Annotated in this window: 51 protein-coding genes and 5 tRNA genes (1 of these 56 cut by a window edge); 40 read left to right on the top strand and 16 right to left on the bottom strand. The window is 54.7% G+C overall.

Annotation, left to right across the window (positions count from 1 at the left end; all coding sequences use genetic code 11):
* Nucleotides 1-127: 127 nt before the first annotated feature.
* Nucleotides 128-1,549: an S-layer homology domain-containing protein gene (locus ACQ4N8_RS18590; RefSeq protein WP_430705848.1), complete on the bottom strand. Its 1,422-nt coding sequence runs from the start codon at nt 1,547-1,549 to the stop codon at nt 128-130.
* A 195-nt stretch (nt 1,550-1,744) separates the two neighbouring features.
* On the opposite strand from ACQ4N8_RS18590, the gene ACQ4N8_RS18595 reads away from it, so the two are divergent.
* Entirely contained in the window at nt 1,745-2,731 is a 987-nt protein-coding gene (locus ACQ4N8_RS18595; RefSeq protein WP_430705849.1) for a LysM peptidoglycan-binding domain-containing protein, read from the top strand.
* 911 nt (nt 2,732-3,642) lie between these two features.
* Here the strand turns inward: ACQ4N8_RS18595 and ACQ4N8_RS18600 are convergent.
* Complete coding sequence (locus tag ACQ4N8_RS18600) at nt 3,643-3,993, bottom strand: hydrolase/acyltransferase (RefSeq protein WP_430705850.1); 351 nt, start codon at nt 3,991-3,993, stop codon at nt 3,643-3,645.
* 306 nt (nt 3,994-4,299) lie between these two features.
* Here ACQ4N8_RS18600 and ACQ4N8_RS18605 point away from each other — a divergent pair, with 306 nt between their 5' ends.
* Nucleotides 4,300-4,761: a SprT family protein gene (locus ACQ4N8_RS18605; protein WP_430705851.1), complete on the top strand. Its 462-nt coding sequence runs from the start codon at nt 4,300-4,302 to the stop codon at nt 4,759-4,761.
* A gap of 52 nt (nt 4,762-4,813) precedes the next feature.
* Nucleotides 4,814-5,041, top strand: coding sequence for a hypothetical protein (locus ACQ4N8_RS18610; RefSeq protein ID WP_430705852.1), 228 nt, complete (start codon nt 4,814-4,816; stop codon nt 5,039-5,041).
* Here the strand turns inward: ACQ4N8_RS18610 and ACQ4N8_RS18615 are convergent.
* Nucleotides 5,006-5,755, bottom strand: a complete 750-nt coding sequence (locus ACQ4N8_RS18615) for an ArsR family transcriptional regulator (RefSeq protein WP_430705898.1) — start codon at nt 5,753-5,755, stop codon at nt 5,006-5,008. The genes ACQ4N8_RS18610 and ACQ4N8_RS18615 overlap by 36 nt on opposite strands.
* A complete protein-coding gene (locus ACQ4N8_RS18620; protein ID WP_430705853.1) occupies nt 5,659-6,927 on the bottom strand; it encodes an MFS transporter in 1,269 nt (422 codons plus the stop codon). The genes ACQ4N8_RS18615 and ACQ4N8_RS18620 overlap by 97 nt, the downstream gene beginning before the upstream one ends.
* A 242-nt stretch (nt 6,928-7,169) precedes the next feature.
* Here ACQ4N8_RS18620 and ACQ4N8_RS18625 point away from each other — a divergent pair.
* The 4 genes from ACQ4N8_RS18625 to ACQ4N8_RS18640 all read left to right on the top strand — a co-directional run bounded on the left by ACQ4N8_RS18625 (nt 7,170) and on the right by ACQ4N8_RS18640 (nt 7,797).
* Nucleotides 7,170-7,245 (top strand) — tRNA-Asn (locus ACQ4N8_RS18625).
* 11 nt (nt 7,246-7,256) lie between these two features.
* Nucleotides 7,257-7,345: transfer RNA gene (locus tag ACQ4N8_RS18630), tRNA-Ser, on the top strand.
* A gap of 156 nt (nt 7,346-7,501) precedes the next feature.
* Nucleotides 7,502-7,576: transfer RNA gene (locus ACQ4N8_RS18635), tRNA-Glu, on the top strand.
* Between the two features lie 138 nt (nt 7,577-7,714).
* Nucleotides 7,715-7,797: transfer RNA gene (locus ACQ4N8_RS18640), tRNA-Leu, on the top strand.
* Between the two features lie 127 nt (nt 7,798-7,924).
* Here ACQ4N8_RS18640 and ACQ4N8_RS18645 read toward each other — a convergent pair.
* Entirely contained in the window at nt 7,925-8,776 is an 852-nt protein-coding gene (locus ACQ4N8_RS18645) for a Cof-type HAD-IIB family hydrolase (RefSeq protein WP_430705854.1), read from the bottom strand.
* A 150-nt stretch (nt 8,777-8,926) separates the two neighbouring features.
* Between ACQ4N8_RS18645 and ACQ4N8_RS18650 the strand changes: the two genes are divergently transcribed.
* Nucleotides 8,927-9,247 carry an AzlD domain-containing protein gene (locus tag ACQ4N8_RS18650; RefSeq protein ID WP_430705855.1) on the top strand — a complete coding sequence of 107 codons (321 nt, stop codon included), beginning with the start codon at nt 8,927-8,929 and terminating at the stop codon, nt 9,245-9,247.
* Between the two features lie 13 nt (nt 9,248-9,260).
* Nucleotides 9,261-9,980, top strand: coding sequence for an AzlC family ABC transporter permease (locus ACQ4N8_RS18655; protein WP_430705856.1), 720 nt, complete (start codon nt 9,261-9,263; stop codon nt 9,978-9,980).
* Between the two features lie 19 nt (nt 9,981-9,999).
* Here the strand turns inward: ACQ4N8_RS18655 and ACQ4N8_RS18660 are convergent, their stop codons facing one another.
* Nucleotides 10,000-10,629, bottom strand: coding sequence for a PAS domain-containing protein (locus ACQ4N8_RS18660; RefSeq protein WP_430705857.1), 630 nt, complete (start codon nt 10,627-10,629; stop codon nt 10,000-10,002).
* Nucleotides 10,630-10,867: 238 nt separating this feature from the next.
* Between ACQ4N8_RS18660 and ACQ4N8_RS18665 the strand changes: the two genes are divergently transcribed.
* From ACQ4N8_RS18665 to ACQ4N8_RS18695, 7 genes are all read left to right on the top strand, one after another.
* Entirely contained in the window at nt 10,868-11,236 is a 369-nt protein-coding gene (locus ACQ4N8_RS18665; RefSeq protein ID WP_430705858.1) for a helix-turn-helix domain-containing protein, read from the top strand.
* A gap of 73 nt (nt 11,237-11,309) precedes the next feature.
* Nucleotides 11,310-11,392, top strand: a tRNA-Leu gene (locus ACQ4N8_RS18670).
* A gap of 616 nt (nt 11,393-12,008) precedes the next feature.
* Complete coding sequence (locus ACQ4N8_RS18675) at nt 12,009-13,736, top strand: alkaline phosphatase (protein ID WP_430705859.1); 1,728 nt, start codon at nt 12,009-12,011, stop codon at nt 13,734-13,736.
* Between the two features lie 108 nt (nt 13,737-13,844).
* A complete protein-coding gene (locus tag ACQ4N8_RS18680) occupies nt 13,845-14,585 on the top strand; it encodes an ABC transporter ATP-binding protein (RefSeq protein WP_430705860.1) in 741 nt (246 codons plus the stop codon).
* The gene (locus ACQ4N8_RS18685) at nt 14,582-15,796 is read left to right on the top strand and encodes an ABC transporter permease (protein ID WP_430705861.1); all 1,215 of its coding nucleotides are present in this window, start codon (nt 14,582-14,584) and stop codon (nt 15,794-15,796) included. The genes ACQ4N8_RS18680 and ACQ4N8_RS18685 overlap by 4 nt, the downstream gene beginning before the upstream one ends.
* 15 nt (nt 15,797-15,811) lie before the next feature.
* Nucleotides 15,812-16,780 (top strand): hypothetical protein, encoded by a 969-nt coding sequence (locus tag ACQ4N8_RS18690; protein WP_430705862.1) that lies wholly within the window; start codon nt 15,812-15,814, stop codon nt 16,778-16,780.
* 333 nt (nt 16,781-17,113) lie between these two features.
* Nucleotides 17,114-17,392 (top strand): hypothetical protein, encoded by a 279-nt coding sequence (locus ACQ4N8_RS18695; protein ID WP_430705863.1) that lies wholly within the window; start codon nt 17,114-17,116, stop codon nt 17,390-17,392.
* A 318-nt stretch (nt 17,393-17,710) separates the two neighbouring features.
* On the opposite strand, the gene ACQ4N8_RS18700 is transcribed toward ACQ4N8_RS18695, so the two are convergent.
* Nucleotides 17,711-18,139 (bottom strand): hypothetical protein, encoded by a 429-nt coding sequence (locus tag ACQ4N8_RS18700; RefSeq protein WP_430705864.1) that lies wholly within the window; start codon nt 18,137-18,139, stop codon nt 17,711-17,713.
* A 798-nt stretch (nt 18,140-18,937) separates the two neighbouring features.
* On the opposite strand from ACQ4N8_RS18700, the gene ACQ4N8_RS18705 reads away from it, so the two are divergent.
* The 13 genes from ACQ4N8_RS18705 to ACQ4N8_RS18765 all read left to right on the top strand — a co-directional run bounded on the left by ACQ4N8_RS18705 (nt 18,938) and on the right by ACQ4N8_RS18765 (nt 32,478).
* Entirely contained in the window at nt 18,938-19,366 is a 429-nt protein-coding gene (locus tag ACQ4N8_RS18705; protein WP_430705865.1) for a thiol-disulfide oxidoreductase DCC family protein, read from the top strand.
* Nucleotides 19,367-19,527: 161 nt separating this feature from the next.
* Nucleotides 19,528-20,673 carry a hypothetical protein gene (locus tag ACQ4N8_RS18710; RefSeq protein WP_430705866.1) on the top strand — a complete coding sequence of 382 codons (1,146 nt, stop codon included), beginning with the start codon at nt 19,528-19,530 and terminating at the stop codon, nt 20,671-20,673.
* Nucleotides 20,674-20,676: 3 nt separating this feature from the next.
* Complete coding sequence (locus ACQ4N8_RS18715) at nt 20,677-21,897, top strand: CpaF family protein (RefSeq protein ID WP_430705867.1); 1,221 nt, start codon at nt 20,677-20,679, stop codon at nt 21,895-21,897.
* 23 nt (nt 21,898-21,920) lie between these two features.
* Nucleotides 21,921-22,718 carry a type II secretion system F family protein gene (locus ACQ4N8_RS18720; RefSeq protein WP_430705868.1) on the top strand — a complete coding sequence of 266 codons (798 nt, stop codon included), beginning with the start codon at nt 21,921-21,923 and terminating at the stop codon, nt 22,716-22,718.
* A 17-nt stretch (nt 22,719-22,735) separates the two neighbouring features.
* Nucleotides 22,736-23,614, top strand: a complete 879-nt coding sequence (locus tag ACQ4N8_RS18725) for a type II secretion system F family protein (RefSeq protein ID WP_430705869.1) — start codon at nt 22,736-22,738, stop codon at nt 23,612-23,614.
* Nucleotides 23,615-23,638: 24 nt separating this feature from the next.
* The gene (locus ACQ4N8_RS18730) at nt 23,639-23,833 is read left to right on the top strand and encodes a Flp1 family type IVb pilin (RefSeq protein ID WP_430705870.1); all 195 of its coding nucleotides are present in this window, start codon (nt 23,639-23,641) and stop codon (nt 23,831-23,833) included.
* A gap of 1 nt (nt 23,834) precedes the next feature.
* A complete protein-coding gene (locus ACQ4N8_RS18735) occupies nt 23,835-24,488 on the top strand; it encodes a TadE/TadG family type IV pilus assembly protein (RefSeq protein WP_430705871.1) in 654 nt (217 codons plus the stop codon).
* A 53-nt stretch (nt 24,489-24,541) separates the two neighbouring features.
* Nucleotides 24,542-26,773, top strand: coding sequence for a hypothetical protein (locus ACQ4N8_RS18740; RefSeq protein ID WP_430705872.1), 2,232 nt, complete (start codon nt 24,542-24,544; stop codon nt 26,771-26,773).
* Nucleotides 26,742-27,857 carry a TadE/TadG family type IV pilus assembly protein gene (locus ACQ4N8_RS18745; RefSeq protein WP_430705873.1) on the top strand — a complete coding sequence of 372 codons (1,116 nt, stop codon included), beginning with the start codon at nt 26,742-26,744 and terminating at the stop codon, nt 27,855-27,857. Before ACQ4N8_RS18740 ends, ACQ4N8_RS18745 begins: the two co-directional genes overlap by 32 nt.
* A gap of 53 nt (nt 27,858-27,910) precedes the next feature.
* A complete protein-coding gene (locus ACQ4N8_RS18750; protein ID WP_430705874.1) occupies nt 27,911-28,387 on the top strand; it encodes an A24 family peptidase in 477 nt (158 codons plus the stop codon).
* 17 nt (nt 28,388-28,404) lie between these two features.
* On the top strand, nt 28,405-30,192 hold the full coding sequence (locus ACQ4N8_RS18755; RefSeq protein WP_430705875.1) for a DUF6382 domain-containing protein: 1,788 nt from the start codon (nt 28,405-28,407) through the stop codon (nt 30,190-30,192).
* 217 nt (nt 30,193-30,409) lie between these two features.
* Entirely contained in the window at nt 30,410-31,447 is a 1,038-nt protein-coding gene (locus tag ACQ4N8_RS18760; RefSeq protein WP_430705876.1) for a FecCD family ABC transporter permease, read from the top strand.
* Complete coding sequence (locus tag ACQ4N8_RS18765) at nt 31,444-32,478, top strand: FecCD family ABC transporter permease (RefSeq protein ID WP_430705877.1); 1,035 nt, start codon at nt 31,444-31,446, stop codon at nt 32,476-32,478. The genes ACQ4N8_RS18760 and ACQ4N8_RS18765 overlap by 4 nt, the downstream gene beginning before the upstream one ends.
* 71 nt (nt 32,479-32,549) lie before the next feature.
* Here ACQ4N8_RS18765 and ACQ4N8_RS18770 read toward each other — a convergent pair whose 3' ends face one another.
* Both ACQ4N8_RS18770 and ACQ4N8_RS18775 read right to left on the bottom strand, forming a co-directional pair.
* On the bottom strand, nt 32,550-33,479 hold the full coding sequence (locus ACQ4N8_RS18770) for a TIGR01777 family oxidoreductase (RefSeq protein ID WP_430705878.1): 930 nt from the start codon (nt 33,477-33,479) through the stop codon (nt 32,550-32,552).
* Nucleotides 33,480-33,497: 18 nt separating this feature from the next.
* A complete protein-coding gene (locus ACQ4N8_RS18775; RefSeq protein WP_430705879.1) occupies nt 33,498-33,965 on the bottom strand; it encodes a DUF2621 domain-containing protein in 468 nt (155 codons plus the stop codon).
* 185 nt (nt 33,966-34,150) lie between these two features.
* Here ACQ4N8_RS18775 and ACQ4N8_RS18780 point away from each other — a divergent pair, with 185 nt between their 5' ends.
* The gene (locus ACQ4N8_RS18780; RefSeq protein WP_430705880.1) at nt 34,151-35,263 is read left to right on the top strand and encodes a deoxyribonuclease IV; all 1,113 of its coding nucleotides are present in this window, start codon (nt 34,151-34,153) and stop codon (nt 35,261-35,263) included.
* Nucleotides 35,264-35,301: 38 nt separating this feature from the next.
* The gene (gene purU, locus ACQ4N8_RS18785; protein ID WP_430705881.1) at nt 35,302-36,201 is read left to right on the top strand and encodes a formyltetrahydrofolate deformylase; all 900 of its coding nucleotides are present in this window, start codon (nt 35,302-35,304) and stop codon (nt 36,199-36,201) included.
* 71 nt (nt 36,202-36,272) lie between these two features.
* On the opposite strand, the gene ACQ4N8_RS18790 is transcribed toward purU, so the two are convergent.
* Nucleotides 36,273-36,620 (bottom strand): RidA family protein, encoded by a 348-nt coding sequence (locus ACQ4N8_RS18790; RefSeq protein WP_430705882.1) that lies wholly within the window; start codon nt 36,618-36,620, stop codon nt 36,273-36,275.
* A 291-nt stretch (nt 36,621-36,911) separates the two neighbouring features.
* Here ACQ4N8_RS18790 and tkt point away from each other — a divergent pair, with 291 nt between their 5' ends.
* Nucleotides 36,912-38,939, top strand: a complete 2,028-nt coding sequence (tkt, locus tag ACQ4N8_RS18795; RefSeq protein ID WP_430705883.1) for a transketolase — start codon at nt 36,912-36,914, stop codon at nt 38,937-38,939.
* 53 nt (nt 38,940-38,992) lie between these two features.
* Complete coding sequence (locus ACQ4N8_RS18800) at nt 38,993-39,316, top strand: pyrimidine/purine nucleoside phosphorylase (RefSeq protein WP_430705884.1); 324 nt, start codon at nt 38,993-38,995, stop codon at nt 39,314-39,316.
* 80 nt (nt 39,317-39,396) lie between these two features.
* Here ACQ4N8_RS18800 and ACQ4N8_RS18805 read toward each other — a convergent pair whose 3' ends face one another.
* Entirely contained in the window at nt 39,397-40,293 is an 897-nt protein-coding gene (locus ACQ4N8_RS18805) for an NAD(P)-dependent oxidoreductase (RefSeq protein WP_430705885.1), read from the bottom strand.
* 227 nt (nt 40,294-40,520) lie between these two features.
* On the opposite strand from ACQ4N8_RS18805, the gene ACQ4N8_RS18810 reads away from it, so the two are divergent.
* From ACQ4N8_RS18810 to ACQ4N8_RS18825, 4 genes are all read left to right on the top strand, one after another.
* Entirely contained in the window at nt 40,521-41,876 is a 1,356-nt protein-coding gene (locus ACQ4N8_RS18810) for a glucose-6-phosphate isomerase (RefSeq protein ID WP_430705886.1), read from the top strand.
* 254 nt (nt 41,877-42,130) lie between these two features.
* Nucleotides 42,131-42,763, top strand: a complete 633-nt coding sequence (locus ACQ4N8_RS18815; RefSeq protein WP_430705887.1) for a YigZ family protein — start codon at nt 42,131-42,133, stop codon at nt 42,761-42,763.
* A gap of 5 nt (nt 42,764-42,768) precedes the next feature.
* Entirely contained in the window at nt 42,769-43,365 is a 597-nt protein-coding gene (locus ACQ4N8_RS18820; RefSeq protein WP_430705888.1) for a TetR/AcrR family transcriptional regulator, read from the top strand.
* Nucleotides 43,366-43,686: 321 nt separating this feature from the next.
* A complete protein-coding gene (locus ACQ4N8_RS18825) occupies nt 43,687-44,751 on the top strand; it encodes a sulfate/molybdate ABC transporter ATP-binding protein (protein WP_430705889.1) in 1,065 nt (354 codons plus the stop codon).
* Between the two features lie 101 nt (nt 44,752-44,852).
* Here ACQ4N8_RS18825 and ACQ4N8_RS18830 read toward each other — a convergent pair whose 3' ends face one another.
* The 3 genes from ACQ4N8_RS18830 to ACQ4N8_RS18840 form a co-directional block, all read right to left on the bottom strand.
* On the bottom strand, nt 44,853-45,683 hold the full coding sequence (locus tag ACQ4N8_RS18830; protein WP_430705890.1) for a carbohydrate ABC transporter permease: 831 nt from the start codon (nt 45,681-45,683) through the stop codon (nt 44,853-44,855).
* Nucleotides 45,684-45,707: 24 nt separating this feature from the next.
* The gene (locus ACQ4N8_RS18835) at nt 45,708-46,595 is read right to left on the bottom strand and encodes a carbohydrate ABC transporter permease (RefSeq protein ID WP_430705891.1); all 888 of its coding nucleotides are present in this window, start codon (nt 46,593-46,595) and stop codon (nt 45,708-45,710) included.
* A gap of 110 nt (nt 46,596-46,705) precedes the next feature.
* Nucleotides 46,706-47,986, bottom strand: a complete 1,281-nt coding sequence (locus tag ACQ4N8_RS18840; RefSeq protein ID WP_430705892.1) for a sugar ABC transporter substrate-binding protein — start codon at nt 47,984-47,986, stop codon at nt 46,706-46,708.
* 549 nt (nt 47,987-48,535) lie between these two features.
* Here ACQ4N8_RS18840 and ACQ4N8_RS18845 point away from each other — a divergent pair.
* The 3 genes from ACQ4N8_RS18845 to ACQ4N8_RS18855 all read left to right on the top strand — a co-directional run bounded on the left by ACQ4N8_RS18845 (nt 48,536) and on the right by ACQ4N8_RS18855 (nt 55,388).
* On the top strand, nt 48,536-50,716 hold the full coding sequence (locus ACQ4N8_RS18845) for a glycoside hydrolase family 3 N-terminal domain-containing protein (RefSeq protein WP_430705893.1): 2,181 nt from the start codon (nt 48,536-48,538) through the stop codon (nt 50,714-50,716).
* Between the two features lie 142 nt (nt 50,717-50,858).
* A complete protein-coding gene (locus ACQ4N8_RS18850) occupies nt 50,859-54,188 on the top strand; it encodes a GH36-type glycosyl hydrolase domain-containing protein (protein WP_430705897.1) in 3,330 nt (1,109 codons plus the stop codon).
* A gap of 234 nt (nt 54,189-54,422) precedes the next feature.
* Complete coding sequence (locus tag ACQ4N8_RS18855) at nt 54,423-55,388, top strand: LacI family DNA-binding transcriptional regulator (RefSeq protein ID WP_430705894.1); 966 nt, start codon at nt 54,423-54,425, stop codon at nt 55,386-55,388.
* Nucleotides 55,389-56,188: 800 nt separating this feature from the next.
* Here the strand turns inward: ACQ4N8_RS18855 and ACQ4N8_RS18860 are convergent.
* Together ACQ4N8_RS18860 and spoIID are read right to left on the bottom strand one after the other, a co-directional pair.
* A complete protein-coding gene (locus ACQ4N8_RS18860; RefSeq protein WP_430705895.1) occupies nt 56,189-56,932 on the bottom strand; it encodes a peptidoglycan DD-metalloendopeptidase family protein in 744 nt (247 codons plus the stop codon).
* A gap of 59 nt (nt 56,933-56,991) precedes the next feature.
* Nucleotides 56,992-57,025: the 3' end of a stage II sporulation protein D gene (gene spoIID, locus ACQ4N8_RS18865; protein WP_430705896.1), read on the bottom strand. 920 nt of this gene lie beyond the right edge of the window; 34 of the gene's 954 nt are visible here — the last part of the coding sequence; its start codon lies beyond the right edge, outside the window — the gene reads right to left on this strand; it ends in the stop codon at nt 56,992-56,994.

Raw genomic sequence — 57,025 nt, forward strand, 5'->3', positions numbered from 1 at the left:
TTTAGCCTTGATTGGAGATTTAGCTAAAATTCCGGCTTTTGATCACGAAGCATTGCTACGAAGCCGAGTCGGCGTCGAATCTTGCGTTCAGGCCGGGTAAACCGGATGTGAACGGAGACCGCTGGAGTCATGGTAATAAGAATGTCTCGTATACGATATGGATCAAATCCTCCCGTGATATTTCATTCTGGTAATTTTCTCTTTGTTCGATCAAGCCTGCATCAATCATCGCCCGGACCCATCCTTGCGCCCAGACGGAAGCGCCTTGTACTTCGGCACCCTTCGCTTCGGAAAGACCGATCACCTTCGCCATGACAATCAATGTTTCTTCGACGGTAATATTCGCATTGGGGATGAACTTTTGACCGCCCTTGCCGTTCATAACCCCCATTTGATATGCCGATTCAATCCATCCGTAGTACCATGCTTCAGGCGGTACATCCCGAAAATGGGCCGACTCCGGTTTGTACAAATTCGCGTCGGCATAACCGTCTAATCTTGCCGCAATGGCGGCAATTTCCGCTCGGGTTGCCTTCCGGCCGAAGCGGGCGCTGCCGTCGGAATAGCCGTTGAGAATCCCCGCTTCTTTCAATAGGCTGAACTTGTTTTCCAGCAATTTGAGCTGTTCTTCTTCTCTCTGCAGCATTGCGCTGAATGAATCATACGAATGTATGGCAACCCCCGCAAAGCCGGGATGATCTGCATAGTGCCGGCTGATCTCTTCCAATTGCTTAGTCAAATAGCTTGTTTTTCTATTGTTGTACGTAATCGTCTCCGGAATGCTGCCGCCATTGGAAGGCATCGTCTCGGCTCCGATATAGGCCTTCTTTCCTGTACTTGAAGCATATTCGACATCGGCCTTCGACAGTTCGATTTGAGCGGCGGCATTATCGCGGTAGGCCATAATCGATACGGAGTCGAAAAGATCGAGAATATGGTGGCTTAACGGCTTGCGCGCTTCATTGTATTCGATCATGATCGATTGTTGTCCGCTTGCGTACCAGAATGGAACCGCCGCATTCAATTCGAAACCTTCTTTCGATTCTGCAGGAATCATTTTCACAGAGGCTTCAAGAAGGTCCAACAATTGGGTGCTGACCGCAGCGGCATAGTCCTTGAATGCGGGTAGCGAATAGGGCTCAATATCAAATTGAAGTCCGTTAAACGCGTCCGATCGATGGCTTGCGTTAAAATCCAACACTTGTTTCAACTGCTCCAAAGCATATTGATGATTTTCTTTCTGTGCCCACGAAGCGTTCCCGGCAAGCGCAAAAACCCGGATTCCGTTCTTATGCGCTTTCTGAATGAATTCGGCATACTCCTCAGGATGGTCCTTTAACGTCGTCTTCGTCCCGACGAATAGCAAGCTGATGTTGTTATTCAAGGAAAATTGAAGGAGCTCCTGTCTTTGTTCGTCTGTTGACAAGGATTGATAATAGTCCCAAACCCACATCGCTTTTTCATGACCATTCTGTGCATGGATCGGTGTGGTATAAAGACATGCCAGAAGTGAAGCAATCCATGCGAATTTCGCAAACTTTTTAAGCATTTCCTTTATCTCCTTATACATCCGGGTTTACAAACTTAGACGCAATTAACGGCAAAAGGTTTATAGGACAATAGTTATTTTTTTAACATAGGCGTCCATTCGCTGATAGGAAAATAATAATTGTGATATAGGTATTGAATAAGGGGAAATGGCCGGCATAACGATAAATAAGGCTTACTACGAGGGGGAAGGGCTATGCAACTGTTTTATACCGTTCGTGCCGGCGATTCGATATTTATGATTGCAAGACGGTGGGAACTGCCGATTCAATCTTTGATCGCCGCGAATAATTTGACTCCGCCGTACACGATCTATATCGGGCAGCAGTTGTCTGTTCCGCCCGGCGTGGACAGGGTGAGAGTTCAGCCGGGAGATTCCGTTTACCGGATTTCACAAACGTTCGGAGTCCCCGCGTCGGTGATAATAGAGACGAACCGGATTCAGCCGCCCTACTTCATTTATCCCGGCCAATTGCACAGTTCCTCCGGGACTGCCCTATTATATCGTTCAATCGGGGATACGCTGTTTGAGATTGCGCTTCGGTTTAACGTGGTAACCGGGGGGCATGCGGCCCCCGACTTGATTCGGAGGGTGAACAGGCTTCCATCCGCCTTGATTACTCCCGGTATGAGGCTCATCATCCCATATGCTCCGCCGGGCGACCGGGGACGGATTGCCTATACGTCAGACCAAGCGGGGGAGTTCGATATCTGGTTGTATAATCCCCGGGACGGCGAGGTTATGCGCCTTACCTTCGGATTGGGCGATTCGCTGTCTTTTCCTGTGTGGTCTCCGGACAGCAGAAAGATCGCCTTCATCGGAAGAAACCGAATTATCTTTGTCATTGATGTCAATACCGGGGGAGTCGCGCGGATAGATCAAGCGGGAGAAGTGCCGCTGTCCGGGCTTGACTGGTCTCCGGACAGCCGGACACTGGCATATGTAAAACAAGATGCAATCGTCTTATACGACACTGTTGCCCACTTTGCGCGCACGATTGAGCAGCCTGGCGTCTCGGAAACGCAATGGTTCCCAAGCGGCGCTGAATTGCTCTTCGAAGCGCCCGATGAACCGGGAACGAGCCAGCTGTTCCGCATACGCCCCGACGGGACCGGCAAGAGGCAAATCACCCGGAACACGGGCGGGCCGTTACATAACCATACGCATTTCACCCGACGGTAAATTTGCGCTGTACACGACGCCGGGAGTAAGCATTTCGATCATTCGCACCGTAGAAATCGATACCGGCAACGATGTTGAAGTTCCCGGCGGACCGCTTGCCAAAAATTACTTTCCCGCATGGTCGCCCGACTCGGCCAGAATCGCATACAGCGCAACGGCATTTGAAGACAGAGGGTTCTTCTCGCTTATACGAATTGCCGGACGCCGCGGAGAAAATGACAGCACCCGGGCGATCTCCGATTGCTACGCCACTCCCGTCGACTGGTCTCCGGACGGCAAGAAGATCGTGTATCTTTCCGGCTGTAACGGCGGCGGGTTTGCGAGTGAAATATGCCTTTTTGATCCGGCTCATCCTGTACCGATCCGTCTCCTTGCGGGCGACGGATTACCGCAGTTCAATGGTCTCCGCAACCAGCCGGCAGACTTCCGAAGAAAACGTATATCCATCCGGAATACAAAATTAGATTCGAATACCCGGCGCATTGGCAAAGGATAACGGATGAGAGGTATGAAGGACCGGACGGATTTTTTCAAATATCGGCCATTTCCGCCGGTACGGATATCGAGGAGGTTTGCCGGAACGAAGCGTTTCATCCATTAAGGCCTTACGGATCGCAGCCGCTAGTGATCCCGGCGACGATCCGGAACCAGGAGGCATGTTATATTTTCCCGTCACCGGACCAACCTCCCGAAATGCGGGGCCAAGCGGCACTTATCGTCCGGTATCCCCGTCCGGTACTTATCGGAGGGCAGACGTATCATTATTTTATCTTATGGGCCGATCAATCGCATATTAACGAAATTTCGGCCTCATTCGTATTTTTGGATTGATTTCATATTCGTCAGAAATTAAGCTGCCGGATTACATCGGGCAGCTTTTCGCTTTCAATCCATCGGTTAGGGAAGGTAACTTAAGCGCCTTCCTCCTCGTACCATTGTTCCAGTTGGGCCTGGAGGGCGCGGATTTCGGTCAGCAGCGAAATGAGGGGGTAGTTTTCCTCCCGGATAGCGGAGAAGGCCGCTTCCAATTCATTGATATACTCGAGGCCGCCCGTGATTTGCAGCGATTCCTGCAGGAGGTCCAAACGGTCGCATTCGGCGATCGCGCGCGGCAGCGCAGGAACCTCATGGGCCGTCAATTTATCGATTTCCTTGTTCAACCGCAAGTTCAAAGCGCTAAGCTGATAAGCATAGTCGCTTGGCATTTCAACGAATTTCAGTTCCTGGCCTTGCTGCAAAATGACGTATCTCATCATGGACATGCTCACGATTCTCCTTTTCTATCCATCCTACTTGACAGTGTAGCGTAAGGGGAAGTTAAAATTCAAGTAATAGAGGTTGTTCAAAAAGTCGTCTTTTGATCACGAGGCAGGTCATGAAGCGGATTCGACATCGAATCTTGAATTCAGCCGGGACTTCCGGTGCTCACGTACCCAAAACGTACGCTCCGCTCCTCAGTCCCTGGCTTCATCCAACCTTCTCGGTGCTGAAAACTCGACTTTTTGAACACGTACTAATAGGATGAAATACGAGCAACGCTCACCAACAACAGGAAGGGGAGAGGAACGATGACGAATGAGCAGCTGCAAACCTGGGTCGAGCAAATCTCGCTCCGCTCCTTCGGCGTGCCTTTCCGGCACCAAGCCCGCTTTAACAGCCGACTGCGGACCACCGGGGGGCGCTATTTTATGAAAACTCATCATATCGAAATCAACCCCGGGCAGCTGGAGGCTTACGGACAAGAGGAAGTCGAGCGCATTATCAAACACGAGCTGTGCCACTACCACCTTCATTTGGCGGGGAGGGGTTACCAGCATCGCGATGCCGATTTCAAAACATTGCTGCAAAAAGTCGGCGGAAGCCGCTATTGCCATTCGCTGCCCGGCAACAAACAGCGGAAAACCTTGCCGCACCGCTATAAGCTGATCTGCGCGGACTGCGGAATGGAATACCTGCGGAAACGCCGCGTTGATCCGAACCGTTACCGCTGCGGGAAATGCGCCGGCCGGCTGCGCCTTCATACGCTTTAAACGGCCGGGATGTGCTATACTTGAATCAATATGAACCAAGGAGTGATTGAAGATGGCCCAATCCAAAGCCAAAAAGATGCGCCAAAAGCTCATCCGGGAAGGCAAACGCAATCCCGAGCTCAGCCGCAGCGCCTTTGCCTTTGCCGATCTGAGAACCCGCAAGACCAAAACGAAGCAGGATCAAGCGAATACGCAAAAATATAAGAACCACGCTTCCGCTTATGGAGACGATGGTTCTTTTTATTTACTCTTCCGATTCGCTGCTTTTGGCCACCGCTAAAAAGATATCGTACCGCACGCTTGCTTCGGAAGCCTTGTTTTGATGCTTTTCCAGAAATTCGCTCATCCAAGCGTTAAATGCTTCCGCTTCCTCCGCGGTTAAATATGCGTGCTGACTGGTTAATTGGCCGGCAGCCGATTCCGCACGGGACGTCTTCAGAAACTTTTTTTTACTTTCATCGTATATATGGCTCAGCAGCTTTTCAGTTTCAGATAAAGCCGCCGGTTTGATCGTATCGTCGAAACGGCTTTTTGTAATATGGATATGGCCTTGAAAAGGCTCATAATATTTCGCTGTAATACCGTTGATCACTTTGGTGTTCACGAGCTGCAGCAGGCCGATGCTCGCCAGCTTTTTGGCGTGGTAGTAAACTTTGGCCGGAACCTCTCCCATGGCATCCGCCACTTCCTTCATCGTCGCCGGACGGTTCAATCGCTGAAATACGTCCATGATTTGAATGCGATAGGGGTCGGAATAAATCCGGATCTCCTCCAGCGTTTTCAGTTCTTTAACGTTTTGCATCTGCAAGCACCCCACCCGAACATGGTTTAAAGCCGCCTTAGTTTCGTTCCATTTAGTATAGCTCGGGTCAGCTAAATGCGCAAAGCATGACAGGCCTAGATTTCCATGAAGTTCCTCTGCCGCAGCAAAAAAATGACGGGGATGAGCAAGAGAATACCGAAGGTCACATAAAGCAGGTGGACCGGCATCCATTCGCCCATAATCCCGGCCAAGGCGCTGCCCGCCGGTATGGCGCAGGTGCAGACCATTCCATAGAGCGCGCCCACGCGGCCAAGCAGTTCCTTCGGCACCGATTCCATAAAGAAGGTCGTGGAAGGCGTATTGCATAACGAGACGGCCAGGCCGATCCCAAAGCTGAACAAAGCGGCCAAGTAGAGAGGATGAATCGGCACGATCGCCGGCAGATACAGCAGCGCGTAGTTGACGCCGAGCAGCAGGTAACCGGCCAGGATGAGCCGGCTTTTTTTATAGGAGCCGCCTTTTTTGCCGATCCATACCCCGCTGGCGATCATGCCGCAGATCAGGGAAATCCCCATCAAACTCAGGCCGCTAGGGCCGGAATGCAAAATTTCATTAACATAGACGGCATTCAACACATTAAGCGGCGATAGACAAAAATTCACGTAGGCTGCGGCGGTAATGATGGTCAGAATCAGTTTGTTGGATTTGAGGTACTGCAGCCCTTCCTTGATTTCCTGAAAAAATGTGGATTCGTTTTTCGTGGCGTGAGTCTGGGATGCAGAAGCCGGGTTGGACACCCTGATCATTGCCAGGAGGGCGGCGGCAACCGCAAAAGTAAGCCCATCGATCAAAATCGCATTGGAGATCCCCCAATAGGCTATAATGCCGCCGACGGCCGCCATACCGGCCAACTCGGCAACCCGGGTGGCGGAGGCGCTAAAGGAATTGGCGCTCAGCAGCTTATCTTTGGGCAGAAGCTGGGGAACCAGGGCTATCTCGGCAGGAGCAGAAAAACATTCGAGCGTCGAAGTCAGCACCGTGAGAACATACAGATGCCATGGTGCGAGCTGTCCTTTCCAATAGAGAAAAGCCGTGAAGCAGACGAGGAGTCCCCGGCCTAGATAAGTGAGCGCCAAGACGTTTTTTTTTGGCCAACGGTCCACCAGCGTCCCCGCGAAAAAGCTGAACAGAATATTGGGAACAAAATTGAGCGCGAACAGCGTGCCCATCAAAACCTTGGATCCGGTCAGCATGTATACCATCCAGCTATAGGCAATCGAATCGATCGAATCCCCAAAACGGGAAATGACGCGGGCCAACAGGAGATACGTAAACGATTTATACACCGTCAGTTCCTTGATCCCGGCAAATCCTTTACGTTTGACCAACGCTTTTTCACTCATGGCACCCATCCTTTAAAAATATTCATACGTTAAAATATTTTTAACGTTAGTTTTATTTTATTGGTTTTCCCGTCTTTTGCAATCCTTTTTTTGAGAGGCTTGTCCGGCCGGTTTCAGGAGCAATCATAGCTGGGAATCAGGGCATTGGGGGAAGAAGGAAGGCCGCGGAAAGCGCTTCGAATCTTGACTTTGGCGCGGAAGCGTGATAAATTTATTGGTGTTCTCGTTATTTTTCGCAACGTTCCCCGATAGCTCAGTCGGTAGAGCACTCGACTGTTAATCGAGTTGTCACAGGTTCGAGTCCTGTTCGGGGAGCCATTTCATTTCTTGGAGAGATACCCAAGTGGCTATAAGGGGACCCTCTGCTAAGGGGTTAGACTGCGTAAGCGGTGCGAGGGTTCGAATCCCTCTCTCTCCGTTCTGATTTAAAGGGCATCTCTGGCGAGATGCTTTTTTTCGTGCCGGATTCCAGAAGCGAAAATTACAGAATTTACAAGAAAAAAACAGGGTTGCAAGGCGCATAGGTTTTTGCTATACTCAATTTTGTCGCCGCTTCAGGGCGGAATTGCATTGCGGCCCGTTGGTCAAGGGGTTAAGACACCTCCCTTTCACGGAGGTAACAGGGGTTCGAATCCCCTACGGGTCACCACTTTTATTATTTGCTTCAAGTAGGGGGAGAATCCCTGATAGGGGTTCGTCGAAGCATAGGCTTCGGTAGGATTACTTCGCAGTCTCGAGCGAAGCGAGAGTACCCCCATCGGGTCACCATTTTTATTAATTTGAATATGCGGTCGTGGTGGAATGGCAGACACGCTATCTTGAGGGGGTAGTGGGCGTACGCCCGTGGAGGTTCGAGTCCTCTCGACCGCATCAAACGGAAAGAACCTTGCGAATAGCAAGGTTCTTTCTGCATAGCTAACCATAAACAAGCCGTTCAAGCGGAAGGCGGAAGGAAGGAACCGGCAAGACGGCCGGGGCAAGCGGTCATTGCCGGATCTTACAGCTTCAGCAATTGGCGAAGGGCATAAGCAACCCCGTGTTCGTTGTTGCTCTTGGTAACCATGGAGCTCAGCCGCTTGATCTCGTCCACGGCGTTCCCCATCGCCACCTTGGTCCCGGCGACCTCGAACATCGAGATGTCGTTAAAGCTGTCGCCGATGACGACCGTATCGGATAGGTCTACCCCCAGATGGCCGGCAAGGAACCGAAGGGCTTTTCCTTTATCCGTTTCCGTGGAGATCACTTCGATGATGTGATTGGACGAGGACGTCGTGTGTACCTGGGCCTGAGCATTAAAATGCCGGGTGATTTCGTCCAGCTTATCGTCATCGAAGGTGTAAACGAGGAGTTTATAAACCGGTAATCCGCGTTCCAGCAGCTGCAGCGGCTGATCGATTCCCCGGAATCCGAATTGGATGAATTGGATTTGCGCGCTTTTCCACAACTGATCGCGGTCGACCTCCGGATTGGCGCTGACCAGGACGTCCATTTCGGCCTGCAGCTTCTGTTCGCCGTCGGATGGCGAATATATCGCCTCGGGGCAAAAGATTTCGAAATAAACTTGTTGCTTCATTAAATAGCGCACGGCATCGGCCGCTACGTCGGGGGCGATCGGGGTTTCCCGGAGCAATCGTCCATGACGGTCGTAAATCTCCGCTCCGTTGGATGCGATGATCGGAATCGACAAATCGCCCGTTAAGCTATTGGCATCAAAGCTGGCCCGTCCAGTGCAGAGCGTCACGGCATGGTGCTTGGCGACGGCCTCGCGGATGGCCTCCAGTCCCTCGGGGCTGGGAAGGCTGTCCGAGGTCAGCAGCGTACCGTCCAAATCAACGGCAATGAGTTTCATAAGGGTGGTTTCCTCCTAACCAACGTTGCTTGGTTTTGTCTGTATTTGCTATGTTCTTTGGCATGCCCACAGTATATATTATGAAATGCATTTCAGGTCAACAGGCCGATTTGCACGAAAATCAAAAGATAGAATGGAAGGTAACCCATCGTGGCAACCCAGCTTTGGATTATTATTCTGATTGGCGCAGGAACTTATTTATTGCGGGCCGGATCTCTGGTTCTGGGGAGCCGGGTCAAATGGTCCGAACCTACGAAGGAGTGGCTCTCCTATGTATCTCCAGCCGTGCTTGGGGCGTTAATCGGTCCCTTGCTCCTGCTGCGGGACGGGGAGTGGATGCCGCTGGCGGACAATGCCATGCTGTTTGCGGCTGTTCCGACCATGCTGATCGCTTGGTGGTCCCGTCGCCTGCTGCTTCCCGTCGCCGCCGGGGTATTATTTTACGCTGGCATAGTCTATTTCATGGGATAGGAGGAGACCGGGGATGAATCGAAGGGACGAAATGGGAATGGCGCTGCGTGATGCGGTTCCAATTATGGTTGCGTATTTCCCCCTGTCCATGACCTACGGGGTGCTTGCCGCGGCGGGCGGATTAGGCGGAGGGTTGACGATCTTTAGCTCTGCGTGGATTTTCTCGGGAGGGGCGCAATTTATGCTGCTCGGCATGTTCGATTCGGCCGCTGCGCCGGTAACGGTCGTGACCACCTTATTATTGCTCAGTATGCGCCATGTCTTATACGGGGCAACGTTGGGACCCTACCTGAGGGATTGGAAGGAGTCCGGGAAATGGGTGGCGGCGATGGGACTCACGGACGAAGGATTCGCCGTGACGTCAAGCAGGGCGGCTCAAGGAAAGCGGCTTCTGCCTTCCTATTACATTACTTTTGCTCTGGCCATCTATGGCTCTTGGGTGGCGGGAACCGCCGTCGGTATAGGATTGGGCGGGTTCGTGACCGATGAGTTGGCCGGGGTGCTCTCCTTTGCGTTACCGGCGTTGTTCATCGCGCTGCTGGCCGGCGGGGAACGGACACGGTCGGCCATGGTTGCCGCCGGCTGCGGAGCAGTGATCGCCACGCTTGCCGGAATGATGAATTTGGGCGGGGTCGGCCTGATCGCTGGCGGGGTAGCCGGAGCTACCCTCGGGCAGCAATTAAGTCGTTGGCATCAAAAGCGTGCCGCCCGAGCCAACGACGAAGCGGCATAGAACTTTTGCGGGATTTGAGTTATTCCTGCTCCTTCGGAGGATCCAGGATCGACGAATATTTCGGATACAGAATCCGGATGCATTCGGGACAAATGTCATGCGTAAATTCGGCGTGAGTATGTTTGATCAAGTAGGCTTCGATCGTGCTCCACATGTCGTTCTCATCCTTTATTTTTTTGCAGACGGCACAGATCGGCAACATCCCCCGCAACGTGCGGATATGCGACAAAGCATGCTGCATTTGCAGCTCCTGCTCCTTCAAACGGGTAATATCGGTGCAGGTGATGACGACGCCCTGGGGAGGTCTTCCTTCCTCTTCGGCAATCGGAGTGATTTCGGCTAGAAACCACTTAACGCCTTGCGGCGTTGCCGTGCTAAATTCCAAGGTAAAGAAACGGCTGGATCCGTCAAGGATGGACGGAATTTGTTCCAGAAGCTGCTTAGCGATAAAATGATGATGAAGATCCCGGCTCTTGAAATCATGCAGTAGATTATGTCCGGGACGGTCCCATAAGGGAGCAAGACCAAAATGATGCGCCCGATTGGCCCAGGTCCGATTGACGAATAGGATCGTTCCGTCAGGGGCGAGGATGGCAACGCTCTGGTTCAGCGAATGAAGGGCTTCTTTCCAAAGAGGGATCTCTTTCACGGCGGGTGCGCTCCTGTTATTGAATTAAGGGCAGTCTTTCGGACCTATTAAGTACTTGACGGCACTGTGTTAAGATATAGGCGAACGTAAACTTCGGGTACGGCCCCTTCTTTAAACGAAATACGCATGATGAAGGAAAGATTATATTTCACTCTATTATATACGTAGTTACGTGGCTTAACAACAACTAAATCACTTAAATGCGTCATGATAGTGTTAAAGGAAGGTTGGAGGGAAGTTGGCAATCTACGAACGTATTGAACTACTGATCAAAAACGCAGGCTTGACCAAAAAAGCGTTTTGTCTGGAGCTCGGCATCAGTACGGGAAACCTTGGGGACTGGAAACGCGGCAAATCTACCCCCAGCACGAATAAATTGATTGAAATCGCAGCTTTTTTCGATGTCAGCCTGGACTGGTTGATGACCGGCCGGGAGAAGCAAGCCACTCACATACAGGATGGAGGAGCCGAATATAATACCGGCGGAAACGAGTCCGACTGGAATTCCTTCGCCGAGTCGTTGACCGAATCGGAGCGGGCCTTCGTCCGGGAATACATCGAGTTCACCCGATACCGGATGCAGCGAAGAAACCGGCGTGGGAAATAATACCACTTTACTTTTCAAGGCCGTGGAGATATAATAAAAAATGTTCGTTTTAATTAACGTTCGCTTAACAATCGCGGTCGTGGTGGAATGGCAGACACGCTATCTTGAGGGGGTAGTGGGCGTACGCCCGTGGAGGTTCGAGTCCTCTCGACCGCATTATAATGTTTGAATCAGGGAGCTGTCCCATAAGTCCCTGAACACAAAAAAAGCCGGATGGAAAAGGTGATATTTTCCATCCGGCTTTTTTTGTGTTTGTAGGAAGTGGCCGCGGCGCGGCACAAATGCTTTTTGTACGAATTTTCGTATATAACTGCTCCTTGATGCCATCGACTGGAAGAGTTTGAACGATATTTCATACAAATTCCCCTCGTCCCCTCGCTTCACGGGCGCTTTTATACGATATTTCGTTCAAAATCCTGGATTCAGGCGGTGCGGGAGTGATGTTGTACGACTTTTCGTACAAAACTCCGGCATGGAACCGTCCACCGAGCGGGTTGGCCGATATTTCGTACAAAAGTCCGGAAACACTGGGCATTTGATTTGACGACCTTTCGGGACAGATCCTTGTTTTATTTTATGGCTTAAGCCAGTTGAGTGCTTGAATTGCGCGAAATTTTTCTATACTCCTCTATCGCGTTTTCTCGACCTAACCGGAACCCGACGGTACATGGAATGAAGAAAATTTTACCAAACAAGAACAAAAATATGACATCGCTCTAATACTCTCCAATTAAACTTCTCTTTAGTTTCGAAATTCTGGGGAGGGGAAGCAATGAACAAGTTTTGGAAAGGGCTGGCGATCAGCGGTTTGGCGTTAACGGTCGTTTCGGCCGGCAGTCTGGCTGCAGCGGAAGGGGACAACCCGGGGGCAAATGCGGCCGTTAAGGGAAAATCCCGGAATCTGATCGTCTTGATCGGCGACGGGATGGGCCCGGCGCAAGTGTCGGCTGCACGCTACTATCAGCAATATGAACATGGGGTTAAGGCTTTGAATATTGATCCTTATTATGTAGGTCAAGCCACGACGTATGCCGATCGCGGGGAAGACGGGGGCACGATCGTGTCCGGGATCGTCACGGACTCCGCTTCGGCGGGTACCGCTTTTGCGACCGGGCACAAAACCTATAATGCCGGCATCAGCGTATCCAACGAGGATGTATCGAAGCCGTTCGCCTCGATTATCGAAGCGTCCGAACGGAGCGGCAAAGCGACGGGCCTCGTGACGACGGCGCGAATCACGCATGCGACGCCGGCGGTATATGCCTCCCACGTCCGCAGCCGCGACAACGAGAATGCCATCGCCTCCCAATACTTAGAGAGCGGCGTGGACGTGCTGCTGGGCGGCGGAGAATCCTTCTTCGTCACCAAAGAGCAGGATGGAAAACGCAGCGATAAAAACCTGCTGCCCGAGTTTCAAGGCAAAGGCTACAAAGTCGTCAAAACGGTGCAGGAGCTGAATGCGGTACCGGCGGCCCAGGACTCCAAGGTTCTCGGCCTGTTCGGGGGCTCGCATGTCGCTTACGTGCCTGACCGCGCCGACGCTACGCCAAGCCTGGCGGAAATGACGTCGAAAGCGCTGGATATTTTGTCCGCCGACAAGGACGGGTTCGCGATCATGATCGAGGGCGGCCGGATCGACCATGCCGGTCACGCCAACGATTTGCCGACCATGGTGCAAGAGGTGCTTGATTTTGACGCCGCATTCAAAGTGGCGCTTGATTTTGCCAAGAAGGACGGCAACACCTCCGTCGTCGTGACGGCCGATCACGAGACCGGCGGCCTGTCGCTGTCCCGCGACAACATTTATGAAGTCAATATCGACCTGTGGGACCGCCAGAAGCATTCCTCCGAGTACCTCATCTCGTCGCTGAATGAAGCCAAGACGATAGCGGACGTGAAGAAAATCGTCGCAGCCAACACTTGGATCACCGATCTAACCGACGAGGAGGCCCAGCAAATTCTCGATGGCGACGGCTCCTCCTATAAACGGGAAGGCGGATACAATGCCGTCGTTTCCAAACGCTTGCTGATCGGCTGGTCCGGTCATGGGCATTCCGCCGTCGATGTCGGCGTATGGGCTTACGGGCCGATCGCCGATAAAGTGAAGGGCCAAATCGACAATACGGAAATTGCCTTTGCCGGTGCGGAAGTGCTGGGGGTCGATTTGCAGAAGGCTTCCGCGGAACTTCAGTCCAAATACCTCTATCCGAAGTTTAAAATCAACCGGGAAAAAGAAGTGCTCTATCCGGCGAAAGCCTTGACGCAGGCGCTGGGCGGCACCTATCAGGAATCCGGCGGCACGGCGACGTTGAACGGCAGCGGCGGCAAAGCCATCACGGTGGATTTGAAAGCGGGAACGGCGAAAGCGGCCGGATCGTCGGCGGCCTTGACGGTAGACGTGGACAACGGCACGTTATACCTGCCGCTGGCCGCATTTAATCAACTGACCGGAAAAACGCTGAAGTGGGACTCATTGTCCGAAAGACTCATTTTGAACTAAGGAAATTTTCGCGCTCTGTTCGCGCGGACTTAAGCAAAAGCGCGGGAACAAACAGGAGGAACGACTCGGTTCTCCTGTTTTTCCCGTATATTCGGGGAGTGGATCACATTGTTGAAACTACGCGGATTGAAAAAACATTTCCGGGTGTCCGGAGAGCGCCTGCCGATTCTGGACATCCCGGAATGGGACGTCGGCCAGGGGGAGAAGCTGGCGATCACCGGTCCAAGCGGCTCGGGGAAAAGCACGCTGCTTCACGTCATCAGCGGGATTATGCGGCCCGACGAAGGGGAAGTGGCGGTCGGCGGGCAGCAGCTCCACGCGATGACGGAACCGGCCAGGGACCGGTTCCGCGCCGGCCATATCGGTTACATCCTGCAGGATTTCCACTTGATCCCGTCGCTGACGGCAAGGCAAAACGTAGAAATGGTACTGCCGGGGGCATTGGGGACAAGAGAACGGCGCGAGCTCGTGAACCATTGGTTCGCCGAGGTGGGCCTCGGCGACCGGAGCCGGCATTTGCCGGCCCAGCTGTCCCGCGGACAGCAGCAGCGGGTCGCAATCATCCGTGCGCTGATCAACAACCCCGCGCTCGTCCTGGCCGACGAGCCGACGGGCAGCCTGGACTGGGAAACGGCGGACGAAGTCGCCGGCCTGCTGCTTCGCCTATGCGAAAGCGAGCGGCATACGCTGATCGTCGTGACGCATGATTTGAAGATGGCGGACCGTTTTCCGCAGCGCATCCATATCGCGGAGATCAACCGGATCGGCGGGCAACGCCAAACGGCGCTCGCCGGAGACGCCGAGCGCATCGGTAAAGCCGGGGGGCAACGAGAGGAGCGGATCGGATGAGCTTGCTGCATTATCTGGTACGGAATATATGGCATCGCAAATTCCTGTCGCTGCTGACGATGTTGTCGGTGGCGGCAACCGTGGCGTTTATCGTGCTGCTGTCGTTATCCCGGGACAGCGTCGAACAAGGCGCCGAGAAAGGCTACGGCCCGTTTGACCTGGTCGTCGGCGCGGCGGGCAGCGAAACCCAACTGGTGCTCAGCACGTTTTACCATGTCGGGGCACCGGTCGGGAACATTCCGCTGGCAACGCTGGATACGGTCCGGCAGGATTCGGGCGTCGACACCGCGTACGCGATGACGGCGGGAGACAACTATAACGGGTATCCGATCGTGGGGATCGACCCGGCTTATTTTCTGACCCGATACGGGGACCGCATGCTAGCCACCGGAAAATTGTATGCCGAAACCGGAGAAGTCGCCGTCGGCGACTACGTAGCGAGAACGTTGGGCCTCCAGGTGGGCGACACCTTTTCGGGGGCCCACGGCTTGATCGAAGGAGCGCATCACGAGACCGAAGGCGCGGAAGCGGAGCATGGGGAACACGATGAGCATGAGAGTTTTATGTACACGGTCCGAGGGATCCTTCCCCGGTTGAACACCCCTGACGACCGCGCGGTATTCACGACGGTGGATTACGCATGGGCCGTCCATGGAGAAGCGGAAGCGGAGCGGGAAATAACGTCGATCCTGGTGAAGCCGCGAACACTGCTGGGGGCCCAGCAATTGAAAAATAACCTGGAAGAAGCGGGCGGCGTCCAAGTGACCTATACGAGCAAGGCGGTAGCCGACGTCGTCAATCTGGTGGACCGGGGAGCGGAGATAGTCGGCATCGTCACGCTGCTCTGCGTCGTTTTGGCGGCCATATCGATTTTGCTGTCCCTGATTGCCGCGGCAGGCGAGCGGACGAAGGACGTAGGGCTGCTCCGACTGCTGGGCAAATCCAAAGGGTACGTCTGGATGACGATGATCGGGGAAGGGCTCCTCATCACGGCAGCCGGGCTGGTGCTCGGTCTCCTGGCCGGACATGTCGGCAGCTACCTGCTAAAGGATGCGCTGTTTGCCTTCGGCGGCATTCAGATCGAGCCCTTCCGCTGGTCGCAGGAGCATACGCTGATCGCCGCGGGGACCTTGCTCATTGGTCTTGCGGCATCGCTCGGACCCGCGCTCCGGCTGTACCGGATGGATCCGCTGACGTTGTTTAAATCCTGAAAAGGGGGGAACACGATGAAGAAATGCCTGTACACGCTCCCGATGCTTATCGCATTCGCTTTGTTGCTTCCGGCCTGCGGCCAGGATCCCGCGAACGAAGGGGGAGCCGGTTCTTTTGCCGCCGCGCTTTCCGGGGAACAGGGCAGCCTGGAAGTTCAAAATACAGGCTCGCTGCTGGAGAGCGGCGTTGCTGCGCCCCCTGCCCGGCAGACGCTTGCCGGACAGGGGGGCCTTGGGGCAGAAGCCGGGACTACGGATGGAACTGTGGATGATGTCGCGCAAGGAAAGGCAAAAGGGGATACCGGGAAACCGGAAACCGAAATCGCTGTTTCCGAGGAGGCCCAAGAGAAAGCGGCTATTTCGAAGGAGACCGACGCCAAGCAACCGGCAGCAGAGGGTGGCGCGAAAGGGCGGACGGGCGGCGGGACATCCGGGAATACGGCCGGCCGGGTAAAGGCTGCCGGGAAGTCCGGTGCCGCGGACGCCGAGCAACAACTGGTCCCAAGCCAATCGGCCGGGACAGGCGCCCCCGCCGCGCCAACGAATCGGCCGGCCGGTCCGGCGGGTACGGCGTCCGCCGAGTCCGAAAAAGGCCGATCGGAGAATGCCAAGCCGTCCGTAACGGCCATCGGGTGGTCGGAGTTTTTTGACGGGGAGGATCAGACAACGCCGTCGGAACGCTTCTGGGACCTGAGCGGCACCACCGTCACGATTCGCGGATTCATGGGCGAAGTGCTGTCGTTCGAGAAGAACTGGTTTCTACTGATTCCCGAACCCGGCGCGGAATGTCCCTTTGACAACGGCGACGAGACGTATTGGAATAAAATCATGATCGTCTTCGTTCCGGACGACGTGAAGCTCCGCTACAAATCCGAAGCGCTGGAAATTACCGGCCGCCTTGACGTCGGCATCAAAATCGACGAATCCGGCTACAAGACGATGTTCCGGTTGTATGATGCTTCCTTTAAGGAAATCAAGGAGTGATACAAACCCCTTCGCCAAGAAAACATCCGCGGCGAAGGGGTTTGTATTTGGCGGCTGAAGATAGGAGGGTCCGGCCCGGCAGACAGTGTCTCTTATTGCACGCTAGAAATAATTTTTGCCCGAGGAAACTTTTTTGTGAAAACGGTTCATTTTTCCGTGAATCCAGAATGAGCCCCCCTTTTTTTGCGCATGCTATCCAAATGCAGGAAAATTAGCGTAAAATCAAGCGATTTAGCGGCTTTTCAAGTTGACATGCCGGTAAAAATTATTTAATATGTCTAAGTACTAAAAGCGAACTGCACAGGAATGAAATTTGATAATACGGGTGATAACATGTCCTACAGACCGAATGTTGTAAATGTGACCAAGGCCGGAAGTAACGAAAACGACGGATTGTATGAATTTATCGTTAATATGGCCGACGGAACGGCGTGCCGCGTGTTTTACCACCGTAATCCCAATTGGCGGCTAACGAGCGTCAGCAGGCTGCAGAAGACGCCATGCCCGGTCTGCCGCAAAGACTTTATCTGCCAATGCATGGAGAAATTTTCGGGTGAAATCAACCGTCAGATGGAAGAGGGACAGTGGTTCGACAAGCTTTTGACCAAGTAACCGCCTCTTGAAATACTGGCGACAGCAAGCACGGGGCGTGTCCCTGTGCTTTTTTCTTTGCTAAAGTAAAAGAAGGGGAAAGTGATGACTGGAAAAAAGCTGAAGCTTGTAATATTGTTTTAAAGAACTGTATTCAGGGAATCCTTTATTTTCACTCGTTAACTTTTTATTTTGCAATCCTCAGCAAGCTCAATTGACTAAGGCTATTAATAAAAAAAGATGACTCCTGTTCAATGTAGGAGCCATCCTCTAGCAGCTATATGATCAACTATGCATATTTAAAGTCACAATAAATATTTAATTATTTTGCTGTTAATATTATAAATAGTAGTCATCATAAGTTTCCTGTATAGTCATCTTAGCATCAGAATAAGTGGTGATAGAAATCCAATATAATGGTCGGTATGGTGCTTGATCCCAAAGTGTTATTCTCTCATACCAAAGGTATGGCAAGTTATGACCAACAAACCAAGTTGCTATAGAAAGGCAGGTCGCAGCTGGAGCACTAAATACACCAATTAGGAGAAGCATACATGTAGTCACATCTGCATAGTCAGTATTAACACTACCTTTGATGGACTCTTTAAAATACCATATTGTATCATCACTTGAGCTTTCAATAGCATTATTCGAAATATTTTCATTTGTTTCAACTAATTCATTATCAAAAAATACGTTATTTCCATCATTTAGGACTACGTGGTTATCTCCTAAAGCACCTTCAACGTTAGTGCTGGTCACGATCATTTTCTTATCTACAATCTTTTTTTTCTATGTAGTCAACACGATTACCTTGAACTACTTTTAATTTAGTAAAGTTTTCATCTGTTCCTTCAAGTATTTCAATACTTGCAGTTGTAGATCCTACAGATGCTTGGATAACTTTATTCCCATTTTCATTCATGAAAATTGAACTGTGTTCGTACAGTTCATTTGGATTCACAGATGCGGCAGATGCAAAATTACTGAGTGGAACTACAGGAACTGTTGTGAAAATTGTTAAAGCAGCAATTGCCTTGACAAAATGTTTTTTTATTTGTCATCCTCCTTGAATTTTTATAATTTGGAAAATATACCCTTATACTTAAGGTTACAACTATTACTAGAATTAGTCAATAATTAAAAATCTGTTTGATTACAGTTAACATGCCTTCCCCCTTTCTAAACCCTGATTGAACTTTCTTCATTAATTTTGAAAGATTCTCTCACTGTAGAATCGCATGTTTGTGTTATAGTAATAAATGTAATTTAAAACAAAATGAATTATACTTATAAATAATATTCATAAATGACCTGATTATTGAAAGGAGTGTTATATTGAAGCCGTTGGGATTATTGGGAGTTGTTGTTTCTATTTTGGGTGCCATTGTTATCTTAATTGGACTTCGATTACTACATTTAAACCAAGAAGAGAACATACTTAATATCGGTTGGATTGTATTTATTTTAGGATTAATTATTCGGACAATATATGGAATATGGGCAAAAAAAAGTGATTTAAGAGGTCATACTTCCCGTCACCAATCTATGGGAAGGAGAGGTAACATGAGCGGAAATCCCGAAAAAGAAAATCATCCTGTCGTACTGTCTGACGGCGTTTGCCACTTATGCCAAGGGGCCGTAAAATTTATCATCAAGCGGGACCCTGGCGGACGCTTCCGTTTTGCTGCACTTCAGTCCGAAGCGGGACAGCGGTTATTGCAAAGCAACATGCCGGCGACGGAAACGCTTGATACTATCGTTCTCATCGAACGGGGCGCATGCTATACCCGTTCGGCGGCCGCGCTGCGCATCGCCAAAGGCTTGCGTTATCCCTGGCCGCTGCTGTATGCCTTGATCCTCGTGCCGCGGGGAATTCGCGATGCGGCGTATAGGACCGTCGCCAAGCATCGATACCGGTGGTTCGGCAAGGACGAGACCTGCCTGGTGCCGACCCGGGAGCTTAAGGAGCGTTTTTTGCAGGATGGGTCATAGCCAGGCAGTCTGCGAAATAGGACTTGCCCAATACCCAAAACTGTGATATTCTTACTGTGAATTTAAGGAATACGGGAACGGTAGCACCGTCCATGATCCGATTGCATATCGGATTTTGGGCGGTGCTTTTTTGTTTTCGGCCTAATCGAGGAGGGTGAACCATGGTCCCCATCAGACTGGTGCTGGCCGTGCAGGAGGAACAGTATATCGAGCCGTTCCTGCATTACGTGCACAGCAGCGAGTTCGACCGCAGCGTGGCGCTGACGGCGTTTAGCCGCAAAGAGGCTTTCGGCCGATATTTGGAGGAATCCGCCGATGAAATCGACGCGGTCTTGGGGGAAGCGGCTTTTCTGGAGTCGGTAGAACCGGCCATGCGGGGCAACATCTGCTGGATCCAGCTTGAAGAAGGCAGTGACCCGATAGATCAGGCAAGGCTGCGGGTGAATAAATACCAACCCCTTCACCAGCTGCTGTCCGCCGTACTGGAGCTGGTTCGCGGAGGCAAAGGAAGAACGGATGCGGATAGCGGGCGGCCGCAGATCATCGGGGTTTATTCTACCGTGGGCGGATGCGGGAAAACGACGGTTGCGCTGAATTTGGCCAGGCAACTGGCCACCGAAGGCGCAAAGGTGTTTTACCTAAACTTGGAGACGGTGAGCAGCGGCGTTTTATTTGCCGGACAAGGTTTTCGCGAGGGGCAGAGGGCGGGGCTGGCCCGGCTGCTGTACGATCTGAAAGCGGCGGACGACCGCCGGGAACCGCTCCGCTTTCCGGTCTCTACGTACGCTTACAGCCATCCCATGCTGCAAGGAGATACGTTCGCTCCCCTGGACAACCTCAATGAGCTGCTGGAAATGGAGCGCAAGGATACGGCGGAGCTGATCGATTACATTGCCGGCAGCGGCTTGTACGATGCGGTGATCGTCGATATGGACTCGTATCCGAGCGGCAGGACGGAGGCCGCGCTGGAACGGGCGGATCAAATCGTATGGATCGTCACGGACGACTGGGGGGTCATGCGCAAAACCGGGGTTTGGCTGGCTTATCTCGAACGCTCCCGTCCCGAGTTTTGCCACGCGTTGATCGGTAAAACGCGGTTTGTGCTCAACCGGTATACGGGAGCGTTGCAGGCCGAAATGCCGAGGCCGGGTCTGAGGGTGCAAGCCACGTTATCCTTGATTCCGGCTTGGGCCCAAGGCAGCAAGCAAGGTGAACTGCTGCATTCCCCCGTGTATCAGCGCGACGTGATGAAATTATGCAGCGAACTGGACGGCTGGGCCGGGGCTCCTTTGCGCCGGGAGGGTTAGAGCATGCGGGAGGAAGGATTTGCTGAGTTGCGCAACGAGCTGCGCCAAGGGCTGGATGTGACTTCGGTCCTGAACGACGATCAACTGCTCGATTATGTCGAGCGGCATGTGCTCGAGGACGCCCGTTTGCGCAATTTCACCGCCGCCGAGAAACGGAAATGGGTTCGAAGGCTGTACGATTCTTTTCGCGGGCTGGATGTGCTGCAGCCGCTGGTCGACGACCGCAGCGTTACGGAGATCATGATCAACAGCCATGATGAGATCTTCGTCGAGCAGGAGGGGCGGGTACGCAAGCTTCCCGTCCGCTTCGAGTCGCGGGAGCGGTTGGAGGATATCATCCAGACCATCGTCTCCGGAGTGAACCGGGTGGTCAACGAATCGTCGCCGATCGTGGATGCCCGGCTCCGGGACGGATCGCGGGTAAATATCGTGCTGCCGCCCGTTGCCTTGAAGGGGCCAACGATGACGATTCGCAAATTTCCCGAACGCCCGCTGACGATGGAACAGTTGGTCGCCAAAGGCTCGATCAGCGAAGAAGCGGCCCGGCTGCTGCAACAGCTGGTACGCAGCAAATACAACATATTTATCAGCGGCGGTACGGGCTCCGGCAAAACGACGTTTCTGAATGCGTTGTCCCAATATATTCCGCCGGACGAGCGGGTGATTACGATCGAGGATTCGGCCGAACTCCAGATCGTCACCGTGCCGAATTTAGTCTCGCTGGAAACCCGCAACGCGAATACCGAAGGCAAAGGGGAGATTGCTGTCCGCGACCTGATCCGGTCGTCGCTGCGCATGCGTCCGAACCGGATCGTCGTCGGCGAAGTCCGGGGGGCGGAGGCGCTGGACATGCTCCAGGCGATGAACACGGGACACGACGGCAGCTTGTCGACGGGGCATGCGAACAGCACCGCGGACATGATCAGCCGATTGGAAACGATGGTTCTAAGCGGGGCGGAGCTGCCGCTCGGCGTAGTCCGGCAGCAGATCGCCTCGTCGATCGATATTTTCGTGCACCTGTCGCGCCTGCGGGATAGGTCGCGCCGGGTGACGGAAATTTCGGAGGTGGCTGGATTGAAAGAAGGGGAAGTGGTGCTGCAGCCGCTCTTTGCGTTTCAGGAGGAGGAGGAACTCGAAGGCCGAGTCGTCGGCCGGCTAATAGGCAGCGGAACCGGGCTGATCCATACGGGCAAGCTCCGCATGGCGGGCTTATTGCCCGGGTAGCCGCGAGGAGGGGAGGATTTGTCATGGATAACGGCTTACAACAGAGAAGCCCCTATGCCCCGGGCGCGAATATGGCAAAGCTTACGGACTATCGGGAATACACGTTAACCGAGCGGCAGAAGACGATATGCGTGTTAGCGGGGGGAGCGGCTTTTTTTGCCGTGGGCTACATCTTTTTTCATTCGCTTCTATTGGCGCTGCTGCTCTCGGGCGGCGGGGCGGTTACACCGAAGTACTGGAGCCGTTATTTGCTGCGGAGAAGGCGGGAAAACCTCGGCTTGCATTTTAAGCAGGCGCTATATTCGCTATCCTCCTCGCTGGCGGCCGGACGATCGGTCGAAAACGGGTTTCGCGAAGCGATTGCCGACTTGAAACTGCTGTACCCGGACGGAGACAACGACGTTATCCGGGAGCTTGGCATCATTTGCGCCCGTTTGGAATATGGGCAGCCGGTCGAGGAGGCGTTGATGGATTTCAGTCGGCGGGCGGCGCTGGAGGACATTGCAAACTTTGCCGATGTGTTTACGACCTGCAAACGCTCCGGGGGGGACTTGGTGGAAATCGTCCGCCGGACCTCAAATATCATCAGCGAGAAGCTGGAGATTAGCCAGGAGATCGGCGTCATGCTTGCCCAGAAGCGGTTCGAGGCAAAAGCGATGTTGGCGGCTCCGGTGTTGTTTCTTCTATTTATGCAGATGACTTCGCCGGATTATATGCGGCCGCTGCATCACGGCCTTGGCCTGGCGATCTCGGCGCTGGCATTGCTGCTGTTTGCCGGATGCTCCTGGTTAATGCTCAAAATCATCGATATCCGGATATAGAGGAGGCCCTGGATTACATGGTTCAACTACTCTCCGGGGGGCTGCTGCTGTTATTGTGCGGGGGCTGGCTCTACGGGTTCAGGATAACCCGCCATCAATATCGCGGCTATAGCAAGCTGACGATGGAGGGTTTAAGGCTGCAGCGGATATCTCCGCCGATGCTGTTTGCACTCGAACGTATCAAGGTGTCGCAGCGTTTCCCGAGACTTTTCCACAAAGTGCAGCGCGCCGTCCAAAAAATAGCCGGTGACCGGCGAAGCGGCGAGTTTACGCTGCTGTTCCTCGCCGAAACACTCTCTTACGGCTGGCTGTTTTTGGCCTCAGGATGTTTCTTATCGTTGCTGACGAACGGCGACGCTGCCGGTATCGCGTTGGGAGCGATGCTGGCCGTGCTGGTCCCGGCGGCGCTGATCAACGATCTTTACCGCAAGGTGATGCGGCGCGAACAAGCGGTCATTCTCGAGCTTCCTGAGCTGTTGAACAAGATCGTTCTTCTGGTCGGAGCGGGATCTACCGTGCAGCAGGCAATCCGGCTTTGCTTGGAGCGCAAGCGAGAGTTGAATGATCATCCGCTGTACAGGGAACTGCTGCAGATGCAGCGGGAGTGGGAAGGGGGTGATTCTTTCCAACGGGCCATGGAAGGGTTCAGCAAACGCTGCGGCATTCAGGAAGTGTCGGCCTTTACGACGGCCGTCCTGTTAAATTACCGCCGGGGAGGGCAGGACTTCGCTTTGGCCTTGCGCGACTTATCCCACTCGCTCTGGGAGAAGCGGAAGGCCGTCAGCAAAACGCTGGGGGAGCAGGCTTCGGCCAAACTCGTTTTTCCGATGGTTCTTCTGTTTATGGTTGTGCTTATCCTGGTAGGCGCGCCGGCGTTCATGATCATGGATTTATAAATTCATTATTAAGGGGGATTAAGCATGTTAACGACGATTCGCAAGGAAATCAAAGGCTTTTGGCAAAATGAAGACGGTCTCGGCATGCTGGAAATGATTCTGATCATCGCGGTCATCGTCATTATAGCCGTCATTTTCCGGAACCAATTGAAAGAGATCGTGACGAGCTTGCTCGGAAAAGCGAAATCGAAAACGGAAAACTTTATGGACGGGGAATAACATGCGTTTCGTACGGGATAAGCGCGGGAGCTTCACGCTGGAGGCTTCGCTTGTGCTGCCCCTCCTATTCTACGCGGTGCTGGTCCTGCTGTTTTTCTGCTTGTACTTGTACCAGAACACGTTGCTGGGGCAAGTTGCCACGGTCGCGGCCGAACGCAGCGCGTACGTTTGGGACAATAGTCGGCGGGACGACGTAACCGGGGCATTTGCGGAGGAGGAGGCCGATTCCCTGTACTGGCGGCTGAAGGACGATGGTATGCTGCAGTCGGTATTCGGCTGGAGCGAAGACGGAGGTTCGGCGGAACTGGGCCTCCCGGCGAAGGAGGGGGCCGCTGAACCGCTCCCGCTGCAGAAGCTAAGCCGCACGGGAAGCGGAATTCCCGGAAACGTCCGGGGGGAAATGCGCTATGACAACCGGCTGCTGCTGCGCAAGGTCACCGTAGCGTTGGAGCGGTTGATTCCTTTGGCGCCTTTGGAGGGCTGGATTGGCGACGTAAACCAGAGCGGCCGTGCGGAAGCCTATGTCGTCGAGCCGGTCGAATGGATTCGGACCGTCGAGCTGGCGCGGTATTACGGCGCGAAATTCAAAGGAAGCGGAAATACCGGCATGGACAAGCAGGAAGCGCGCCGGGCGTTAAAGCTGTTCGGCAAATAAGACGGGCGGCTTAGCGGAAAAGGTGCGGCGATGAAGAGAGGAGGCGCGTCGGTTTGTTTCGACCGGGGCATTCGGAGCAAGGGGCGGTAACGGTGTTTTTTATCGTGATCTTTGCGGCGGTTTTTGCTTTTGTAGCCATCTTCATAGATTTTTCCAGGATGTTTGCCTTGCAGGCAAAAGCGGAGGCGCTGGTCCATGCGGCTTCCCGGTCCGTCATGTCCGCCTACGACCGCGAGCTGTCTGAGCAATACGGATTGTTCGCCTATGGGGAGACGGACGGAAACTACATTATGTCCAAGGTATTGCAGGACCAATTCGAATTGGTAAGGCGAAGCGATAGCCTGCAGTTGCTCGACGCCAGGCTGGATTCGTCTTCCGTGGAACTGCTTCGTCCGATCGGGACTTACGCGGTTATCGAACGGCAGATCGGGGAGCAGATGAAATACCGGGCGCCGATCGATGTCACGATCGAAATCGTAAATCGCTTCAAGCCGATGGCTCAAGTCATGAAGGAAGCTTCGACCACGGTGGACCTGCTTGGGAAGCTGCAGAAGCTGTACGATCGGCGGGAGGCGTTGCTCGATGAATTGCTGGCTAAACAGCGGGAAGCGGCCCGAACGGCGGAAGCCCTCTCCTCTTTGCTGCCGCGGAGCTCCGGCCGCTGGATCGGAGATGCGAATCTGGACGGCGATATCGAGTCGCTGGCCGATGGCGCGGCGCAGTATGCCGATTACGAACGCAAATCCGCAGAGGATGAAGGCAGGCCGCCGTTGGAGCGAATGTATACGATAGAACTCCAACGGTACCGTTCCGGCACGGGGAGTGCGTTTGCCCGCTTGCAAAGGAACGGCCGGAAGGCCGAGCAGCAGCATGCAGCGCTTTTGCCGCAAGCCAGGGAAGGGCTCTCGGAGGTGCGGCAAATCAACGAGCAGATGCGGCGGACGATTGAAGAAGCGGAACGTCGGGCTGCACAGGAGGGATATAACGAGGTAACGGCCGCCCCAAGCACGCAAGGCGATAACCAGGTTGGCGATGGAGGCGGAATTGCCGAGATCCGCGCGCAAAGCGACTCGTTGTTGTTGCCCGAGGAGTTGTTTGCGGATCTCGAAGGCAATATTGATCGGCAAGCGGCCGCTTTTCAGCGGCTGCATGCCGCTATCATGACACTCGCGGCGCAGGAAGGAGCGGTTTTATCGGCATCCGCCTCTTCCGATGCGTTCAAATCGGCCGTCGGCAAAGCCGGGACGGAATGCGATGCCTATATGCGGCAATTTGTGGATCCTGGGCAGGGGAACCTGTTGAATGCGAATGCACAGCGGTTGGCGGCCCATCGTTCCCATGATCAGGAACGCAAAGCGGCAGAACAGGCAGCCGGGGCCAAACTCAAAGAAGCGGCCGGGCTGTTGGAGCAAATCACCGCACTTAAGGGCCAATTGCAGGAGCATCAGGCGCGGTTCGACCGATTGGAAGCGGATTATGAAGCCAACTTGTCGCTAAACCGTTCAACTTCGGAAGGCGGAGAGGTTCAAGCGTTATTGGACGGCGACCCGTACCAAGCCGGCAGCGCGGCGATGAACGGAGTGGACGGCTTATACGGCGGCTTGTCCGGTTTTATGAAAGGCATGACGGACAATGTGTACCAGACGGAGTATATCGCGAGCTATTTTGATTATGTGGACGTGAGCACGCTGAAAGGTCTGATGGAAGGAAAAGGGGGGATGGATCAGGATGCATGGGATACCATCCGCGGTCAGCTAGCTCCGGAGCATCAGGAAGTGGAGTATATCTTGTACGGCTTTCATCATCCGGCGGGGAATATCGCCGCCGCTTTCGGGGAGATCTTTACGCTGCGTTTGGCGATTCGGACGATGGAGGGCCTGATCAAAAACGGAGCCAAAGGGAACCCGTTATTGATTCTGGCCTCAGCGCTGCTATACGGAGCGCAGCATGCGCTGCAAGACATGATCGCTTTAACTCGCGAGGGCCAAATCCCGTTGAGTGATTATTTCCAGGTGAAGTTGACGTACCGCGATCATTTGCGTTTGTTTTTGCTTCTGCATGGACGAAGCGACAACAGGCTTTCGCGGATGCTGGCCGTCATTGGCATGAATACCGGGATCGATACTTCGGAGCGGATGACTTATGCGAAGGGGAACGTTACGGTGGCGATACCCTTATGGTTCCTGCCGGGGGTGATCAAGGCGATGGGGTCCGCCAGCGTGGTGAAAGGAAATGTGGAAGGAAGCCGATATGATGTCTCCAAGCAAGCGGACTTTTCGTATTAACCGCCGGAGCTGGTTGTTCCTGTACTCGCTCCGGCATACCTACGGTTTGCGCGGACGCAGACGCCGCCGCATCGGGGTGTCCCGGCGTCGGAACTCAGGGAACCGGGACCGGGGCAGTATCGTGCTTGAGGCCGCCCTGGTGACGCCGGTATTTGTTCTGGTGCTGTTTTGGTTCATTTATATGCTGCATATGACGTTGTTGGTGAACCAGCTGCATACTGCGGCATCCAACGCCGTCAAACAGGTCGCCGCGCATATGTATCCCGTAGCGCTTGCGGCTACTGCCCAGGGTTCTGCGCAAGAGCAAGGCAGCGAGCCGTCCCAGGACCCGGCCGGTCAGGGGCAAGGGGATGCCAAGACGGGAACTGGTTCGCCATTTGCTTGGGAGATGCCCGGCTTGTCCATGGAACAGTGGGCGGACCAGTACGCCGATTCCCTGCCGTCCCCGTTGTCGGACTGGGTGACGGAGGCCGCCCGCAAAGGGGACGAGCCGCTGCAGGAACTCAAGAACAGCGCGGCGGAAAGCGTCCTGGACCCGCTTGTGAAGCCGTTGTTGCGGCCCTTTTTGCAGGGAACCTTGCTCGAGGAAGAGCATTTGCACGTCAGCCGGGTGGCGATTCCCGATTTGCGAACGGGCAAACCACCGTATTTCGGGCTGGAGCTGAGCTATGAGTTGCCGATCAGCGTACCGTTTACGGGGCGCAAAGCCGTACTGCAAACCAGAGCGGAAGAACGTTTATGGATTGGGGATACCGGGGAGCTGAATTCTGCGGATGGAGAGGGTGACGGACAACCGGGACAAGCGGCGGTCATTCTCTCCAAACCCGATCCGGCATATGCCGGGCATCGGGCCGCGATAAAGGCCCGGATTGCACCGGGAACAACCGCCAAGCTGACCGTCTATTACAAAAGCGGAGTAAGCCAAGCCAAATATTTGGGTGAGGCTGCTGCGGATGACGAAGGGATCGTAACCTGGAATTGGCTGGTTGGGGGAAATACCACGCCGGGGACGTGGAGTTTTGTGATCGAAACGGGGAATGGCTCGCGCACGACGGCGCAATTCGAGGTCGCGAGCCCGAAATAGCGGATGAAAGGAAGGGTGGTCTAATGGCCTGGGAATATTGGGGGTGCTTTCTCATGTTGATCGCGGCATTCGCCACGGATCTAAAAACGATGAAAATCCCTAATGCCATTACGGTATCGGGGTTGGCTACCGGCTTGTTGTGCCATACCCTGGCGGATGGCTGGAGCGGCACCTGGTTTGCGCTGAAGGGGTCCGCGGCCGGGTTCGTGCTGATGTTCGTGCTGTATTTGCTGCGGGCCGTAGGGGGAGGCGACGTAAAGCTGTTTGCTGGAATTGGAGCGTGGACCGGCGTCGCCCTTACCTTGTCAACGATGATGTATTCGATTTTGGCTGCGGGCTGCATCGGGCTCGTTATTTTGATTTGGCGACGGGAGACGTGGGAGCGGCTTCGGCGGGTTGCCGGCAGTATTTTGGGGGCGGCGATGCTGGGCAGTGCGACCCCCATCCAGGCAACGGCCAAGGGTCAATTGCAGTTTCCGTTCATGTTGGCGGTGCTGCCGGGAGCGATTCTGTCGGTTTATTATTTCTAACAAGGGAGGGGCGAGACATGCCGGAGCTATATGCCGATTTTGTCAGAGACGGCGGGACTTATATGATTTTAAAGGCCAGGGAGGGGCTGCGTGCGGATCATCTGAACCGCGTTCAACGCGCCATGCTGGCGGCGGTATCGGTGCCTAACCTGTTACGGCTGGATATTCGCGAGGTCGATTTCGAGGTCAGCTTGCATTACGACATTACCGGCAAAAGAATGCTGTCCCAATGTCTGAAGTGCGACAAGATCGACATGCCGGAGTTCTACAGCCTGCTGCTGCAGGTGGTCTGCATGCTGGAGGATTGCAAAAGGTATATGCTGGCTCCGGCCCATTTTTTACTCGACGAAGAGCATATTTTTGTGGAGGAACCGTTATCCTGCGGCATCCTTCATTTTTCGTACGTGCCCTGGAAAGAGCCGCAGGGCAAAGCGCCCCTCGCCCAAACGCTGATCGCTCTGATCACTCGGCTGATCACCTGCGTTTCCCGGGTCGAAGGCGACGGGATCCAGCAATTGCTCCGTTTTTGCGGCGATGAGCTATTTTCCTTGGGTGAGCTCAAAAAGATGCTATTACAAAGGTTGTCCGGGGAACAAGATGGAGAGGATGGTGCTGTGGCGGCCGGCCGGACGAATCCCGGTTTGAAACAGGCCGCTTCGGCAAGGCGGGATGTCCGGAATCAGGGGAATGACCGGGAGCTTCAGAGGAAATTTTCGCAATTTCAACGGCAGGGATCCATGCCGGGGGATCAAGCCGTATCCTTCGAACGTTCAACGGTCATCAAGGAATATTTGCCGGCTGAGACGCCTGACGGTTCCGGGGCGGCTTATTTCAACGGAGGCGGAGCCGGAACCGGGGGCGCAGGCGTCGACGGGCAGGAACCATGGCTGGGGATGGATGAGGAAGGCCGGACCAAACCGCCGATCAAAAAAACTTATTTTGTGCTTGGCGTGATATTGGCCGATGCGCTGTGCTGGAAGTTTCTCTATCTGGACCGCCCCGGCAGGTTAAGTTTGTTCACCGGTATAGCGGTTACGCTGGTGCTGGTTATGGGGGCATTCTGGTTATGGCGCAATAGATTAGCCGTGACGGGCGTAGGAGCGGGCTTGGGGGCGCCGGAGCTTTCCGCTGTACTTGAAGATTCGGATGTTAGGGGCAGCATGGTCCCGTTCGCTTCGAATTTGCCTGCGCCAGCCGCTTTTGCGGGGCGCCCTTATGATGACCTCGTGGCCCCGGCTCCGTCAGGTTCGTCAGTCTCGTCAGTTACGCCAGTTCAGTCTGTTCCAACTGCCGGAGACGTTCTGGACGATATGATGGCTATCCGGCCCATGTCCTCGTTGTTTGCTCCCGCATCCAGGCAGGAGAAGGAAGATCTGCCTCTGCAGCCCGACATTCCTACCTGGGACAAGCAAGGTCCGGATTCCCCTCCGACTCCGCCTACGGTAATGTTAAGCAGGTCCATGCTTCAGGAGCAGGGAAGAGACAGCGGGCGAACCGCGCGTTATTATTTGGAGCGGTACGATTCCGCCGGTGCAAGGCCCGATCGCATTCCAATGCTGCCGGGTAGCTTCGTGATCGGCCGATCCGAGGAGATCGTTCAGTATGTCGAGAATACGGCCGGGGTCTCCCGCGCCCATGCCGAGGTCATGGTCACCGCCAAAGGATGCTTCCTCAAGGACCTTGGTTCCAAGAACGGCACCAGGCTAAAGGGAGAGCTGATCGCTCCTTACAAGGAGTATGCGCTTGAACCCGGAGACGTTTTCGCGCTGGCTGATGCCTCCTTCAAATTAGGCATGGAGTCGTAATTAGCCCATGCAGGCTCTTTAGGATCATCTATCCAACGAGTTCCTTATAAGCTTATACATAGGTTTTACGCCGATATCGTACGAATTTCATAAATCAAAATTCGGATCAACCGTAGATTCTCGAAGAAAAAGCGGGTATAATTGACGAGAATGATTCTCAATTACATGCATTTTGGCCTTATGCCTCTGTAAATTTGATTAAAGGATGGTTCTCGACATGTCGGCAATAACCCAATATTCCAAGCCGCGATATCGTTCGCGTCCGATTGCAGCAACCTTGATTTTATTCGGCGGAGCGGCCTTGCTCTTATTTGCGGTCAGCCTCTCGATTTCCGTCGGGGCGGCCGATATTAAGCTGGCCACCGTCTGGGATGCGTTGTTCCATTTTCAAGCCGATCAGACCCAGCATCAAATCATCATGGAGCTGCGGCTGCCGCGGGCTTTGGCTGCCGCGTTAATCGGCGCGGCGCTGGCCGTGGCGGGGGCGATCATGCAAGGCATGACCCGCAACCCGATGGCGGATTCCGGCCTGCTCGGTTTGAACTCGGGGGCCGGCCTGGCGCTGGCCATTTGTTTTGCGCTGATGCCGGGCACTTCGTTTCTGATGACCATGTTTTATTCGTTCATCGGCGCCGGGATGGGCGCGGGGCTCGTGTTCGGGATCGGTTCGCTGTCCAGAGGGGGCATATCCCCGGTCCGCCTTACCCTGGCGGGCGCGGCCGTCAGCATGCTGCTGACCGCGATCAGCGAAGGCATAGCGATTTATTTCAAGATCGGACAAGACCTTGCTTTTTGGTATGCCGGAGCAATCTCCGGGGCGAACTGGCTGCAAATCAAGCTGGTGTCACCGTGGGTGTTCGCCGGTTTGCTTGGCGCCTTGCTGTTGTCCAAATCCATTACCCTGCTTAGCCTCGGGGAAGAGGTGGCTACCGGACTCGGCCAAAGGACGAAACTGATCAAAGCGGTAGGGCTGATCATCGTCCTGGTCCTTGCCGGCAGCGCCGTTTCCATCGTCGGGGCCATCGGGTTCGTCGGTTTGATGATCCCGCACGTCGCCCGCTTCCTCGTCGGTGTCGATTACCGCTGGGTGATTCCCTCTTCGGCGCTGCTCGGCAGCTTATTGATGGTGTTTGCGGATATTTTGGCCCGGATGGTCCATCCGCCGCACGAGACGCCGATCGGGGCGCTGATTGCCGTGATCGGGGTGCCGTTCTTCCTCTATCTGGCACTGAAACAGAAGGGGGGATTGGAATGAACCGCATCGAAGCGCCGCTGCATTTGCGGCAAAGGGCCCGCAAGGCTTATATCGTTATGGCCGTTCTCGCCATTTTGATTATTGGCGTATTTATCTTCAGCATGAATACCGGTTATATCCGCCTCTCTCCAATGGACGTATTCCGCACGTTGTTCGGCATGGGCACGGAGAAACAGGAATTGATTTTGTACGAGTTTCGTCTGCCGCGGATCGTCATATCCGTATTTATCGGGATGGGGATGGCGGTGGCGGGCTGTATTTTCCAAGGGATTTCGCGCAATCCGCTGGCCGATCCGGGCGTGCTGGGCATCAATGCCGGCGCAGGTCTGTTCGTCACGTTGTTTATCTCTTTTTATCCAACCACGGCGAACGCGCCGGTGTTTCTGATGCCCGTGCTGGCATTGCTTGGGGCAGCGGCGGCGGCGACGCTGATTTACGTGCTGTCGTTCAAGAAAAACGTGGGCTTGCTTCCGATCCGGATGGTGCTCGTCGGGATCGCGGTGGCGGCCGGCATTAACGCCGCGATGATCGTCCTGCAGCTGCGGCTGCGGCCGGAAAACTTTCAAATGCTGCAAATTTGGCTGGTCGGCAGCATTTGGGGGACGTCCTGGAAATACGTGCTCGCGCTGATCCCTTGGCTGATCGTTCTGATGCCGTATGTATTTATCAAGGCACGCGCGCTCAACGTCCTGAATTTGGGCGACCAAACCGCTACCGGCTTAGGGACTCCGCTAGAGCGTTCGCGGTTAGGCCTCTTAGCGGCTGCGGTTGGCTTGACCGGCTCCTGCGTTGCCGTGGGGGGCGGAATCTCCTTCGTCGGTTTGATTGCCCCGCATCTGGCAAGGCGGCTGGTCGGACCGAAGCACGAATACCTGCTGCCGGCTTCCGCACTGGCCGGGGGTCTGCTGGTGATCGTCGGCGACACGCTGGGACGGTGGGTACTGCAACCGGCGGAAATTCCGACGGGCATCGTGGTAGCGGTCGTCGGAGCGCCTTACTTCCTGTACCTGCTGTCCAAGTCCCGCGTTTGAGCGGGGGGCGGCCAATACGCAAAAGCAACGGCCCGGAGCTTGATCTTTCAAGCCTCCGGGCCGTTATGCGTCTATTTCTTCAAGTCTTGAACGGCCGCCTCCAAAGCCGGATAAGCAAAAACGAATCCAGCTTCAAGCGCAGCCGTCGGGATGACCTTTTGCCCTTCGAGCAGCAGCATTGACATCTCCCCCAACGCGGCGTGGAGCGCAAAACCCGGCAGGGGGAGCCAGTAAGGACGGCGGTGAATACGGGACACGACGCGGCCAAACTGCACATTCGTGACCGGCTGCGGACTAACCGCATTAACCGGGCCGCTCATGCTAGGCTGCCTCACGCAAAAATCGATCAACGCTACGACGTCCCGCAGATGAATCCAGGGAACCCACTGTTGACCGCTGCCGATGCCGCCGCCGGCGCCGAGGAGGAAGGGGAGTCGCATCAACGGATAAGCTCCTCCGCCATTGCCCAGCACAACCCCGGTGCGCAGCTTCACCAGGCGGATTCCGGGGAATTCGAATCCTTGATCTGCGGCCGCCTCCCACGCGGCGGTCACTTCGGCCAGGAAATCGGCGTCAGCCGCTGCCGTCATGGAGCCCTCATCAAACGTTTCCGTCCTTGAGGTCCCATAAATCCCGACCGCGGACCCCTGCACGATCAGGGCTGGTTTGCGCTTCAAGCGCCCCACGACGCGCCCTACCGCCTGCGTAGACTTCAGCCGGGATTCCAGGATCCGACGCTTGCCCTCCCGCGACCAACGCTGGTTCAACGTGGCACCGGCGAGATTGACGAAGGTCTCGACGCCCTCCAGCAAGGCCGGCTCCGCTTCAGTTTCAGCCCAGGTTGCATAGGTCAAAGAGCCGGAAGCGACGGGTGGCGACAATCGCGATTTTTTTCCCGCTTTATCGCGGGTCACGATAATGATCTCATGCCCCAGGGTCAGCCAATAAGCGGTCAACGCGCGCCCAATGAACCCGGAACCTCCGAATATGGCAGCTTTCACGAAACGAATCCCTCCCCATCACTTGTTTAGCAAATGGCGGTAAGGCTGATAATCGATCTGGTTTTTTTCCAGGAAGTTGACGAGGAACTTGTTATCGCGTTTCGGCGTAGCCACGATATACCCTTTGATGCAGTGCTCCTGCGTCACTTCGGCGGCATTTTCCTGAATGGCGATCTTGCCGATTTCCGCCGCAATCGAATGCTTGGCGATATCCCGGAACGGTCCGGGAACGGGTTCGACGAGCCGATCCAGGAATGCCTTGGCTTCGTCGCTCCATAAATGGCGGCTTTGCTCGACCCAGTGGTTCTGCCAATCCAGCTTGGACATGCCGTCGGCCTTGGGGAGCACCTTGAGGAATTTACGGAACATGAAAAAGCCGCCGATCGCCATCATGCCGAGCAGCACAAATCCCCAAAACGCGATGCTGTTCATAAACCAGCGGTTGGGTCCTTGGGCGGTTATAAGGTAAAAGGTCGTTTGCAGCATTGGATTCATCACCTCGAAAGTACTTTTCGCTTTTCGCTAACGATTAAGATATCATATAGTAGAAATTAAATGTTTCAAATATGAGATAATCTGCTAAAATTATACCTTATTTCTTTATTTATTTCAGTATTCAAGCTAAAATAGGTTTGTTTAGCGATTTACTGTCCAAAAGGGGGAAGAATTAGATGTTGAAAATTGGTTCCCATGTCTCGTTCTCGGACAAAGGCCTGCTTAGCGCCACGGCCGAGGCGGCATCCTATGGCTCCAGTTCCTTCATGATATACACCGGGGCTCCGCAGAATACGCGGCGTAAACCGATCGATTCCATGAATATTGAAGCAGGTAAACTGGCGATGCAGGAAGCCGGGATCGGCGAAATCGTCGTGCATGCCCCTTACATTATTAATCTGGGATCTTACAAGTCGAACACCTATCAGCTCGCCGTCGATTTCCTGCAGGAGGAAATCCGCCGCACCCATGCGCTCGGCGTGCGCAATATCGTGCTTCATCCCGGCGCGTTTACGGACAAGGATGCCGAATACGGCGTTGCCCGCATCGCGGAAGGATTAAACGAAGTGTTGAACGGCACGGACGAAACGGAGGTCCGCATCGCCCTGGAAACGATGGCCGGCAAAGGCACGGAGATCGGGCGCAGCTTCGAGGAAATCGCGCAGATCATCGATAAGGTGCAGCATAACGAGCGGCTGACGATTTGCCTCGACACCTGCCACATCCATGATGCAGGATACGATATCGTAGGAGATTTGGACGGGGTTCTGAAGAAATTCGATGAGACGATCGGATTGAACCGGATCGAAGTCGTGCATATCAACGACAGCAAAAACCCGGCCGGCGCGCAAAAAGACCGCCATACGCCGATCGGCTCGGGCTGGATCGGCTTTGAGGCGATCCGCCGCGTGGTGCATCACGAAGCTCTGCAAGGCCGTCCATTTATTCTGGAGACGCCATGGGTGGGCAAAGATCCGAAAACCCAACGTCCGATGTATGAAGTGGAAATCGCGTTGCTGCGCGGGGACGTGGCCGAACGCTTCGGCGAAGCGTTCCTGAACGACGTGGAGCGGGTATCCGACTTTTTCGCCAAACAGGACATTCATTCCCGCTCCTTCGTGCTCGATACCTGGCAAGTGCTTAAGAACGACGCCAAGGCGAAAAAAGCCGACCCGCGCGAGCCGATGGAACGGCTGTACGACTTCGTGATGGAAGCGGGCCTATTCCCGGACCTTTCCGAAGAGCAGATCAATCAACGTTTGGTCGCCTGGTTTGCCAGCGGCAACTAGAAATAGCAAATCACTTGGGCAAGGGGATTTGGACCGGAATGGATATGCACATGAAAACAGGCGGACAACCCGTCAAACCTTATGAGAACAACCGGGCGCGGATGCTGATTTCGTGTCCGGACGGGCCGGGCATCGTGGCTGCGGTATCCCGATTCCTGCATGAACACGGCGCGAACATCGTACAGTCGGACCAATATACCATGGACCCCGAAGGCGGGATGTTCTTCATGCGGATCGAATTTGATCTGGAGGCTCTTCATGAGCGCGTGGAAGGCCTGCGGAACGATTTTGCCTCGATCGCCGCTCAGTTCCGCATGCATTGGAACCTGTATCAGCTCAGTCGCAAAAAGAAACTGGCGATCTTCGTGTCCAAGGAGGACCATTGCCTCGTCGAGCTGCTGTGGCAGTGGCAGGCGGGCGACCTGGACGCGGAGATTTCCATGGTCGTCAGCAATCATCCGGACATGAAGGAGTACGTGGAGTCTTTTGGCATCCCGTATTACCACATCCCGGTTACCCCGGAGACGAAACGCGAAGCCGAGCAGAAACAACTGGAGGTCGTGAACGGCAAGGTCGATCTGATCGTGCTGGCGAGATACATGCAAATCGTCTCTCCGGCCCTGATCGAACCGTACCGCAATCGGCTGATCAACATCCACCATTCGTTCCTGCCGGCCTTCGTAGGCGGCAAACCGTACGCTCAAGCGTACGACCGCGGGGTGAAAATCATCGGCGCCACCGCGCATTATGTGACGGAGGAGCTGGACGGCGGACCGATCATCGAGCAGGACGTGCAGCGCGTCAGCCATCGCGACGATGTCGGCGAGCTGAAGCGGATCGGCCGGACGATCGAACGCGTCGTGCTGGCCCGGGCCGTGAAATGGCACATCGAGGACCGGATTCTGGTGCACCAGAACAAAACGGTCGTGTTTAACTAACCGACTGATCGAACAAGAACCGGCATCATGGACATATAGACCATGGTGCCGGTTTTTTTGGCGATTGGATCCTACAGGTCCCCTCGATAAGCCACTCCATCGATCATCAGCAGGCAGTCGCTGTCAATGAATTCCGTGGTGGAAGTCATGCGGGCGGGAAATTGATCTTTGCCGAAGTAATCGAAAAATACTTTTTCCATTTCGGGCAAATCCTTAATGTGTTTGAGATACACATTCACTTTGACCAGCCGGTCCAAGGGGCACCCGCATTCGGATAAGGTCGCCTGAAGATGGGTGAACGCATCGTGGATTTGCGCGGTGAAGCCGTCACCGTAACCTCGGTGCAGCCCTAAGAAAATGTAGTCTCCGGCGGCTACAGCCGAGGAATAGCTGAAGGGAGTAGGAATTCGGGTTAACATGAACATACGCCTCCTGTTTTCGATAAGTGGCCGAATCTGGGTGCATTTGATAATGATATTATAGAACATATGTTCGCCGTGGGCAATGACTTTTGCCGTTGACCTTGCAGGTAAAATGGAAAAAAGGTAATTTCAGGAGGGGCGGATGGGAATAATGGTCTGGTAAAGGGAAAAAGGAAGTGTTACAATAGATAAAGTCAAAATGATTTTTTCAAAATGATTGTTTTGTAATCGCGAAGTAAAGTTTCATGGTTTTCAAGGATCTTTTCATTAATAAGGAGGAATCAAGGAATGCCACTTTCAGACAACAATAACACGATCGATAACCTGTCGATTACGACGATCCGTACGTTGGCGATCGATGCGATCGAGAAGGCCAAATCCGGCCATCCCGGCATGCCGATGGGCTCCGCGCCGATGGGCTATCAATTGTTCGCCAAAACGATGAATCATAATCCCGATGAACCAACGTGGGTCAACCGCGACCGTTTCGTATTGTCCGCCGGCCACGGCTCTATGTTGCTTTACAGTCTGCTGCACTTGTCCGGCTATGATTTGCCGATGGAAGAAATCAAGCAATTCCGCCAATGGGGCAGCAAAACGCCGGGCCATCCGGAATTCGGGCATACGGCCGGCGTGGACGCGACGACCGGACCGCTGGGCCAGGGTCTGGCCATGGCCGTCGGGATGGCGCTTGCGGAAACCCAACTGGCGGCGACTTACAATAAAGGCGATCTGAAAATCGTCGACCACTATACGTACGGCATTTGCGGCGACGGGGATTTGATGGAGGGGGTTGCCAGCGAAGCGGCATCGCTCGCCGGGCACCTGAAGCTCGGCAAATTGATTTTCCTGTACGACTCCAATGATATCTCTCTCGACGGCAAGCTGAACCTCAGCTTCTCGGAGAATGTAAGACAACGTTTCGAAGCTTACGGCTGGCAAACGCTGCGCGTGGAGGACGGCAACGACCTCGCGGCGATCGAAGTGGCCATCGAAGAAGCAAAACGCGATACGGAACGTCCGACGCTGATCGAAGTGAAAACGGTCATCGGCTACGGCAGTCCGAACAAGCAAGGCAAAGGCGGCCATGGCGGCACGCACGGTTCCCCGCTGGGCTCCGAGGAAGCCAAGCTGACCAAAGAGTTCTACAAATGGGTCTATGAAGAAGATTTCTATGTTCCGCAAGAAGTGCGCGAGCATTTTGCCAAAGTGAAAGAACGCGGCATCGCGACATACCAAGCTTGGCAAGAAACGTTTGCGAAGTACAAAGCCCAAAATCCGGAGCTGGCCGCCCAATTCGAGCAAGCGATCGCCGGCGATTTGCCTTCCGGTTGGGATGCAAAGCTGCCTAAATACAGCGCTTCGGACAAAGCGGTCTCCACTCGCGTGGCTTCCGGCAACGCGCTGAACGGACTCGCTTCGAACGTGCCGCAGCTGCTGGGCGGCTCCGCCGACCTGGAAAGCTCGACGATGACGCATTTGAACGACTTGGCGATGTACACGCCGGAAACCCGCGACGGCCGCAACCTGTACTTCGGCGTACGCGAGTTCGGCATGGCGGCCGCAATGAACGGCATCATGCTGCATGGCGGCCTCAAAGTATTCGGCGGCACGTTCTTCGTCTTTACCGACTATCTGCGTCCGGCCGTTCGTTTGTCCGCGCTGATGAAGCTGCCGGTCACTTACGTGCTGACGCATGACAGTATCGCCGTCGGCGAAGACGGCCCTACGCATGAGCCGATCGAACAGCTGGCTTCCCTGCGCATCATCCCGGGCCTGACGGTCATCCGTCCGGCGGACGGCAACGAAACGTCGGCGGCATGGGCTTATGCGGTGGAAAATAAAGCGAATCCGGTCGCGCTGGTGTTGACTCGCCAAAACCTGCCGATCCTGGAGAAAACGGCCGAAGCGGCGCGCGAAGGCGTGAAGCGCGGCGGATACGTCGTATCCGAGGCGAAGGACGGCAAACCGGTTGCGCAAATCATTGCGACGGGCTCCGAAGTGCAGCTGGCGGTTAAAGCGCAAGCGGCTTTGGCGGAAGAAGGCATTCATGTGCGCGTTATCAGCTTGCCGAGCTGGGATCTGTTCGACAAGCAGGATCAAGCTTACAAAGACTCCGTCATATTGCCGGACGTCAAAGCCCGCGTAGGCGTGGAAATGGCGCATTCGTTCGGATGGGAGCGTTTCGTAGGTGAGAAGGGCTCAGTCATCGGCATCGACAAGTTCGGGGCATCCGCGCCTGGAGATAAAGTGATCGAAGAATACGGCTTCACCGTCGAAAACGTCGTGAAACACGTGAAAGCCCAATTGAATTAATCATAGTACAAGTTCAACCATTAATAGACGGGAAAGCGAAAGGAGAGGGGAACGTGACGCAGCAATTGCAAAATGTGACCGTAGACAAGAAAGCCAACATTTATTTCGACGGTAAAGTTACGAGCCGGACCGTATGGCTACCGGACGGTAGCAAAATCACGCTGGGGATCATGCTCCCCGGGGAATACGAATTCGGCACCGATTCGCTCGAAGTGATGGACATTCTCTCCGGAGAACTTAAGGTATTGCTGCCGGGCGAAACGCTTTGGAGAGAAATCAGCGGACGCGGGACGTTCACCGTTCCCGCGCAGTCTTCCTTCAAGCTGGAAGTGCGAAGCGTCACCGACTACTGCTGTTCCTATGGAGCGGGAGTCTAGCTCAAGGCGAATAGCCGCAAAACAAAAGGCAGGTCACAGCGGCTAACGCTGGACCTGCCTTTATGTTCATCGTAATCGTCTTACTGTTCCTTGCCGCCGATGCTTTGGCCGATCCAGGCCTCGTATAGCTTGGCGACGGAGGACAGATCCTCATCGCCGTAACCTTGCGTCTCTCCGGCCTGGAACAGGCTTTTGGCCAAGTTCAGCATCGGAGCCGGGATGCCGGAGCCGTCGGTCAGCGAGGAGGCGAGCTTAAGGTCTTTGAGCATCAGCGCCAGCGAGAACTGGTTCGTATAATCGTGCTCGATGATTTTGCGGCCTTTGAGCTCCGCGGCCTTGCTCCCTGCGGAACCAAGCTGCACGAGCTCGAGGAACGCGTCGGCCGGCAGCCCGGATTTGGCGGCGATGGCAAAGCCTTCGATCAGCGCCAGATTGTTGATGCCGACAATCGTGTTATGGGCCAGCTTGGCAACGGCACCGCTGCCGTTCTCGCCCATGTGCAGCACCTTTTTGCCCATCGTGTCGAACAGGTCCATGACCTGTGCCAGCGTGTCCGCCGCGCCGCCGATCATAAACACCAGCGTGCCGTCGATGGCGGCCGGCGAGCTGCCGGTGACAGGAGCGTCCAGAAAGGCGCCGCCCAGCGAGCCTACCTGCTCCGCCAGCTTCCGCACGAGCGCGGGCGAGATCGTGGAGCAGTCGATGACCGTAACGCCCGGGCGAAGTCCGGCCAGCACGCCGTCCTGACCTTCATAGATGGCGGTGACAGAAGCGTCGTTGCTGACCATCGTGATGACGACGTCGGCTGCAGCCGCGGCTTCCTTGGGGGAAGCGGCAACGGCAGCGCCTTGTTCCGCGAGGGGAGCGCTTTTGGCTCCCGTCCGGTTGTAGACGATGACTTCATAACCCGCCTTAAGCAAATTCGAAGCCATGGGAGCGCCCATCGTTCCCAGGCCGATAAATCCGATTTTTTTCAATGTCGACACCTTCTTCCAAGAATTGAACATCATTTAATTATTTTAGCATGGAGGGCGGAAACCTGTATATTGTGCCCTTGTCTTCGCTGGGAATTTACAGTATCCTAGTTTTAAGTTGTTTGAGAGGTCGTTCAAACCGGCTTATTTTACCAAACAGCAGCATTTGAATGTTACCTCTTTATGGATAGGTCAGTGTGATAAATAAATAGACGGAGGTAGTTTCAGCAATGTCCAAAAAAGTGACGTTTGACTACAGCAAAGCCCTGCAATTCGTCGGGCAGCATGAGGTCGATTATTTCGCGGAGCCGATTCGCACGGCTCACGAGCAGCTACATAAAGGTACCGGCGCAGGTTCCGACTTCCTGGGTTGGATCAACTTGCCGACCGAATACGATAAAGAAGAGTTCGCCCGCATCCAGAAAGCGGCGGCCAAGATCCAAAGCGATTCCGAGGTGCTGATCGTCATCGGCATCGGCGGTTCGTACCTGGGCGCTCGCGCGGCCATCGAATCGCTGTCCCACTCGTTCTACAATCTGCTGCCGAAGGACAAGCGCAAGACGCCGGAAATTTATTTCGCCGGCAACAACATCAGCTCGACTTACGTGAACCATTTGCTTGACCTGATCGAAGGCAAGGATTTCTCCGTCAACGTCATCTCCAAATCGGGGACGACGACGGAGCCGGCGATCGCGTTCCGCATCTTCCGGGCGGCGCTCGAGAAGAAATACGGCAAGGAAGAGGCGCGCAAACGCATTTACGCGACGACCGACCAGGCCAAAGGGGCGCTCAAGAAGCTGTCCAACGAGGAAGGCTACGAAACGTTCGTCATTCCGGACGACGTAGGCGGACGTTATTCCGTCCTGACTGCGGTGGGACTGCTGCCGATCGCTACGGCCGGCATCAACATCGAGGAAATGATGAACGGCGCGGCCGACGCGGCCAAGGAATTCAGCAATCCGAACCTGGCCGAGAACGCCAGCTACCAATATGCTGCCGTACGCAACGCATTGTACCGCAAAGGCAAAGTGACGGAAATTCTCGTCAACTACGAGCCTTCCCTCCATTACGTATCGGAATGGTGGAAACAGTTGTACGGCGAAAGCGAAGGCAAGGATTACAAAGGGATCTATCCGGCTTCGGTCGATTTCTCTACGGACCTGCACTCCATGGGCCAATTCATTCAGGAGGGCAACCGGAACATTTTCGAAACGGTCATTCAAGTGACCGAAGTGCCTAGCCACATCACGATCGAGTCCGACCCGACCGATCTGGACGGCTTGAACTTCCTGGCCGGCAAAACGCTGGATTTCGTCAACAAGAAGGCGTTCCAAGGCACGCTGCTGGCGCACACGGACGGCCAGGTGCCAAACCTGGTGGTGGGTGTGCCCGACATGACGCCGTACTCTTTCGGTTATCTGGTGTATTTCTTTGAAAAAGCCTGCGGCATCAGCGGTTACCTGCTGGGCGTCAATCCGTTCGACCAACCGGGCGTGGAGGCTTACAAGAAAAACATGTTCGCGCTGCTCGGCAAACCGGGCTACGAGAAAGAGAAGGCCGAACTGGAAGCCCGGCTTTCCGAGTAAGATCGAGTTATTTTCTTCAAATGGAAGTTCAAAAAGTCGACTTTTCAGCACCGAGAAGGTTGGATGAAGCTAGGGATGAGTAGCGGAGCGTAGCTAGGAGCTGCGTGAGCAACGGAAGGCCCGGCTGAATTCAAGCTTCGTGATCAAAATATGACTTTTTAAACTACGCTTAAGAGGACATCAGCGCCAGGGAGCAGTTCGCCGGAGAGTTCCGGAGGGGCTGCTTCTTGGCACATTCATAAGGATGGGTTCATATGCTGGAAATGTACAAGACGGTTCGACAGGCCGGCGAAAAGGAAATCGTCATCAAGAAATCGAGGTTTATCGGACACGTCAAACCGGTGGAAACCGAAGCTGATGCCATCCAATTTATCGAAGAAATCAAGAAAAAGCACTGGAACGCCACGCATAACTGCTCCGCCTATATGATCGGGGAACGGGACGAGATCCAGAAGCAATCGGATGACGGGGAGCCGAGCGGAACCGCCGGCAAGCCTATTTTGGAGGTGATCAAAAATCAGGGCCTCAAAAACGTGGTCATTGTCGTAACCCGGTATTTCGGCGGTATCATGCTGGGGGCTGGAGGCCTCATCCGTGCTTATACCGACGGGGCCGTAGCGGCGATCGAAGCGGGGGAAGCCATTACCCGGGTGCTTCACCGGGAAGTGTTCGTGGAGCTGGATTATACCTGGCTGGGGAAGGTAGAGAATGGATTGCGGAACCGCGGCATCCGTACGGGAGATACGGCGTTCGCGGATAAGGTGACAATACGCTGTCTGCCTCTGGATCAAGAGGCGCAAGCCTTCGTCGATTGGATGACCGATCTGACGGGAGCGCAGGCTGTGGTGACGGAAGGTGACAAGGTTTACTTTATTGAAGGGGAATAATGCCTATGGCAAGAAGAGCAGTTGATCAGGAGTTGTCGAGAGAAAGAATCATGGAAGCGGCCCGGCATTTGTTCATTACCAAAGGGTACCGCGGCATTTCCATGAGGAGTATCGGTCAGCATTTGGGATACAGTCACGGCTCGCTATATTATCACTTCAAGGAAAAGGCCGAATTATTTTACGCCATCGTGGTAAAAGATTTCGAGTCCCTAACCCTTCTGTGCGAGCAGGTAACCAAACGTCCGCCTGCCGAAGGGCTCACCAAGGCGGAGCAACTGATGCTGGAGTTCATCAAATTTGGATTGGAGCATCCGCACCAATACGAAATTATGTTTATGCTCAGGGATGAGGAAATTTTGGCGTACTGCCGCAGCGAGCAGGCCAAATGCTTCAACATGTTCGAGTCCATTGTCCGCAGCTTTTTGCAGGAGGAGAGGCATCCGCTGGAGAACAATCCGTCTCTTCCGCTCAGTATGTTTTTAGGTATGCATGGATTTATCTCTTACTACATCCAGGATCGGCTGACCTTTGAAGAGATCAAGCCGGCCGCTGTCGCACACGTAAAAATGTTGAGTCACAGCAGTTACCGCATAACGTCATAAAGGCGTTTTTGTTTTAACTTCGCACTTTATCGAATTACACCAGCATAGCATCAACACTGTATTACATTAATTGACAAAACCGATTTGGTACGGGATACTTCTGTTTCCTCGTGTTGAACGGTTTTATTTTTTTGCTTCTATTGCTTGACCATCGCTTATTTTCGCATTGACGGAAAGCCCAGGGTTTGATAATCTATCCTTATAATTAAAACCAAGTAAGTTCATCAGAATAGATCGAATGGATGAAGCGATGTTTTCTTGCAGGATACCGGTATGACAGCAGCTTGGGTTTCGGAATCTTGAAAGGATGTGTGGTTTTGCATGCATGTAGAAGTACGGAATCTGGATAAACATTTCGGCAGTTTTCACGCCGTTCAAAATGTCAGCTTTGAGATCGAGAAAGGACAGTTAATCGGTTTGCTTGGCCCGAGCGGCGGCGGCAAAACCTCGATACTCCGTATGCTGGCCGGGTTGGAGCAACCGGATGCCGGAGAGATCGTCTTCCACGGTAAACGAGTGAACGATCTGGCTCCCCAAGATCGCGGCATCGGCTTCGTCTTCCAAAGTTACGCCCTTTTTAAGCATATGACCGTATTTGACAATATTGCCTTCGGCCTGCAGGTGAAGAAGGTGCCGAGGGCGCAGGTGCGGGAGCGGGTCATGGAGCTGGTCGAATTGACCGGCCTGAACGGGTTCGAGGGCCGATATCCGCATCAGTTGTCCGGCGGGCAACGCCAGCGGGTCGCTTTTGCCCGGGCATTGGCGCCCGAGCCGCAGCTGCTGCTCCTGGACGAACCGTTTGCCGCCATCGATGCCAAGATTCGTCAGGAGCTGCGTTCCTGGCTGCGGGAGCTGATCGAGCGGGTCGGCATTACGTCGATATTCGTGACCCATGACCAGGATGAAGCGATCGAAGTGGCCGACGAGATCATGATCATCAATCAGGGGCGGCTGGAGCAAAAAGGGACCCCTTGGGATATCTACAAGGAGCCGAGCACGCCGTTCGTCGCTTCGTTTATCGGCCAATCGACGCTGGTGGAGCGGGCCGCGGGCCTCAAAGGCTTCGAGGAGGAAAGCGGCGGGCCGGATACGAAGGCCCTGATCCGCCCGGAGTATATCGAGGTCGGAACCGAACACGAATTTACGCTGCTGTCCGCCACCACGCCCGGCGTGGTGAAGCATCTGCATTTCCGCGGCAGCGAATGGCTCGTCGAGGTGGAAGTAGGGGGGCAGACGCTCACCACGTTCCGCTCGCTGGAGAAGGAGACCCTGAAAGCCGGCCAAGAGGTGCGCGTGCTGGTGCACCGGGCTTATCTGTTCGACAACGAACGCAGCTGGATTCTCGAGAATCCGCTCAAGCGCGATCCGTTAAGCGTCATCATTTGACGGTTCAATTTATATAGATAAAAGGCTGTATCAAGGAAAGCGGCTGCGGCTTTCCACGATACAGCCTTTTATTTGCGCTGCCGAAGGGCAGTAGCCAAGCTTTATTTCATCCCCGAAATCGAATAATTTTCGATGATGTGTTTTTGGAAAATGATGAAGATGATGATGATCGGTACGACCATGAACGCCGACCCTGCCATCTGCAAAGCGTAATCGCCGCCATACTGGCCTTTGAGCAGTTGCAAGCCGACGGACAACGTGTACAGCTTCTCGTCGTTGGCGATGATAAGCGGCCACAGAAAGCTGTTCCAGCCGCCGATAAAGGTCAGGATTCCCTGCACCGCCAATATTGATTTGGAAATCGGCAGCGCAATCTGCAGGAAGATGCGGAATTCGCCGGCACCGTCCAGCCGCGTCGCTTCCAGCAACTCGTCGGGTATCGTCGTCATGAACTGGCGGAACAGGAATATGCCAAACGCGCCCACGAGGCCGGGAAGCACGATCCCGATCATCGTGTTGGTCAGGCCCATGACGTTCAGGATCAAATAGACCGGAATCATGGTGACCTGACCGGGAATCATCATGGTGGCCAACACCAAATAGAACAATCCGTCTCTGCCCTTAAACTTGTATTTGGCGAAGGCAAAACCGGCCAGGGCGTTCAGGAACAACCCGAGGAAGGAAAAAAGAACGATGATCAGCGTGTTGCGCAAATAAATGCCGAATTGCATATTTTCAAACAACTCGCGGAAGTTGTCCAGGGTAAACTGCTGCGGCCAAAGCGTAGGCGGGATTTGCGCAACCTCGCTTTCCGGTTTGAACGAGGACAATACCATCCAAACAAAGGGCAGCAGCATAAGCAGGCCCAGCACCCCCAAAAGGATTCCGGTCAGCCATTGCAGCGTTTTATCGCCCGAGGTTCTGGTTTGCATGTGAATACACCTCCCAAGATGACATCAGACATCCGCCTCTTTGTTTTGGAATTTGAATTGCACCAGCGTGATGAGAATGATGGCGAAGAATAAAATAAAGGATCCTGCCGCAGCATATCCGAATTTGCTGAATTGAAAACCGTTATTGTAAATGAACAAGGCCACGGATAACGTACCGTCGAGCGGACCGCCCTTGGTCATGACGAACGGCTCCTCGAAGAACTGCAGCCAGCCGATCATCGTCGTAATCGATACGAAGAAGATGGCGAACCGGAGCAGGGGAAGCGTGATCGACCAGGTTTGGCGCCAACTGCTGGCTCCGTCGATTTGCGCCGCCTCGTAATACGTTTTGGAAATACCTTTGATCGCGGCGATGAAGATGATCATGTTCAGGCCGATGGCCCGCCAAACGGCTAGGATAATCAGCGAGATTTTCGCCATGACCGGATCCTGCAGCCACGGAACGGAACCTAACCCGAGCGAATTCAGAATGTAATTGAGAAGGCCCAAAGACGGGTTGTACAAATAACTCCAAACGACCGCAACCGCAACGACGTTGGTGACGGACGGCATATAGAAAATAACCCGGAACGCCTTGAAAATCCGGGCTTGCCCGAAGTTGACCAATAAGGCAATGACCAGGGAAAATAGGATCACGAGCGGAACGCCGATAATGACGTAAAACAACGTGTTAAAAATGGACCTTTGAAAAGAAGGGTCCTGCAGCACTTCCACGTAGTTGTCGAAGCCGATAAAGCTGATGTTCGAGTAGTCGGCAAGCCCGGCCAGATCCATATCGGTAAAGCTGATCACCAGCGCCAGGGCGATAGGAAGCAAAGAAAACAGCGCTAAGAGAATCAAGGTCGGCGCAACAAACAAGTAAGGCGCGTTTTTTTGGGATAGGCCTTTCATATAGACGGATCACTTCCTTTGTTTTTACGCATCTTGGCTATGCCTAACAAGGGCCGCGATCCACCGGCTGCCGGGGCTGCCGGTGGACTTTGGCGGTAGTACCTGATGCTTTATTTGCTAAGGATTTTCCCCGCTTCGGCATTGAAGGCGTCCATTTCGGTTTGGACATCCGCACCGCCGCGGACAATCCGTTCAAAGCTCTTCAAGTAGGTTTGGGCGATTTGTTCCCAGGTGGTCAAGAGCGGCATTGGTTCGGAATGCTCCAGCTGTTCTTGAAGCGCTTGATAGTTTGGATCATCTTTCAGGGAAGGGTCTTCCCAGGCTTTAATGTTGGTCGGCAGCGATTTGGTCAGCTGCATCCACTTGATTTGCGTTTCCGGTTTGCTCATGTATTGGATGAATTTCAACGCCTCGTCCTGGTGCTTGGTGTATTGGAATACCGACAAATCGGAGCCGCCGAGCGCGGAAACGTTGTTTTCCTTCGCCGGCAACGGAGCTACCGCCCATTTGCCTTCCAGGTCAGGGGCTTGCGTCTTGATCGTGTTGATCATCCAAGGGCCGCTGATAAACATCGGTACGACGCCCTCGCCGCCGAGGCCTTGCACCGCGTCAAGCCCGAGATCGACCGGAGCCGAACCGTCTTTGAAGAAACCGTTCAGGTAATCGACGGCCTCGACGAATTCCGGCTGGTTGAACAGCGGTTTGTTTTGGTCGTCCAGCAGTTTGGATCCGTTCTGGCGGGCAAACATGAAGGCCAGCGACTGTTCGTTCATGTCGATGCTGATCCCGTATTTGCCTTGGCCGCGATCGGCCAGCTTTTTGGCGGCGTCGCGCAGCTCGTCCCAGGTTTTCGGCGCCTGCTCATAGCCAATCTCTTTCAACAGGTCGGTACGGTAGAACAGGACGCGAGTTTCGGTATACCATGGAACGCCTACGATTTTACCGTCATATTTCGTCGTATTCACGGCACCTTCATAGAACTGATCTTCTTTAAACTCGGGATATTGGTCCACCACGGGAGTCAAATCAAGCAGCGCTCCGGCGTTGGCGAACTCCGGAATCCAGGTCGTCCCCATTTGGATGACGTCCGGACCTTTCTTCGAAGCGACCGCCGTCAGCAGCTTGTCATGCGCGTTAGCCCACGGCAGCGCTTGAACGTCAACCTTGATGTCCGGATTCTCCTTCATGAAATCGTCGGCGATTTGCGGCAGCGATTTGGCTTCGTCGCCCATCGCCCATACGCTGATTTCCACCTGTTTGCCGCCGTTGTCGCCGCCTGCACCGTTGGTTCCTCCGTTAGCCGCGTTATTGCCGTTGCCGCCGCAGCCCGTTAAAATTCCCGCCAGGAGAAGTGAGCTTGCCAGGAGGGTAGTTGTCGTTTTTTTCCACATAAGAATCGTCCTTTCTCAAATTATTGCTGTAAATAATATGAGGCTTTTGATAGTGAAATTATGCAAGAAACGTCCTGCGAGCCTATCTTGACGGATAAGCACCTCCTTGCCGCATGAGTGAATAAACTCCCCTTGAAGCAAACTGAATCTGTAGCTGCCCTATTTAGGCCCTTTGCAATACAAACGTTTCGATTGCGAGAGAATCACGTTATTCCTGGAGACAAGCAGCAATTGTTGAAACGTTTCGATTTATTATAAAACAGAATGTAATCGTATTCAATAGCTTTTTTTGGTCGAGGATAAAATAAATTATTTTGTTTATTCGACTTTATTGAAACGTTTCGACAAAGTGTGTAATCGTATTCAATTGAAATTGACGGAAAATCGGATTCGATATATAATCCACTTATTCGATAATTGAAACGTTTCGACGGGAAGCTTATAGAACGATTCTAGTATGGAGGCATACCGCCGCCAACGGCGGCCCGTGATTAAGAGACGAGGGCCAAACGGTATTTTTCATATATCAATTCGAGGGTGGGAACGTACATGAAGTCGCAGCCGATTGAGAACTATCTGAAACAAATGACGCTTCAGGAGAAAATCGACCAGCTATTGCAATTGGCCGTGCCTTTTTTTGAGGGGGCTTCATCGGAAGGCGAAATTACCGGCCCGATGGAGGAGCTTGGCGTTTCGGAAGAAACGGTACGCAATGCCGGCTCGGTGCTTGGTTTGTCGGGAGCCCGGGAGGCAATAGCCATTCAGGAGGCGCATTTGCGCAAAAACCGCTTGGGGATTCCTCTGTTGGTCATGGCCGATATCGTTCATGGTTTTAAGACGATTTTCCCGGTGCCGCTGGCGATCGGCTGCTCCTGGGATTTGAAGCTGGCGGAGCTGAGCGCGGAAATCGCCGCCAGGGAAGCGGCCGTATCGGGCGTTCACGTCACCTTCGCGCCGATGGCCGACCTCGTGCGTGACCCTCGCTGGGGCAGGGTCATGGAATCGACAGGGGAGGATCCCTATTTGAACGGCGAGTTCGCGCGGGCGTTCGTACGCGGCTTCCAGGGGACGGATTTGCGGAACGATGCGAGCCGGGTCGCCGCGTGCGTCAAGCACTTCGCCGCATACGGAGCAGCGGAGGGGGGGAGGGATTACAATACGGTCGATCTGTCGGAGCGGCAGCTGCGCGAATCCTATTTGCCGGCTTACAAAGCGGCGCTGGACGAGGGCTGCGAGATGGTGATGGCTTCCTTTAATACCGTGGACGGAATCCCTTCCACCGGCAATAAGCGGTTGCTTCGCCAGCTACTTCGCGAGGAGTGGGGTTTTCGAGGCGTGATCATTTCGGATTGGGGCGCCGTCAAGGAGCTGATTCCGCACGGCGTCGCCGCCGACGAGAAGGAGGCGGCGTACCGGTCCATCGAAGCGGGCATCGACATCGAGATGATGACGACCTGTTATATGAAGCATCTGGCGGAGCTGGTCGAGAGCGGCGCTATCGGGGAAAGCCGGATCGACGAAGCCGTGCTGCGGATTTTGCAGCTGAAGGATAAGCTGGGGCTGTTCGACAATCCGCTGCGCGGAACCGACCCGGCGCGGGAGGCGGAGCTGGTATTCTGCGACGAGCACCGTGCGGTTTCCCGCGAGCTCGCGGCCAAGTCCTGCGTTCTGCTGAAGAACGAAGGGGTGCTGCCGCTGCGGCGAGAACAAAACATCGCGTTGATCGGGCCCTTCGCCCAAAGCGGCGACATCCTCGGACCGTGGTCCTGGCAGGGCTCACGGGAGAGCGCGGTGCAGCTTTGCGACGGCCTTGCCGCCAAGGCGGGCGGCGGGCGGATCGCGGTGGCCGAAGGCTGCGGCATCGACGACGGAACGGAGCAGCAGCTGGAGGAGGCGGTTCGCGCGGCGTCGGGGGCCGACGTGATCGTGCTGGCGCTTGGCGAAAGCTCGGAGATGAGCGGCGAGGCGGGCAGCCGGGGGGATATTCGGCTGCCGCAGGCGCAACTTGCGCTCGTCGACCGGCTCGCCGGGCTGGGCAAGCCGATGGCCGCCGTGCTGTTTAACGGCCGCCCGCTGGATTTGCACGGCGTAATCGACAGAACGGGTGCCGTGCTGGAGGCTTGGTTCCCCGGCAGCGAGGGGGGCAACGCGATTGCCGACCTGCTGTACGGCGATGTTACGCCATCGGGCCGGCTGACGATGTCTTTTCCCTATTCGGTCGGGCAAATCCCGGTCTACTACAACAACTTCAATACGGGGCGACCGAAGGATGCGCCAGATGCCCAGGTCCGTTACGTGTCGCAGTATCTGGATATGCCCAACGAACCGCTGCTTCCGTTCGGCTTCGGGTTAAGCTATACCACCTTTGCTTACGATGAGCCGATGCTGTCTTCTCCGGAAATGACGCTTGCCGAGCCGCTGCGAATCACGGTCCGAGTCGCCAATACCGGGACCGCGGCTGCGGAGGAAACGGTGCAGCTGTATGTGCGCGATCTGGCCGGGGACGTGGTGCGTCCGCTGAAGGAGCTTAAGGATTTCCGGAAAATTCGGCTCCAGCCGGGAGAAAGCCGGGAAGTCGCGTTTGAATTGACGGAACCGCAGCTGCGCTATCACCATGCCGACCTGACCTTTGCCAGCGATCCCGGCGCATTCGCGGCTTACGTCGGACCGAACAGCAGAGATACGGCTGAGCTCCGGTTCAGCCTTCGTTTAAGATATCAGAAAGTATAAATTTCGAAGCTTTGGCTTCCTGATATCGCAAGAAAAACTACCTCTAAACGCGGTCTGTCTACTTTGTATGTACGTCGATAGACGTTTTTCTTATAGAATTCACATCAGAGGAGTGGGTACTGTGGCAGAAACAAAGGCAAAAATGACCCTGCAAGCGGGAGACTTGACGTTTGCTTTATGGAACAGCGGCGACGTTTTTGCGATGAAAGACGGGGATATCATGGTCAACCAGCTGTTATCCGGTCCGGTGGAGGGCTCCCTCAATAATCTTTATATGCGGTTGCATCGCCCGGAAGGCATCCAGGCGTTCCCGCTATTGGGCGTGCGCTCGAACAGCCGGTTGAAAGCCGGAGCTGCTTCGGCCGTCTGGGAAGGAACGGCGGGCGGCATCGATTATCGGGTGAGAATAACGTTGAACCGACGGGGCATTTGGTTCTGGGACGTCCGTCTCGAAGGGGAACCCGTTTGCGAAATCGACGTCATTTACGGGCAGGACGTAGGTCTCGCCGATCCCGGCGCGGTTCGCAGCAACGAGGCGTATTTGTCCCAATATATCGATCATGCGGTGTTTCGGCATGAACGGCGCGGGACGGTCGTGTGCTCGCGGCAAAACCAGCCGCAGCGCGGCAAGTTTCCCTATATGCAGCAGGGGGCGCTTACCGGAGCGGCCGGTTATTCGACGGACGGTTATCAGTTTTTCGGCTTGAGCTACAAGGAAACCAACCGGCCCGAAGCGCTTGAGCGGGCGGATCTGGCGAATGAGGTCTATCAATACGAGTTCGCGTATACGGCCCTGCAAACGCCGCGGCAAAGCTTGTCGGGAGCGGCGAGGTTCGTGTTCTACGGCCTGGTGCGGGACGATCATCCCGCAGCGGTGGAGGCGCTGGAATTCGAAGCCGAGGTGGAAGAGGCTTGGCGCGAGACGGAAGCGGGGGACGCCGCGGGTGCCACGGATCTTTCCGTAGCTGCTCCGGCATCGCCGTCCCCAGTATGGGGCGAGCCGCTGCGCACCGTTTCGATGAGCGAGGCCGAGATCGAAGCGCGGTTTCCGCGCCGTCATCATGAGGAGCGCGAGGACGGGAAGCTGCTGTCTTTTTTCACGGAGACGCATGAACATATCGTGCTGAAGGAAAAAGAGCTGAGGGTGGAGCGCCCGCACGGCATCATTCTGATGTCCGGCGGGAACGACCGCGTCAACGGGGAAGTACTGACGACCACGTCTTACATGTACGGCGTGTTTAACTCGCAGATCGTCGTCGGCAATACGTCGTTCCACAAGCTGATCTCCAACATGCGCAACGCGCTTAACGTGTCCAAAGCCGCCGGGCAGCGGATTTACGTAGAGCTGGACGGAGTTTATCGGCTGTTAACGATGCCGTCGATGTTCGAGATGGGTTTCAATTATGCGCGCTGGACGTACAAAACGGCGGACGATACGATCGTCGTCACGAATTACACGGCGGCGGATGCGCCGGAATTGGTGCTGCGGGTCCAGTCCGCCGCGGGGCGGGCTTACCGGTATCTGGCGACGAACCAAATCGTCATGAACGACAACGAGTACGTGCTGCCGTATCGAATGGAACAATCGGGGGGAACGCTGACGTTCCGGGCTGACGGGGAGGCGTTGTCCGCGTCGGTATATCCCGACTTGGCCTACCGGATGCACGTGGCCGGAGCGGATTTCCATGTGTTTGATGAGCGCAAGCTGGTCGAAGGCGCGGAACCGGGAGGTTCGTCGCTCGTCGTGCTGGAAACCGGGCCAAGCTCCGATTGGAGCTTGACGGTGCAAGGACTGCTTCAGGGCGGCGAACCGCCGATCGCGGCAAGGAACGAAAACGAGGAAATCGGCCGTTACCGTGCCTTTTTGGCTGGACTGATGAACGGCTTCCGGTTATCGCAGCAGGCGGGCGCTGCGGAGGAGCTCGACAAGCTGAACGCGCTGGCCTGGTGGTATACGCACAACATGCTGGTGCATTTCTCCGTGCCCCACGGGCTGGAGCAATACGGCGGGGCGGCTTGGGGGACGCGCGACGTCTGTCAGGGACCGGCGGAATATTTTATGGCGACGCAAAAATACGGGGTGGTCCGCGACATTCTGAAGACCGTTTACGCGCATCAATACGAGCGGGACGGAAACTGGCCGCAATGGTTCATGTTCGACCGCTACACCCGGATCCAGCAGGAAGAGAGCCATGGCGATGTCATCGTATGGCCGCTGAAGGTGCTTGGCGATTATTTGGCCGCGACCGGAGATTACGGCGTGCTGGAGGAAAAAGTACCGTACACGTTGACAGGCAGCTTCGAATTTACGGACACGGCAGCGACGATCCGCGAGCACGCGAAAAAGGAAATCGATTATATCCGCGGGCATTTCCTGCATGACACGTTTTTGTCCTCGTACGGAGACGGGGATTGGGACGACACGCTGCAGCCGGCCAACGCCCAATTGAAGCGGTACATGATCAGCAGCTGGACGGTGGCGTTGACGTACCAAACATTCCGCCAACTGGCGGAGGCGCTGCCGGCTGCGGAGCGGGTCTGGGCGGATGAACTGACGGAGCTGGCCGAGGGCATCAAGCGGGACTTTAACCGCTACATGCTGCCGACCGGGGTCATTCCGGGGTTCGTCTACATGGAACAGCCGGGCGAAGCCGAGCTGATGCTGCATCCGACGGATACGAAAACGGGGATCAACTATCGCCTGCTGCCGATGACGCGCAGCATGATCGCGGAATTGCTGGACGCCGAGCAGGCCGAAGCGCATTTCGCGGTGATTAAGGATAAGCTGTATTACCAGGACGGCGTGCGGCTGATGGACCGGCCGGCGAAATACGAGGGCGGCGTCAGCACGCATTTCAAACGGGCGGAGCAGGCCGCCAACTTCGGCCGGGAGATCGGGCTGCAATACGTGCATGCCCACATCCGTTTCATCGAAGCGATGGCCAAGCTGGGCAAAGCCGACGAAGCCTGGAAAGGGCTGCACATGATTAACCCGGTGGGCTTGAAGGACGTCGTCCCGAACGCCGAGCTGCGCCAAAGCAATGCCTACTTCAGCAGCTCGGACGGCAAGTTCGCCACCCGCTACGAAGCGGATGAGCGGTTTGGCGAGCTGCGGAGCGGCACGGTTCCGGTAAAGGGCGGCTGGCGGATCTATTCCAGCGGTCCGGGAATTTACATGAATCAGCTGATCTCCAACTGTCTCGGGATCCGCAGCCACGGGGAGGATTTGGTGATCGATCCGGTGCTGCCGCCGCATTTGGACGGCCTGCAGTTCGATTTTGCCTGGATGGGCGTGCCGGCCACCTTCGTTTACCATATGGATGGCCAGGGCCGCCGAGTGCGGATCAACGGCCGGGACGTGCCGGTTCGGGAGAAATCCGGCTTTTACCGGAGCGGGGGCGTTCGGGTCGGCCGGCAGGATTTTGAGGCGGCGGGGTCGAATGAACATAACGTCGTTGAAATCTTTATGTAAGGTTGTAAAAGATGACTTTTTGAACTACCGGTAAGATGAAGGTTCAAAAAGTGAGGTGTTTAGCACCGAGAAGGTTGGATGAAGCTAGGGAATGAGTAGCGGAGCGTAGGCGGACCTACGTGAGCAACGGAATTCCCGGGTGAATTCAAGATTCGAAGTCGAATCCGCCTCTTGAGTTGCTTCGTGATCAAAAGATGACTTTTTGAACTACCTATAATTAAGGAGAGAAGCTTTGTGGTTAGCATAAAGGACATCGCCAAACAAGCCGGGGTCTCCATCTCGACCGTATCCTACGCGTTGAACGGGAGCCCGAAAGTAACGGACGAGACGAGCGCGAGAATATTGGCTATCGCCGAGCAGCTCAATTACGTGCCGAATGCCGCCGCTCGCTCCTTAAAAACCCGGGAGTCGAAAATCATCGGTTTGTACCTGACCGATTTTAGCGGGGCGTTTTACGGGGATTTGCTGCAGGGCGTCAAGGAAGTGCTCAATCAAAAAGGCTATGACATGGTCGTTTGCAGCGGCAAGCAATCCCACCGGCTGCTTCCGGAACGCATGGTCGACGGGGCGATTATTTTGGACGCGACGTTCTCCAGCCAGGAGCTGCTTAAATATGCGAATCTCGGGCACAAAATCGTAGTGCTCGACCGGGAGCTGGGACACCCGAACGTGAATCAGGTGCTGCTGGACAACAAGGCGGGGGCGACCCTGGCGATCGAGCACCTGATTGAGCAGGGGCACCGCAAGCTGTACGTCGTGACCGGACCGAAGGACTCGTACGACTCCAAGCAGCGGCTGAAGGCGGTAAGGCAGACGGTAGCCCGGTTCGACGGAGTCGAGCTGACCGAAATCGTGGGCGATTTCAACAAAGCAACCGGGGAACAAGCCGCCGAACGGATCATGGGCGAGTATACGTCTCCCGTGGCGGTATTTTGCCTGAACGATGAGATGGCGGTGGGACTCTATAATGCGGTGAAGGCCACCGATTACGCGATCGGCGAGCATATTCACCTGATCGGCTTCGACAATATCGAATTAACCGAATATATGGTCCCGAGACTGGCGACGATCGATTACTCCAAACGCAAATGGGGGGCGCTGGCCTCCGAGCAGTTGCTGAAGGTGCTCGCCGGTGAACCGGTCGAGCATGAACGGGTATATGTAACGTTGGTTAAAGGGGATTCGGTGGGAAAAGCATAAGCCAGAAGCGCCCGGCAGGTAATAAGGGAACAAAAGGGCCTTATTTTCTCGTAAAATGCCATAACCGGATAAATAGGGGTAAAAAATGGTCTTATTTTTCGCAAAAGGGCTGAAAAAATCCGATCAGTAACCTATCCAGCAGAAATAAGGCCATAAAATGCATAGGCATTGCATTAAACCTAACAAGATACCCGATGTGCATAAAGGCAGTCCAAGGCGTGGCGGTCAATAGGGTTCGAGTCTTGTTGTCTCTGCATGCTGCTTTGCACGATTATCCCTTTCGTTAAGGGAGTAAAGGTCGGGGGTTAGGAGAAATGAAGCAGACCGGAGAGCAGATCCATGACAGGAAGCGGTGGAAACGAAAATGCTGTGATTTTGCTGCAGTCTAAACCCTTCCGTCAGCAGAAACGACTGCATCGTCATACGGACCCCCGCCTGCTTCTTTGGCCTAAGGCCCGTCTCATGATTTCGAACCGATCTATTTTCTTCACCCCATATTTTCTTTCCTTTCCCCGAGGCTTGTCGGTTTCTCTGTTACCTGATCAAACGGGATAATTGTGCAAAGCTTCCGGACAGCGAGTGTTAACCTAACGCCAAAGGTTGCCGGCTTAACGGTCAAACATTAATGAAACGCTAGTGTTGCGGAGCCCAAATAAGGCCCTTTTATTCCCCTATTCCAGGTCGCACCGGGGTATTGCTCCGCGCGAACAAAAAAAACGGAGAGCATTCGCTCTCCGTTTGCGACCGGATTTACCGGGATAGACCGGTGTACCGTCTCATAAGTCGATGGGTTGGTTGGATCAGTTTTTCGGAAGCACGGTTTCCGGATTGACCAGTTCGCCGTTTTCGTAAATCGCGAAGTGAACGTGGTTGTCGAGATCTTTTTCAATCTCATTGCGTCCGGCGCTGCCGATGACATCGCCTTGTTTCACCTCGGCGTCCTTCTTCACTTTAACTTCCGCCAAGCTTTCATACACCGTCTTCAGGTTGTTGGCATGGGTAATTTCCACGACATACCCCAGAAGCGGAACTTCTTCGACGCGGGTGACTTTCCCGCTCATGGCGGCGGTTACGTCAAACGGCTTGCGGTCTTCCCGCGCCAGGTCGATCCCGGTATTCGGCGTAAACGTATCGTTATACTGCACCAGGGCGGCCTGATGTTGCTCGGCCGTACCTTCCTTCTCATAGAAAGGCTTCACGACGGCAACCTCGGCGGCATTCGCCACCGGCCAAACGAGATCCTCGGAGGATGCGATCACTTCGGTCGCTTCTCCCCCTTTGGTATCTTCCTGTGTGGCTTCCTCTTCGCCGGACAGGTTTACGGTGTCGGTTACGCTGGCGGGGGTCGAGTCCATCGGCTTGTTGCTCGCATCCTGGTAGACCCACACTAAGGTTAGTATAATTGCCGCTGCCGCCACATATGCTGCCGGGTAAACCCATCTCTTCGACAATAGTCTCTTCCACGCGGATACCGGTTTTACCGGCTCTCCCAATCCAATTTTAGGAGATTCCTCGTGGGGTTGTTTTTTCTGGTTTTCATTCATTTGCTCATCACCTCAGTAACCATTGTTACCGGGGCGGATTCTTTTATACTTCGTTTATATTAATTTTTTTCTAAAAAATGAGAGGCCTGCTGA

It is taken from the genome of Paenibacillus macerans (assembly GCF_050565405.1).
Taxonomy (GTDB): domain Bacteria; phylum Bacillota; class Bacilli; order Paenibacillales; family Paenibacillaceae; genus Fontibacillus; species Fontibacillus macerans_B.

Excerpts from the sequence above, each read along its gene's own strand:
- ACQ4N8_RS18745 (WP_430705873.1), top strand. The coding sequence starts at position 26,742 with ATGTCTCCAAGCAAGCGGACTTTTCGTATTAACCGCCGGAGCTGGTTG.
- ACQ4N8_RS18595 (WP_430705849.1), top strand. The coding sequence starts at position 1,745 with ATGCAACTGTTTTATACCGTTCGTGCCGGCGATTCGATATTTATGATT.
- ACQ4N8_RS18610 (WP_430705852.1), top strand. The coding sequence starts at position 4,814 with ATGGCCCAATCCAAAGCCAAAAAGATGCGCCAAAAGCTCATCCGGGAA.
- ACQ4N8_RS18820 (WP_430705888.1), top strand. The coding sequence starts at position 42,769 with ATGGCAAGAAGAGCAGTTGATCAGGAGTTGTCGAGAGAAAGAATCATG.
- ACQ4N8_RS18695 (WP_430705863.1), top strand. The coding sequence starts at position 17,114 with ATGTCCTACAGACCGAATGTTGTAAATGTGACCAAGGCCGGAAGTAAC.
- ACQ4N8_RS18605 (WP_430705851.1), top strand. The coding sequence starts at position 4,300 with ATGACGAATGAGCAGCTGCAAACCTGGGTCGAGCAAATCTCGCTCCGC.
- ACQ4N8_RS18825 (WP_430705889.1), top strand. The coding sequence starts at position 43,687 with ATGCATGTAGAAGTACGGAATCTGGATAAACATTTCGGCAGTTTTCAC.
- ACQ4N8_RS18810 (WP_430705886.1), top strand. The coding sequence starts at position 40,521 with ATGTCCAAAAAAGTGACGTTTGACTACAGCAAAGCCCTGCAATTCGTC.
- ACQ4N8_RS18710 (WP_430705866.1), top strand. The coding sequence starts at position 19,528 with ATGGTCCCCATCAGACTGGTGCTGGCCGTGCAGGAGGAACAGTATATC.
- tkt (WP_430705883.1), top strand. The coding sequence starts at position 36,912 with ATGCCACTTTCAGACAACAATAACACGATCGATAACCTGTCGATTACG.
- ACQ4N8_RS18845 (WP_430705893.1), top strand. The coding sequence starts at position 48,536 with ATGAAGTCGCAGCCGATTGAGAACTATCTGAAACAAATGACGCTTCAG.
- ACQ4N8_RS18765 (WP_430705877.1), top strand. The coding sequence starts at position 31,444 with ATGAACCGCATCGAAGCGCCGCTGCATTTGCGGCAAAGGGCCCGCAAG.
- ACQ4N8_RS18715 (WP_430705867.1), top strand. The coding sequence starts at position 20,677 with ATGCGGGAGGAAGGATTTGCTGAGTTGCGCAACGAGCTGCGCCAAGGG.
- ACQ4N8_RS18620 (WP_430705853.1), bottom strand. The coding sequence starts at position 6,927 with ATGAGTGAAAAAGCGTTGGTCAAACGTAAAGGATTTGCCGGGATCAAG.
- ACQ4N8_RS18645 (WP_430705854.1), bottom strand. The coding sequence starts at position 8,776 with ATGAAACTCATTGCCGTTGATTTGGACGGTACGCTGCTGACCTCGGAC.
- ACQ4N8_RS18705 (WP_430705865.1), top strand. The coding sequence starts at position 18,938 with ATGAGCGGAAATCCCGAAAAAGAAAATCATCCTGTCGTACTGTCTGAC.
- ACQ4N8_RS18720 (WP_430705868.1), top strand. The coding sequence starts at position 21,921 with ATGGATAACGGCTTACAACAGAGAAGCCCCTATGCCCCGGGCGCGAAT.
- ACQ4N8_RS18725 (WP_430705869.1), top strand. The coding sequence starts at position 22,736 with ATGGTTCAACTACTCTCCGGGGGGCTGCTGCTGTTATTGTGCGGGGGC.
- ACQ4N8_RS18730 (WP_430705870.1), top strand. The coding sequence starts at position 23,639 with ATGTTAACGACGATTCGCAAGGAAATCAAAGGCTTTTGGCAAAATGAA.
- ACQ4N8_RS18760 (WP_430705876.1), top strand. The coding sequence starts at position 30,410 with ATGTCGGCAATAACCCAATATTCCAAGCCGCGATATCGTTCGCGTCCG.
- ACQ4N8_RS18755 (WP_430705875.1), top strand. The coding sequence starts at position 28,405 with ATGCCGGAGCTATATGCCGATTTTGTCAGAGACGGCGGGACTTATATG.
- ACQ4N8_RS18600 (WP_430705850.1), bottom strand. The coding sequence starts at position 3,993 with ATGTCCATGATGAGATACGTCATTTTGCAGCAAGGCCAGGAACTGAAA.
- ACQ4N8_RS18685 (WP_430705861.1), top strand. The coding sequence starts at position 14,582 with ATGAGCTTGCTGCATTATCTGGTACGGAATATATGGCATCGCAAATTC.
- ACQ4N8_RS18615 (WP_430705898.1), bottom strand. The coding sequence starts at position 5,755 with ATGGATGCCGGTCCACCTGCTTTATGTGACCTTCGGTATTCTCTTGCT.
- ACQ4N8_RS18815 (WP_430705887.1), top strand. The coding sequence starts at position 42,131 with ATGCTGGAAATGTACAAGACGGTTCGACAGGCCGGCGAAAAGGAAATC.
- ACQ4N8_RS18675 (WP_430705859.1), top strand. The coding sequence starts at position 12,009 with ATGAACAAGTTTTGGAAAGGGCTGGCGATCAGCGGTTTGGCGTTAACG.
- ACQ4N8_RS18840 (WP_430705892.1), bottom strand. The coding sequence starts at position 47,986 with ATGTGGAAAAAAACGACAACTACCCTCCTGGCAAGCTCACTTCTCCTG.
- ACQ4N8_RS18700 (WP_430705864.1), bottom strand. The coding sequence starts at position 18,139 with ATGATCGTGACCAGCACTAACGTTGAAGGTGCTTTAGGAGATAACCAC.
- ACQ4N8_RS18780 (WP_430705880.1), top strand. The coding sequence starts at position 34,151 with ATGTTGAAAATTGGTTCCCATGTCTCGTTCTCGGACAAAGGCCTGCTT.
- ACQ4N8_RS18655 (WP_430705856.1), top strand. The coding sequence starts at position 9,261 with ATGAATCGAAGGGACGAAATGGGAATGGCGCTGCGTGATGCGGTTCCA.
- ACQ4N8_RS18735 (WP_430705871.1), top strand. The coding sequence starts at position 23,835 with ATGCGTTTCGTACGGGATAAGCGCGGGAGCTTCACGCTGGAGGCTTCG.
- ACQ4N8_RS18750 (WP_430705874.1), top strand. The coding sequence starts at position 27,911 with ATGTTGATCGCGGCATTCGCCACGGATCTAAAAACGATGAAAATCCCT.
- ACQ4N8_RS18790 (WP_430705882.1), bottom strand. The coding sequence starts at position 36,620 with ATGTTAACCCGAATTCCTACTCCCTTCAGCTATTCCTCGGCTGTAGCC.
- ACQ4N8_RS18775 (WP_430705879.1), bottom strand. The coding sequence starts at position 33,965 with ATGCTGCAAACGACCTTTTACCTTATAACCGCCCAAGGACCCAACCGC.
- ACQ4N8_RS18590 (WP_430705848.1), bottom strand. The coding sequence starts at position 1,549 with ATGCTTAAAAAGTTTGCGAAATTCGCATGGATTGCTTCACTTCTGGCA.
- ACQ4N8_RS18835 (WP_430705891.1), bottom strand. The coding sequence starts at position 46,595 with ATGAAAGGCCTATCCCAAAAAAACGCGCCTTACTTGTTTGTTGCGCCG.
- ACQ4N8_RS18860 (WP_430705895.1), bottom strand. The coding sequence starts at position 56,932 with ATGAATGAAAACCAGAAAAAACAACCCCACGAGGAATCTCCTAAAATT.
- ACQ4N8_RS18830 (WP_430705890.1), bottom strand. The coding sequence starts at position 45,683 with ATGCAAACCAGAACCTCGGGCGATAAAACGCTGCAATGGCTGACCGGA.
- purU (WP_430705881.1), top strand. The coding sequence starts at position 35,302 with ATGGATATGCACATGAAAACAGGCGGACAACCCGTCAAACCTTATGAG.
- ACQ4N8_RS18690 (WP_430705862.1), top strand. The coding sequence starts at position 15,812 with ATGAAGAAATGCCTGTACACGCTCCCGATGCTTATCGCATTCGCTTTG.
- ACQ4N8_RS18850 (WP_430705897.1), top strand. The coding sequence starts at position 50,859 with ATGACCCTGCAAGCGGGAGACTTGACGTTTGCTTTATGGAACAGCGGC.